General features: G+C 43.8%; 45 protein-coding genes and 1 pseudogene (2 of these 46 cut by a window edge). 29 read left to right on the forward strand and 17 right to left on the reverse strand.

All coding sequences use genetic code 11. From position 1 onward, the window contains the following. Positions 1–654 carry the final stretch of an alpha/beta hydrolase family protein gene (locus tag A587_RS0115525; RefSeq protein WP_017218341.1) on the forward strand. It extends 1,290 nt beyond the left edge of the window, so the window shows 654 of its 1,944 coding nt (coding positions 1,291–1,944); its start codon lies off the left edge, out of view; it ends in the stop codon at positions 652–654. 334 nt (positions 655–988) lie between these two features. Continuing rightward, entirely contained in the window at positions 989–1,384 is a 396-nt protein-coding gene (locus tag A587_RS0115530; protein ID WP_017218342.1) for a hypothetical protein, read from the forward strand. A gap of 23 nt (positions 1,385–1,407) precedes the next feature. Here the strand turns inward: A587_RS0115530 and A587_RS0115535 are convergent, their stop codons facing one another. The 3 genes from A587_RS0115535 to A587_RS0115545 are packed head-to-tail and all read right to left on the reverse strand — an operon-like array spanning position 1,408 to position 3,244. Further along, positions 1,408–1,950: a 1,2-dihydroxy-3-keto-5-methylthiopentene dioxygenase gene (locus tag A587_RS0115535; protein ID WP_017218343.1), complete on the reverse strand. Its 543-nt coding sequence runs from the start codon at positions 1,948–1,950 to the stop codon at positions 1,408–1,410. After that, positions 1,947–2,633 carry an acireductone synthase gene (mtnC, locus tag A587_RS0115540; RefSeq protein WP_017218344.1) on the reverse strand — a complete coding sequence of 229 codons (687 nt, stop codon included), beginning with the start codon at positions 2,631–2,633 and terminating at the stop codon, positions 1,947–1,949. The genes A587_RS0115535 and mtnC overlap by 4 nt, the downstream gene beginning before the upstream one ends. After that, complete coding sequence (locus A587_RS0115545; RefSeq protein WP_017218345.1) at positions 2,630–3,244, reverse strand: methylthioribulose 1-phosphate dehydratase; 615 nt, start codon at positions 3,242–3,244, stop codon at positions 2,630–2,632. Before A587_RS0115545 ends, mtnC begins: the two co-directional genes overlap by 4 nt. A 102-nt stretch (positions 3,245–3,346) precedes the next feature. Here A587_RS0115545 and A587_RS0115550 point away from each other — a divergent pair, with 102 nt between their 5' ends. Together A587_RS0115550 and A587_RS0115555 are read left to right on the forward strand one after the other, a co-directional pair. After that, entirely contained in the window at positions 3,347–4,486 is a 1,140-nt protein-coding gene (locus A587_RS0115550; RefSeq protein WP_017218346.1) for a methionine aminotransferase, read from the forward strand. After that, on the forward strand, positions 4,474–5,244 hold the full coding sequence (locus tag A587_RS0115555) for an amidohydrolase (RefSeq protein ID WP_017218347.1): 771 nt from the start codon (positions 4,474–4,476) through the stop codon (positions 5,242–5,244). Before A587_RS0115550 ends, A587_RS0115555 begins: the two co-directional genes overlap by 13 nt. A gap of 76 nt (positions 5,245–5,320) precedes the next feature. Here the strand turns inward: A587_RS0115555 and A587_RS0115560 are convergent, their stop codons facing one another. The 5 genes from A587_RS0115560 to A587_RS0115580 all read right to left on the reverse strand — a co-directional run bounded on the left by A587_RS0115560 (position 5,321) and on the right by A587_RS0115580 (position 15,806). Further along, a complete protein-coding gene (locus A587_RS0115560) occupies positions 5,321–8,623 on the reverse strand; it encodes a methyl-accepting chemotaxis protein (protein ID WP_017218348.1) in 3,303 nt (1,100 codons plus the stop codon). A 143-nt stretch (positions 8,624–8,766) separates the two neighbouring features. Further along, entirely contained in the window at positions 8,767–12,105 is a 3,339-nt protein-coding gene (locus A587_RS0115565) for an amidohydrolase family protein (protein WP_017218349.1), read from the reverse strand. 132 nt (positions 12,106–12,237) lie between these two features. Further along, positions 12,238–14,397, reverse strand: a complete 2,160-nt coding sequence (locus tag A587_RS0115570) for an ATP-binding protein (RefSeq protein ID WP_017218350.1) — start codon at positions 14,395–14,397, stop codon at positions 12,238–12,240. Positions 14,398–14,549: 152 nt separating this feature from the next. Then, the gene (locus tag A587_RS0115575) at positions 14,550–15,206 is read right to left on the reverse strand and encodes a helix-turn-helix transcriptional regulator (RefSeq protein WP_010376437.1); all 657 of its coding nucleotides are present in this window, start codon (positions 15,204–15,206) and stop codon (positions 14,550–14,552) included. Between the two features lie 228 nt (positions 15,207–15,434). Beyond that, positions 15,435–15,806, reverse strand: coding sequence for a histidine triad nucleotide-binding protein (locus A587_RS0115580; protein ID WP_010376435.1), 372 nt, complete (start codon positions 15,804–15,806; stop codon positions 15,435–15,437). A gap of 173 nt (positions 15,807–15,979) precedes the next feature. On the opposite strand from A587_RS0115580, the gene A587_RS0115585 reads away from it, so the two are divergent. After that, positions 15,980–16,588: a DUF2057 domain-containing protein gene (locus A587_RS0115585; RefSeq protein WP_017218351.1), complete on the forward strand. Its 609-nt coding sequence runs from the start codon at positions 15,980–15,982 to the stop codon at positions 16,586–16,588. Between the two features lie 127 nt (positions 16,589–16,715). Here A587_RS0115585 and A587_RS24775 read toward each other — a convergent pair. Continuing rightward, positions 16,716–17,206 (reverse strand): annotated as a pseudogene (locus A587_RS24775) (phage integrase N-terminal SAM-like domain-containing protein). A 250-nt stretch (positions 17,207–17,456) separates the two neighbouring features. Between A587_RS24775 and A587_RS24555 the strand changes: the two are divergent. The 10 genes from A587_RS24555 (at position 17,457) to A587_RS0115645 (ending at position 24,248) form a co-directional block, all read left to right on the forward strand. Then, positions 17,457–18,275, forward strand: coding sequence for a hypothetical protein (locus A587_RS24555; protein ID WP_017218353.1), 819 nt, complete (start codon positions 17,457–17,459; stop codon positions 18,273–18,275). A gap of 72 nt (positions 18,276–18,347) precedes the next feature. Beyond that, positions 18,348–18,971: a hypothetical protein gene (locus tag A587_RS0115600; protein WP_017218354.1), complete on the forward strand. Its 624-nt coding sequence runs from the start codon at positions 18,348–18,350 to the stop codon at positions 18,969–18,971. 104 nt (positions 18,972–19,075) lie between these two features. Then, positions 19,076–19,453 (forward strand): hypothetical protein, encoded by a 378-nt coding sequence (locus A587_RS24165; protein ID WP_017218355.1) that lies wholly within the window; start codon positions 19,076–19,078, stop codon positions 19,451–19,453. A 143-nt stretch (positions 19,454–19,596) separates the two neighbouring features. Continuing rightward, a complete protein-coding gene (locus tag A587_RS0115610) occupies positions 19,597–20,061 on the forward strand; it encodes a DUF2846 domain-containing protein (RefSeq protein ID WP_017218356.1) in 465 nt (154 codons plus the stop codon). Positions 20,062–20,172: 111 nt separating this feature from the next. Next, the gene (locus A587_RS0115615; protein WP_017218357.1) at positions 20,173–20,706 is read left to right on the forward strand and encodes a hypothetical protein; all 534 of its coding nucleotides are present in this window, start codon (positions 20,173–20,175) and stop codon (positions 20,704–20,706) included. Between the two features lie 110 nt (positions 20,707–20,816). Then, a complete protein-coding gene (locus tag A587_RS0115625) occupies positions 20,817–21,233 on the forward strand; it encodes a hypothetical protein (protein ID WP_017218359.1) in 417 nt (138 codons plus the stop codon). 121 nt (positions 21,234–21,354) lie between these two features. After that, entirely contained in the window at positions 21,355–21,945 is a 591-nt protein-coding gene (locus A587_RS0115630; RefSeq protein ID WP_017218360.1) for a hypothetical protein, read from the forward strand. Positions 21,946–22,062: 117 nt separating this feature from the next. Further along, the gene (locus A587_RS0115635; protein ID WP_017218361.1) at positions 22,063–22,761 is read left to right on the forward strand and encodes a hypothetical protein; all 699 of its coding nucleotides are present in this window, start codon (positions 22,063–22,065) and stop codon (positions 22,759–22,761) included. 141 nt (positions 22,762–22,902) lie between these two features. Then, complete coding sequence (locus A587_RS0115640) at positions 22,903–23,859, forward strand: glycerophosphodiester phosphodiesterase family protein (protein WP_017218362.1); 957 nt, start codon at positions 22,903–22,905, stop codon at positions 23,857–23,859. Positions 23,860–23,912: 53 nt separating this feature from the next. Beyond that, a complete protein-coding gene (locus A587_RS0115645) occupies positions 23,913–24,248 on the forward strand; it encodes a hypothetical protein (protein WP_010378185.1) in 336 nt (111 codons plus the stop codon). A 173-nt stretch (positions 24,249–24,421) separates the two neighbouring features. Here the strand turns inward: A587_RS0115645 and speE are convergent, their stop codons facing one another. Then, positions 24,422–25,282, reverse strand: coding sequence for a polyamine aminopropyltransferase (speE, locus tag A587_RS0115650; protein WP_010378188.1), 861 nt, complete (start codon positions 25,280–25,282; stop codon positions 24,422–24,424). A 220-nt stretch (positions 25,283–25,502) separates the two neighbouring features. On the opposite strand from speE, the gene speA reads away from it, so the two are divergent. From speA to A587_RS0115670, 4 genes are all read left to right on the forward strand, one after another. Next, entirely contained in the window at positions 25,503–27,383 is a 1,881-nt protein-coding gene (speA, locus tag A587_RS0115655; protein ID WP_017218363.1) for a biosynthetic arginine decarboxylase, read from the forward strand. A 110-nt stretch (positions 27,384–27,493) separates the two neighbouring features. Beyond that, on the forward strand, positions 27,494–28,369 hold the full coding sequence (locus tag A587_RS0115660) for an acyltransferase (protein ID WP_017218364.1): 876 nt from the start codon (positions 27,494–27,496) through the stop codon (positions 28,367–28,369). A 15-nt stretch (positions 28,370–28,384) separates the two neighbouring features. Further along, positions 28,385–29,305 carry an acetyltransferase gene (locus A587_RS0115665; protein ID WP_017218365.1) on the forward strand — a complete coding sequence of 307 codons (921 nt, stop codon included), beginning with the start codon at positions 28,385–28,387 and terminating at the stop codon, positions 29,303–29,305. After that, positions 29,302–30,531, forward strand: coding sequence for a mechanosensitive ion channel family protein (locus A587_RS0115670; RefSeq protein ID WP_017218366.1), 1,230 nt, complete (start codon positions 29,302–29,304; stop codon positions 30,529–30,531). The genes A587_RS0115665 and A587_RS0115670 overlap by 4 nt, the downstream gene beginning before the upstream one ends. Positions 30,532–30,555: 24 nt before the next feature. Here the strand turns inward: A587_RS0115670 and chrA are convergent, their stop codons facing one another. Then, positions 30,556–31,686, reverse strand: a complete 1,131-nt coding sequence (gene chrA, locus A587_RS0115675; RefSeq protein WP_017218367.1) for a chromate efflux transporter — start codon at positions 31,684–31,686, stop codon at positions 30,556–30,558. A gap of 96 nt (positions 31,687–31,782) precedes the next feature. Here chrA and A587_RS0115680 point away from each other — a divergent pair, with 96 nt between their 5' ends. Together A587_RS0115680 and A587_RS0115685 are read left to right on the forward strand one after the other, a co-directional pair. Then, on the forward strand, positions 31,783–32,580 hold the full coding sequence (locus A587_RS0115680) for a substrate-binding periplasmic protein (RefSeq protein WP_017218368.1): 798 nt from the start codon (positions 31,783–31,785) through the stop codon (positions 32,578–32,580). Positions 32,581–32,663: 83 nt separating this feature from the next. Beyond that, positions 32,664–33,290, forward strand: a complete 627-nt coding sequence (locus tag A587_RS0115685; RefSeq protein WP_010378204.1) for an OmpA family protein — start codon at positions 32,664–32,666, stop codon at positions 33,288–33,290. A gap of 35 nt (positions 33,291–33,325) precedes the next feature. On the opposite strand, the gene A587_RS0115690 is transcribed toward A587_RS0115685, so the two are convergent. Continuing rightward, positions 33,326–33,670 (reverse strand): rhodanese-like domain-containing protein, encoded by a 345-nt coding sequence (locus A587_RS0115690; RefSeq protein WP_010378206.1) that lies wholly within the window; start codon positions 33,668–33,670, stop codon positions 33,326–33,328. Positions 33,671–33,707: 37 nt separating this feature from the next. Beyond that, positions 33,708–33,899 carry a YgaP family membrane protein gene (locus A587_RS24780; RefSeq protein ID WP_045987806.1) on the reverse strand — a complete coding sequence of 64 codons (192 nt, stop codon included), beginning with the start codon at positions 33,897–33,899 and terminating at the stop codon, positions 33,708–33,710. A gap of 95 nt (positions 33,900–33,994) precedes the next feature. Between A587_RS24780 and A587_RS0115695 the strand changes: the two genes are divergently transcribed. Genes A587_RS0115695 through A587_RS0115705 form a run of 3 tightly spaced genes read left to right on the forward strand, consistent with a single transcriptional unit; the run spans position 33,995 to position 38,656 of the window. Next, the gene (locus A587_RS0115695; RefSeq protein ID WP_017218369.1) at positions 33,995–34,300 is read left to right on the forward strand and encodes an ArsR/SmtB family transcription factor; all 306 of its coding nucleotides are present in this window, start codon (positions 33,995–33,997) and stop codon (positions 34,298–34,300) included. 14 nt (positions 34,301–34,314) lie between these two features. Continuing rightward, the gene (locus A587_RS0115700; protein WP_017218370.1) at positions 34,315–37,620 is read left to right on the forward strand and encodes an efflux RND transporter permease subunit; all 3,306 of its coding nucleotides are present in this window, start codon (positions 34,315–34,317) and stop codon (positions 37,618–37,620) included. After that, the gene (locus A587_RS0115705; protein WP_017218371.1) at positions 37,610–38,656 is read left to right on the forward strand and encodes an efflux RND transporter periplasmic adaptor subunit; all 1,047 of its coding nucleotides are present in this window, start codon (positions 37,610–37,612) and stop codon (positions 38,654–38,656) included. Before A587_RS0115700 ends, A587_RS0115705 begins: the two co-directional genes overlap by 11 nt. A 17-nt stretch (positions 38,657–38,673) precedes the next feature. Here A587_RS0115705 and A587_RS0115710 read toward each other — a convergent pair whose 3' ends face one another. Continuing rightward, the gene (locus A587_RS0115710; RefSeq protein WP_017218372.1) at positions 38,674–39,351 is read right to left on the reverse strand and encodes a nitroreductase family protein; all 678 of its coding nucleotides are present in this window, start codon (positions 39,349–39,351) and stop codon (positions 38,674–38,676) included. A gap of 151 nt (positions 39,352–39,502) precedes the next feature. Here A587_RS0115710 and A587_RS0115715 point away from each other — a divergent pair, with 151 nt between their 5' ends. The 5 genes from A587_RS0115715 (at position 39,503) to A587_RS0115735 (ending at position 46,918) form a co-directional block, all read left to right on the forward strand. Beyond that, positions 39,503–40,384, forward strand: a complete 882-nt coding sequence (locus A587_RS0115715) for an ABC transporter ATP-binding protein (RefSeq protein WP_010378221.1) — start codon at positions 39,503–39,505, stop codon at positions 40,382–40,384. Between the two features lie 11 nt (positions 40,385–40,395). Beyond that, entirely contained in the window at positions 40,396–43,965 is a 3,570-nt protein-coding gene (locus A587_RS0115720; RefSeq protein ID WP_017218373.1) for an ABC transporter permease/M1 family aminopeptidase, read from the forward strand. A gap of 60 nt (positions 43,966–44,025) precedes the next feature. After that, positions 44,026–44,982, forward strand: a complete 957-nt coding sequence (locus A587_RS0115725; RefSeq protein WP_017218374.1) for an ABC transporter ATP-binding protein — start codon at positions 44,026–44,028, stop codon at positions 44,980–44,982. Continuing rightward, the gene (locus A587_RS0115730; protein WP_010378225.1) at positions 44,972–46,168 is read left to right on the forward strand and encodes an ABC transporter permease; all 1,197 of its coding nucleotides are present in this window, start codon (positions 44,972–44,974) and stop codon (positions 46,166–46,168) included. Before A587_RS0115725 ends, A587_RS0115730 begins: the two co-directional genes overlap by 11 nt. 87 nt (positions 46,169–46,255) lie before the next feature. Continuing rightward, on the forward strand, positions 46,256–46,918 hold the full coding sequence (locus A587_RS0115735; RefSeq protein WP_017218375.1) for a fumarylacetoacetate hydrolase family protein: 663 nt from the start codon (positions 46,256–46,258) through the stop codon (positions 46,916–46,918). Between the two features lie 34 nt (positions 46,919–46,952). On the opposite strand, the gene A587_RS0115740 is transcribed toward A587_RS0115735, so the two are convergent. The 3 genes in view from A587_RS0115740 to A587_RS0115750 are tightly spaced (at most 3 nt apart) and all read right to left on the reverse strand, a layout consistent with a single transcriptional unit that may run on beyond the window. After that, positions 46,953–48,206 carry an MFS transporter gene (locus A587_RS0115740; protein ID WP_017218376.1) on the reverse strand — a complete coding sequence of 418 codons (1,254 nt, stop codon included), beginning with the start codon at positions 48,204–48,206 and terminating at the stop codon, positions 46,953–46,955. Continuing rightward, entirely contained in the window at positions 48,203–52,315 is a 4,113-nt protein-coding gene (locus tag A587_RS0115745; protein ID WP_017218377.1) for a non-ribosomal peptide synthetase, read from the reverse strand. The genes A587_RS0115740 and A587_RS0115745 overlap by 4 nt, the downstream gene beginning before the upstream one ends. Before the next feature lie 3 nt (positions 52,316–52,318). After that, positions 52,319–57,671: the 3' portion of a non-ribosomal peptide synthetase gene (locus A587_RS0115750; RefSeq protein ID WP_017218378.1), read on the reverse strand. It continues 959 nt past the right edge of the window; only the last 5,353 of its 6,312 coding nucleotides appear in the window; the start codon falls outside the window, past its right edge — the gene reads right to left on this strand; its stop codon occupies positions 52,319–52,321.

The following is a 57,671-nucleotide window of genomic DNA, read 5'->3' on the forward strand; positions in this document are numbered from 1 at the left end:
GGACCAAGAGATTATTGGCAGTTTGACCCTGAAGTACAAATGCTTGCGAGCAGAGGAATGGCTGTGTTACAAGTTAACTTTAGAGGATCCGGTGGTTATGGAGATGCATTTGAAGTACTTGGCTACCAAAAGTGGGGCAAGGAAATTCAATATGACATCATCGATGGAACCCGTGACTTAATCTCTAAAGGTATCGTCGATAAAAAGCGGATTTGTATTATGGGGGCTAGTTTTGGTGGCTATTCTGCATTGCAAAGCGCAATATTAGAACCCGACTTATTCCAATGCGCAGTCGGTGTGGTTGGTGTATACGATTTACCACTGATGTTTGAAGAAGGTGATGTTGCTCAGCGTAGCTCTGGGGTCGCATATTTAGAACGTGTACTTGGTACCGATGAGAAGCAGTTAAAAGCATTTTCTCCAAGCTATAATGTCGATAAGCTTAAGGTTCCTGTCCTTATCGTACATGGTGGTGAGGACCAAAGAGCGCCAATTGAACAAGCGGAATCTTTAATTGATGCACTGAAAAAGGCTGATAAACCTTATCAGTATTACTTACTTGAAGATGAAGGGCATGGTTTCTATAAACCGGAACATCGTCTGAAATACTTTAAGAAAGTGCTCGCATTCCTAGAAGAACCTCTGCAGTTATAATTTGCATTAAAGAGCAGGGTGAGCGCCACCCTGAACTTTGTAATTTAAAGTTTTATTAGCGGCAGTTTTGTTGCTGAATATTGCAGTATACTTTTTAGTACCCTCTGGTATTAAATCTAATCAGATTAACTATTTTATCTGATTGCAAGTAAGTAACGCCTCTATGGTAATGACTTGGTACTAATCACGTTGAATTTGCGTGCTAATAGCCTACTATTGGCGCGCAAATGCATTTTGCTTACCGCTTTTTTCGTGAAGTAGTCACAAAATCTTCATTTTATTTTTGGGGACAAGCTGTTCTACTATGGGGACTTTGAAGTAAGGAAAGTCGCTAATGAAGGGATGGTTCATTATTGGTGTGGTTGTACTGGCCTTATGCAGTTGCCACTCTATTCACCCGCAAAAAACCTACATCCATATAGTTGCAAGTTGTCCCCCTCAGGTGTTTGAACAATTGTTTATCGATACGACAGATAGCTTAGTTATATCGCCCTCTGAGGCCGAAATTCCAATCGGCATGCACACAAATACTCTGCTTTTTTCACCACTGACCATGTCGTGGGATGTGGTGGATAAGCTTTTGGTTGAGTTGGACGACGCTGGGTTTAAGTTTCAAGCAGATTTTTTCGGTAAATATAATCACGCTTATCGTGATAACCATATCGGTGTGTATTTTGTTGAAGGTTGTGAGTCTAACATGAGTAAGCAAGCACTCACAGCGCTTCGTTAACACTGTGAGTATTCAGACTTGGATTAATCAAGTAATGGAAACTGTTTTGCAATTTCAGAGTCCGTGCTTTTTGCAACCCAACCCTCTTGATTATTGAATAGGCGAATGGCGGTAAATTCTGGATCGCTACCCATATCGAACCAATGAGGCGTATTTTCTGGTACTGAGATTAGGTCACCTTGCTGACATAGAACTTGGTAAACCTTATCGTTTAAGTGTAAGCAGAATAGCCCTTGTCCTTTAACAAAAAAACGCACTTCATCTTCGCTATGAGTATGTTCAAAAAGAAATTTTTGTCGCAACTCTGAGGCACTTGGGTTGCCCTTTGCAAGTGAAATCACGTCGACAGTTTGATAACCGCCTTGCGCCTTTAATCTTTCAATATCGCTTTGGTAGGCATTAATAATGTCGCCTTGTGATATTTCAGCTGTGATATCGGTGTTAGCCTGCCATTGTTCAAAGCGTACGCCTAGCTCTGCGAGCAAAGATGCGATGATGTTTGCGTCTTGCTCTTGTTGTAAAGCTTGGCTTGGATTCTGTACCTGGTAGATAGTCAGTTGACTCATGAAAATGCCCCTTCATCAAAATGCTCAAAGCTTGATATAACTGGATGTTCAGGTGATGTTGCTTGTGCATCTCTAAACAGCTGTAATGTGTGCATACCAGCGGCCTTTGCTGCGTCTAGCTCGGCAACAATATCGCTTAAAAAGAGGATTTGCTCTGCTTCGTACGGTAGGGCTGCAATAATATTCTGATACGCAGAAACTTCCTGCTTAGCACCCACTTTAGTGTCAAAGTAGTCGCTAAATAGCGGGCGAATATCACCATAGTCTGAGTAGGCAAAAAGCAGCTGCTGCGCTTTCACTGAACCCGAGGAATACACGTAGAGATTGCGACCATCCGCTTTTTGTTGTGTTAAAAACTGGTAGGCATCTTCATATAAATGTCCAGTAAAATCGCCGTTTGTATAGCCAAACTGCCAAACAAGACCCTGTAGCTGTTTTAATGGCGTGATTTTTTTATCAGCGGCGATCCACTCAAGTAGCGCGGCAATCACGGTATCAATATCAGCACTATCATTATCCAATTCTGCTCTGACAGCACTAATTTGCTCGGCAACGGCGGCGTCATGTTGATGGTCGCGAATAAATTGCGGTAAATGCGCAGCGGCATACGGGAATAGTATCTCTTTAACAAATGAGATACGGGTAATTGTCCCTTCAATATCTGTTAAAATGGCTTTGATCATTGGCGCCCCTCCAATTTGATGCGTTCTAATTCGCAGGCAAATAAAAACTCTAAGCCCTCAATATGACGACGAGTTTCTTGCACTGTACGGCCCACTGCATATAACCCGTGACCTCGGATCAATACACCGTGTATAACCGGTGTAGTTTGATGAGATTGCGCCACGCGCTGTGCTAGCCGCTCTATATCCTGATCGTTATCAAAAATAGCAATGGATAAGGTTTCTTCATGCGATTGAATGCCAGACAGTGACTTTTGCATTTCATAACCACAGATCTGAAATTGCTCGCCTTGAATAAATCGCGATAACACAGTCGCAGCAACGGAATGAGTGTGTAATATACACTGTGCACCCACGCATAATTCATATAATTTTAGGTGCAATGCAGTTTCGGCTGAAGGCTTGCCACTACCGGCAATGATGGTGCCTGTGGAGTCTAATTCCAGAAATTGTTCTGGTGTTAATTTACCTTTATCAAAGCCGCTGGCCGTGACAACAAAGCCAGAGTCTGTTTTGATAGAGAAATTACCACCAGTCGCGGGAACCCAGCCTTGCTGAGCAACCCAAGCTCCTGCGTCGATAAGCGCAAGTTTTGCGGCTTGTGTGTGCATAGTTAACACCTATAAATTAAATGCGTTTGGACGGCTATACATCTATTTTGAGCAATGATAGCATCCACTCACGATTAGCACCATAAGAAAGAGAGTGTTGCAGTGAAAAGTAAGTTACCTCAGGTTGGAATTAGTATCTTTAGCCAAATGACGGCATTAGCGAACGAGCATGGTGCGATCAACTTATCGCAAGGCTTTCCGGAGTTTGATGCGCCTGATTACCTAAAATCGCAACTTAGCCACTATGTTGGCGAAGGTCAAAACCAGTATTCGCCTTCTGCCGGCGTACCGAGCTTGCAAGCACAAGTTGCGGCATTAATTGAACGTTGTTATCAGGTGAGTGTTTCAGGACAAGAACAGATCACGGTGACCTCGGGTGCAACGGAAGCACTCTTCGTGGCAATTCAGGCAATAGTATCTGAAGGGGATGAAGTTATTGTATTCGATCCGGCTTACGACTCTTATGAACCTGCAATTGAACTTGCTGGCGGGAAAGCTGTGCATATTGCATTGACTGCGCCGCATTACCAAATTGATTGGCAACAAGTCGCAGCGAGTATCAACCCAAATACCCGTGCTATTATCATCAATACACCGCATAACCCGTCGGCTAAAACGCTGAAGCCGTCAGATTTAGAGCAACTGAAACAGCTGCTCAATCAGCATGACTTGTTATTGATCAGTGATGAAGTATACGAGCATATTACCTTTGATGGTTTGCCCCATCTGAGCGCATTAACTGATTCAGCATTGTTTGAGCGTGCGTTTGTGATCTCTAGTTTTGGTAAAACCTTTCATAGTACAGGCTGGAAAATGGGTTACTGTGTAGCGCCAAAGCAAATGACTGCTGAATTTAGAAAGATCCATCAATATGTAACGTTTTCAAGCTTCACTCCGGCACAACTTGCATTGGCTGATATGCTTGCTGAACACCCTGAGCACGTTGATGAGCTGAGTGGATTTTATCAACAAAAACGCGATGTTCTGGTTAAGGCGTTAGCGTCAAGCCGATTTACGCTATTACCAAGTGAAGGGACTTATTTTTTGCTTTTGGATTACAGTGAAATTTCTGATCTTGATGATGTTGCCTTTTGTCGCTATCTGGTGGAAGAGGTTGGCGTTGCGGCAGTGCCACTTAGCGTTTTTTACCAACGAGCACCTGAAGACAAGGTCATTCGATTATGCTTTGCTAAGGAAAACCAGACATTAGAAGAGGCTGCAAAACGCTTATGTCAACTTTAACCGTTACCCTTGTTCAAACAGATATCCAGTGGCTTTCACCTGAGGACAACTTTACCCATATTGAACGTTTGCTAGAAAATGTCGAGCCAAGCGATTTAATTTTGCTACCAGAAACATTTGCTACCGGCTTCGCCGTAAAAGAGCCGGATGCTGAGCGCTATGCTGATGCAGCCATCGAGTTTTTACAGCAATGTGCTCAGCGCTTTCAGGCTGTTGTAGCGGGCAGCGTACTGGTTCCGCAAGGAGATAAAAAGGCCAACCGTATGGTGTGGTGCCAGCCGGATGGAAAGATACTTCATTATGACAAAAGACACTTATTCTGTTTGGGTAATGAGGGCGATTTTGTCGTTGCAGGTGAGCACCGTGAAGTGTTCGAATTAAAAGGCATTCAATTCCTACCGCAGATCTGCTATGACTTACGTTTCCCAGTATTTCAGCGTAATCAGAACGATTATGAGGTTATGATTAATATTGCAAACTGGCCAGCGGCACGCCGAAATCATTGGGATACTTTACTGGCTGCTCGTGCAATCGAGAATCAGTGCTTTGTGCTCGCGGTAAATCGCGTAGGTGAAGATGGGTATGGCACTGCGCATAATGGTGGTACTAAAGCGATTGACTTCAATGGTAATAGTATTGTTACGGCAGCAGATGACCAAGCAGAAGTTATTACCGTAAAGCTAAAACTGAGCGACTTGCAGCAGTATAAAGCTAAATTTCCTGCTCATCTCGATGCGGATAAATTTACGCTGGCATAATACACATTGGTACATGCATAGTATGCCCAACTAAAAAGCTTAGTTGGGCATGCTCTAACTCGAAGCTCAACAGGTTCTAAGATGCATTATATTGATGCACAAGCAATTCACCTTCTCTACCCGTAGCACTATAGTCATTCTTTGATAAACGGAAATAGCTCAACTGGGTACGCATTTCATGGGCTTGCTCAGCCATCTGTCTGGCCGCAGCCATTGTTTCTTCGGTAATTGCAGAGTTTTCTTGAATAAGATCCGTTAGCCTCTGTACTACCAAATCTACTTCTTTAATGGCTTGTTGTTGCATTGAAGTCGACTCATTGATTTTAATAATGTTGTTATTTACATCACTCACGGCACCAACGATTTGTTGCAGCTTTTCACCGGAACTATTGGCAAGTTCAGTCCCTTGCTCTACCTTTTGATTACTGTTTGAGATAATTTCTTTGATTTGCTTTGCAGAAGCGGCACTACGCCCTGCCAGCTCTCGTACTTCGTTTGCAACGACTGCAAAGCCGCGACCATTTTCTCCCGCTCGTGCCGCTTCAACGGCAGCATTTAGTGCCAGCAGGTTGGTTTGAAACGCAAGTCCATCAATCACCGATACAATCTCATTAATGTCTTTACTGGCTTTGTTCACTTCAATTATTGCGGCTACGGTTTGGGCAGATAAACTGCCTCCTTCTTTGGCTATGTTTTCTGCGTTTGTTGCCAGTCCTACGGCATCACCAGATTGGTTTGAAACCTTAGTGAGTTCGTCCAACATATTGCCGGTGCTGGCACTGGCTTCTTCTAAGTTTGCTGCTTGTTCCTCTGTGCGTTGGCTGATTTCGGTGTTACTCGCCGCTATTTCACCGGCACTTTGAGCAACATAATTTGCTGCGGCTTGGATCCCTTCGATTACACTGGTGAGTTTTTTAATTGTGGTATTGGTGTCATTCTGAAGAGACTTAAACACGCCAAAATATTCCCCCTTTACTTGATTACTTAAGTCACCTTGAGCAACGTTAGCCAACACACTGCTGACTTCGGAGATAGCCCCAGAGACCTGTAAGGTCGAGTCATTTACACTCTCTTTAAGTTGTTGCAGTTGACCTTGTAGTGGCAACTCTATTTTTTGACTAAAGTCTCCTTCGGACATTGCGCCCATTACGCTGCCGAGTTCTTCAATGACTTGATTGAGGTTCTCGACCGAGCGGTTAATGTCACCTTTGAGATTATCGAGCTGGCCAGACATCGCAGATTGAATGGTGCGGTCAAATCGACCATGGCTAATAGCCATCATGACCGTAGAGATTTCCGAGATAGCAACATCAACGGCGGTCACAGAAGCATTGATATTATCTTTAAGTTGCGCGAGCTGACCCGTTGCAGCTACGTCCACTTGTTGTTTAAAGTCGCCGTTGCTGACGCCAGCCATCACAGTGCCTATTTCTTTCATTACTCTGTCTAGGTTTGCCATGCTGGAGTTGATATCTTGTTTTAAGGTATCTAATTGGCCTGCGAGTGGAGCATCGAGTTGCGCAGAAAAGTCGCCTTGGCGTAGTGCAGACATAATTGTGCTGATACCGTCAATCGCACTACTAAGGCTGCGTACGGAATTATTTACCGAATCTTTGAGCTGCGCTAACTTGCCTTTAGCGGGTACGGTGACTTGTTCCTTAAAGTTACCTTGCTCAATATTGGTCATCACATGAACAATACCGTTCATAGTCGAATTAATCGATGCCAAAGAATCGTTAATATTATTTTTGAGCTTTTCTAAATCGCCTGACATGGGGGCATTAAGTTTGGTATCGAAGCGACCATTTGCCATATCAATGGAAATTTCATTCAGCTCAGAAATCGCTCGACTTAACGTATTGGCACAGTGGTTAGTGGCTTCTTTTAGGGTTTCTAGCTCGCCCCGGCACGGTACTTTGATGCGGTCGTCAAACTTGCCCGAGGCCATTTGATTCATGACGCGATTAGCCTCTGTAATAGAAAGCTGTAAGGCATCCAGTAGTGAATTAAATGCCTGTGCACTGTTGCCTATTTCATCATGACTACGAATGGGCGCTCGCAATGAAAAGTTGCCTTCCTGTTCAACTGATTTCATGGTTTCTACCAACTCGTGAACAGGTTTGGTAAGCGTTTTTGAGAACCAGTAGGCGACGATCAGTACTAATACTATAGTGACCGCTAAAATAATCATCAGGTATTGAGAGAGCGAGGTGATAGAAGCAAATGCTTCCGCTTCGTCAATTTCGGCAAGCAGTGCCCAACGGGTATTAAAAACTTCCACTGGTGTATAGGCAGATAACACGGCTTCGCCGTTGTAGTCTTCTATAACCTTTTGTCCAGATTGATTATTTAATGCTTGAGAGACTGCAAGCGTGGCTACCTTGCCGCGTTCAGGGTATCGAAATGAATTCACCACGGAATGATGTTGTGGATCTAAGAATGAGTCTGAACGCATCAAACCCTCGGGGCCGACGAGGTAGGTTTCACCACTTTCTCCTAAGCCTTCACGCTCGGTCATAATGGCATTGATGGCATCAATAGATAGCTGTGCAGCTACAATTGCAACGGTTTGGCCATTCACCACGATAGGTTTGGCGATAAAACTAGCGGGTGCATTATAGGAGGGGAGATATTGTTTGTAGTCTGCGAAAGCGCTGATTGTCGGATCCGTTGAGTCCTTCAGTTCTCGATAAAGAGAAGCTAGATTACTATTGGCATAGGGACCCGATTCCAGTGACGTAGCAAAATCAACCTCTTTAAATACAGAATAGACAACATTTCCATTACTTGGATCGATGATAAAGATATCGTAAAACTCATAAATGTCGGCGATATTGAGCATATATGGATGGTAACTGCGGTGAGCAAGGTCATAACTATCTAAGTGACCGGTTTCAATAAATTTGTACTTTTCACCAACAGGGTAGGGGTTGCTTGCTAAGTAACGTGTTTGCAGCGCAAGCCCAGACTCTGAAATGTTACCAATTAGCCTTGCTGTGCTCGTATCTTCGGGGTTTTCTTGATTGAATTTAGGTACGAACACTTCATCATAAAATCGCGATAATTTGGCATAGTTAATATCGGCCTGAGCGCTAGGAAAGCTGCTAATAAACTCTTGTGCAATCACAGGAAGTAATGGGTTTGCTGTAAAGGCATCGAGTTTATCCTCAACGGTCTTGAAGTAACGATTAACCGCGCTTTTTTTGATCTCACTAACGGCACCAAGTTGTGAATATATTTGCGCTGTCATGGCATTCGATGCGGTATTAAGTGCGATGGAAATAATTACTATCAACGGCACGAGCGCGACGATTAGAAATGCAAAAATCAGCTTTTTAGTTAAATTAAGAGAGTTAAAAAATTGCGAAAACCCAGACATAACCTAATTCCCTGTTGCTATGGAAGTACCTATAACAGCATAGAACAGTATTGATTAAGATCTAGACAAAAAAATAAAAAACCCGGCTATCTAGATAGCCGGGCTTGTAAACTTAACGTTTCACGCTTCAATCGTTCTATGTATTAGTGTTTCCAATGATAGGTATGGGCTTTTTCTTCCATATACTCAGCAGTTGCTGGGTGCATTTGGGTTTGCGCGCCATTTTCGAAGAAGAAAGGCTGACGTTTATTGTCATAGTTGCCGATTTCATTCATGGTTGCCGCATCGTAGACACGGCCATTGATCACGGTGTAGGCAACTTTCTCTGAATCACGGATGTTAGACAGCACATCACCATCGATGATGGCAAGATCGGCGAGTTTTCCTTGTTCGATCGTACCAAGGTCACGGTCCATACCTAGATATCTTGCGCCGTCGATTGTACCGCTGCGAAGCGCCTGCCAAGGTGTAAAGCCGCCTTGTGCCATAGACCATAACTCCCAATGTGCGGCTAGACCTTCACGCTGGCCGTGAGCACCAATGTGCACAGTCACACCCTTATCGCGAAGCTGTTTTGCGGTTTTGGCGACATTGATATGGTTATAGTGACGTTCAGGTGCTTTGCTTGGACGAATTGATCTTGGCTTTACCACATACTCAGGAACGAAGCTCATTAAGCGCTCGTTTTCCCACACATTCGTGTGTTGATACCAGTATTCTTCGCCAGAGATACCGCCATAGGCAACAACAAAAGTTGGCGTAAAGCCAACGTTTGTTTGTCCCCACATTTGTTCGATATCAGAGTAAATATTCGGGATCGGCAGGGCATGTTCAACACCGGTATGACCATCGACTATCATGTTCATGTTGTGTTGAAATTTTGAACCACCTTCAGGCACAACCATGATTTCCATGTTCTTCGCCGCTTCCAATACTTGCTGACGTGTCTCACGGCGAGGGTGGTTGTAACTCTTCACTGAAATAGCGCCAGCGTCTTTTAGGCGTTTAACGTGGAACTCTGCGTCTTCAAGGTTACTGATTGGTGTTTTATAACCCGGCGCGTGGCCAGCATATAAAATACGTCCAACAGAATAGGTACGTGGCGCGACCGTTAAACCCGTTCTTTGTAGTTCTGCCATAGAAAATACCTCGGCAGAGTTATTTGATGGATCATGGATAGTCGTTACACCAAAGCTAAGATTAGAATACTGATTCCAGTTTTGCTGTGGCTGTAGGTTATAGCTACCGTAACTGCCATGAGCGTGGGCATCAATAAGGCCTGGGATCACGGTTTTACCGCTAATATCCATTACTTTTGCTGTGCTAGGAACGTCTAGTTCACCTTGCTTACCGACTGCAACGATGCGATTCTCTTTGATTAGGATCACTCCATTGTCGATGATTTCTTGTTCGTTCTCAGCGTTACGCATGGTCACTACTTTACCGCCAACTAGCGCAATCATACCTTCAGGCTTATCTGCTTTTTGCTCAAAACTCAAGTCGATGCCATCAGCGGTTAGCTCGTCGGTGTTGTCAGATGCACCATCGACGAAAGCGAAAGTGTCAGTCAGTTTGCGCTGATAAAGTGTGGGACCAAATGCCCAAGTTAGCGCGCTGCTGTCTGCTTTCCAATTTAGGAAATCACCAGAGTACTTTGACACTTGCTTAACTGGGAAAGCTTTCTCACCCTTGTTAATGGATAAGGTTTTACCTGTACTGGTAAAAGGTGCAACAAACGTATTGAAATGCTCGATAAACGCAACGTATTGACCATTTGGAGAGACTTTAAAGTCAAAGACGTAATCACCTTTGAAATGGCTACGTTCTTCTTGACCATTGAGGTTAACACTTTTCAGTTCGCGATGTGTTTCATCACTCATGGTGGAGAAGTAAATGCGCTCAGAGTCTGCTCCAAAGTGCGGATTGTCACCGCTTTTAATAATGCGTTTTGCTTCACCGCCGTTAGCATTAACTAGATAAATACCTGGATGCATTGACCAGTCACCGCTTAGCAAGTAGCCACCGGTTACCTTTTTAAATAGTACGTTTTTACCATTTGGTGAAAAGCTTGGTGAGATATAGTGACCAGGTTCTTGGGTGAGCACTTTACCTTTACCACCGTTTGCAGATACAACACGTATTGCGCCTAAGTCTTTATCACTCCATGTTGTGTAAACAATAGACTTGCCATCGCGAGAATAGCTTGGGTAGAACTCAAAGTGGTCGGTTTGCTTAGTGAGGCGTTTTACTTTGCCTGACGCAATGTCTTTTACGTAAAGGTAGCCAAGCGCTTGGAATAGTGCAGTTTCACCATCAGGAGAAATTTGAGACCAGCGTGCAAGTTTGACTTTAAAGGTGTCAGGCGCGACATCTACCGCAAAGCGTAGTGCCGGTGTGATTTGTTTTTCAGCGACAACGCGAGTAGGGATGACGTTGACCTCGTGCGATGCAATATTAACGCGGTTGAATACCCCTTTCGCCCAAAAAACGAGAGATTTACCATCTGGCGTGTAAGCAAAAGAAGGTGTGTTACCATGTGCGCCATTGGCTTCTTGTAAGTCGCGATCAAGGCCAGCATAAACACGAGTTTCGACGCCTGAGTGTAGATCTTTAATATATAAAGCACCGATCATTTCATTGCCGTTATCTTCGCGTTTAACAAACGCAATAGATTTACCATCAGGACTGATGGTTGGGCGAATAGCACCGCCAGCACCACGGATCACGGTCTCTTCTTCACCGGTTGCTAAATCCCAACTACGAATTTCGAAAACAGCATCGAGCGAGTTTTTGTTATATTCCCAGCGCACACCAGAGGTCGCATCAACTGAGTAATAGATTTTCTTGCCATCGTGAGAAAAAGCGGGTTCTGCAACGTTCTTTTGCGATTTTGCACCATGTAGACGCTCACGGACCAGCACGCCTTTACCACCGCTGATGTGATACATACGAATAGAGCCACCTGGGATGGTACGCCCCGTTACTTGACCTTGCTTAACTGCAATGTATTGACCATCAGGCGACCATGCAGGGTTGTGAACAATGTTATTCACTTCTTTTGACACCTGACGCAGGTTTTGGCCATCTACGTCCATCACCCACAGGTTATCGCCACCTGCGCGGTCAGAGATAAATGCGATGTGTTTACCATCAGGCGAAAACTTAGGTTGAATATTCCAGCCCATGTCGGATGTTAGGGCTGTTGCTTTACCACCGCCAATTGGCATGATGTAAAGGTCGCCAAGCATATCAAAGACGATGCTTTTACCATCAGGGCTAACATCTAAGTTACTCCATGTGGTTTCGTTGGTATCGATGGTGATGGTTTGCTTTTCACCTGGTGGGTTGAGCACATCCCAGCCTTTGGTTGACTTCTCTTCTGTTTGCGTGGCTGTCACGGCATCATCAGCGCTGGCTGGCTGAGCCAAACCAATTACAGCAGCACCAATAGCAATGGCTAATGGTGATTTAAAAAATGACATAGATGTTCCCTTAATTTTATAGTTATTGCCCAAGGCGAGCGGTTTGCCTCGGTTAAATTAGCGTTAATGTAAATGCTCACTAAGCATGAACATGTTTTATTATGATGTCGAACAACATGCGTTTAATGACGCTTAACCCATTGCCTCTTTACGAACGAAGTGGAGATATGCCGCGAGACTGTCTTGCCATAGCGTCATGGCTTCTGTGAGCTCATCATGGCACGATTTACCATCCAATAAGCGGCGCTCTGCTTTTTTCAAGTTTGAACCATAGCGATTAAATCCGAGTTGTAAGGCGGTGCTGGCTTGACGATGAAGCTGTCTGATACATTGATCTTCATCTTGCTCTAATAGTTGCTGAATATGAATGAGTTTATTACGAGCCGACAACACAAACTCGTTGTATATCGAAGAGACTTCATCTTCACTAAATCCAGATTTTAGGGCGTTTACAGCCGTTTCATCGTACAGGATATCGGGCAATTCCACGCTCACATTGGCTTTTTTAGGAGACTGTGACTCGCTAAGCGCTTGGCGTAATTTTTCTTGTTTTATCGGTTTGCCAACAATATCGCGAATGCCGAGTGCCAAGTATTCTTTTACCTCGTCTGGACTGAGGCTGGCAGTAAAGGCTAGGAAGGGAGTTCGTTTGTTTTTATGCTCACAATTTTGTAGCTGCTTTAATACTTCTTGCCCGGAAAGATCGGGTAAGTTCATGTCTAACAACACCACATCGAAATGGTGCTGTATTAGCATCTCTATGGCGCTTTTACCATTGGTTGCCAATTTAACCTTATGCTCATCTTCTGCCATAAACTCAATAGCGATTTTTTGGTTGAGATCTAGGTCTTCGACCAACAGTACTTTCAGACCAGTGATACAATTATCGTGCTGCGGGCGCTGCTCCACTAGGCTCAGTTCACCAATGTTTAGCAGTAAATCAAAACTAAATGTACTGCCTTTGTTAAGCTCGCTTTGAATATCTAACTGTGAACTCAGACGGTTGAGTAGGCGACTGGTAATAGCAAGCCCCAAGCCTGTGCCACCCTTAACTTTACCTGCACTACTTTGTACGTATGGCTCGGTCAGCTTATTAATATCTTCACTTTCAATACCTGGCCCTGAGTCCGTGATACTAAACCGCACTTTATGCTCAATTTGTTGGTCTTTTAAAATCTCAACTTTGAGTCTTACTTCCCCTTTATCAGTGAACTTAATGGCATTACCAACGAGGTTGATAAGAATTTGTCTCAGCTTTTGTTGGTCAAAGTAATAGCACACCTGATCGGGCAGCTCGTACACCAATTCAAAGTGCAGCTTCTTTTGTTCTGCAAGCGGACTTAACAATAAGCAAAGGTTCTGTAGCCAACTTCTAAGCTCAACGTCCTCTTCGTACAAGGCTTCATCACTTTGCTCCAAACTGGCGTAGTCTAGTACTTTATCAATCAGTAAGTTTAGCGATTCAGCAGAGTTTACGATAGCCTCACAGTAGGCCTTGTTGCGACTATCTCTGGTGCGTCCCAATACCAGTTGGGCGCTGCCCAAGATACCGTTAAGCGGAGTGCGTATCTCATGACTGATCGTTGATAAAAACATGCCGCGCAGCTCTAGGTCCTGTTGTGCCTTCAATGCTAATTTATTGAGGTTTTGCTCTCTTTGCTCGTTACATAACAGCGCCATGCCTGTTGCATAAAAGATAGGTGCAAGAACGCCATTGAAGAAAATAGTGATGGTAAACCAGTTCTCCTTGAAAAGCGTGAAATGCGTCACTTCTCCCATTAATAGGGTTCTGCCGGTAAATATCACCAATATAATAAGTAAAATGGTGATATAGACTATGCTGCCGTTAGGGTATTTATTTCGTGCAAAGCGGCTAAAGAAATAGAGCAGGAGTGTCGCTTCAGCTAAGTGTTGTAAGTCCGAGATAAGGATCCTATCTCTCAAGTTTGGAGAGAAAATACTGCTGTACATCAACAAAATGAAGAGCCCTGCAGTAACGCCGAGAAACACTTTAAAGGATGGGCCTTTAACCCCTAAAAATTGTCTTATCGCCATGCAGTGGATAATGGAAGCCGCAAACAGCAAGGTATTAGCAATGGGAATAGTTTCCCAGTTGTCAAAATAGCCGTGCAATGCAAAGGAAGAAATCGCACAGAGCAAAACCAAAGGGTAAAAAATATAGAGCAGCGTTCCGGGTGTGCTTTTATTTGCTCGCCACGTTAAAAAGGTAAGGAGCGCCATCATTGCCGTCATGACGAGACTAGTTAGGTAGAGGGTTTTTGGGTCGAGCATGTACCTAAGGCTGCTTTCAGTTGCGAAAAAACTTAGCATAGAGGTATTCGCCAAGGCAGTAAAGCCTGTATGAAGCTGAAGCCTCGATATCGCGATGTCAGCGCTGTCTTTCACCCGCCAACTTGCGTCAGCAGGTTAAAGACAGATGAAGCTTAGCGGATCTCGTCAGGAATATTCTGCTGAGCCCACGAAAGGAGTTCGATACGGTTACGACATTTGGTTTTACGAAATGCACTGTACAAATGCGTTTTCACCGTATGTGGACTGATATTTAGCTCTTCAGCGATCTCTTTGTTTTTCGCACCTTTACTCATCAGCGCGATAATTGCTTTTTCTCGCTTAGTGAGTTTCACAGGTTCGATATCACCTTCGGTTAGTTTATGTAATGCATCTTTATTAAATTGCAGCATGCGATTTAACACATTACACATCACGTCACGGCGATACCACAGTTGATCTTCAAGCAACAAACGGATCCCTTTCATTAGCACGTCGGCATTATCAGTCGTGTAGAATACACCACGAATACCACTTAGCAGCGCACGATTGGCCAGCTCCGGATTTTCATCTAAGTTGAATAGTACGATATCGCATTTGACTTTGAGGTTGACTAGTTGTTCTTTTAATTTACCCCAAGAATCGTTCACAGCGGTTTCGATGAAAAGTAATCGAGTACCTTCAGGCACATCTGAGATATCAGTTCCAGTCGTAACATCCAACCCTTGGGTTTTTAACAAAGGTTGTAACACATTGATACCAATGGTGTTAACCGGTTCTTTATCTAATAACAAAAAAGCACTACTGCTCATTTTAGGACACACTCTAATTTTTCCGATTTCTCAATGCTAACATGGGATTCAGACCTTTTGTATTAGAATTTTTAGTACAAGATAGAGAAATCCGCTATATAACAAAGTGAAATAATAACTCGAAATTATGTACAGAATATGTATTTAAATGTAATTTGTTGAAATAAGTAAGCTTTTAACGATTTTCGTTAATAACTTACTCATTTACATTGCTTAACAGAGAATAATCTAAACTGGTACTTTTTTCGTATTTTGATAAGGCGGCCAGCCCATTTCTTTTCCAGCTAATACATGTAGATGAAGATGATATACGGTTTGACCACCGTGATCATTACAGTTCATCACTACGCGATAACCATCTTCTGCAAAGCCGTGCTCTTTCGCTAATTTGGCTGCAACAACATATAAATGACCAACAAGATGAGCATTTTCTTCCGTCACGTCATTGATGGTCGCAATTGCTGTTTTAGGAATAACTAAGACGTGAAATGGTGCTTGTGGATTAATATCTCTAAACGCGAGTGCTTGTTCATCTTCGTAAACGATGTCTGCAGGGATTTCTCGATTAATAATTTTGGTAAAAATAGTTTCTGAACTCATGGTCCTTCCTTATCTGGCATATTGAATTGCTCTAGCATAGCTAACTCTCAAGGAGACTCAATAGATTTGATGCGTTATCCCACTGCGCATCAATTAAAAGGGTAGAGATATAAGCAGGTATGCAGTAATCTCATCAAGGTATAATGATTTGGTACTCACGAAGGAGTGAATAGATGCGCTTAAAATATACGCTTGCGACCGCTGTTTTACTGTTGTCACCGCTTTCACAGGCTGCGTTGCTAAGTTTTCCTGAAGAAATTATTCCCTTGCAAGTTGATGATAAAACCATTGAACACTCATTCTTCTCCAAAGTGCGAGAGTTGGACTTAGCCAAAGGGGAGTATGCGGTCAAAATGCGTTACACCGACTTGTATGAAGTGGGCTATGACGACCACGAAACCATAGAGTCGAAGCCATTCTGGGCGAAAGTAAGTATCGATCAAGACGGCGAGTATCAGGTTGAATTTAACCGTCCTGACAATGTGGTTGCGGCAAAGGCATTTGCAGATCAGCCATTGATTATGTTGCAAGCACCCAATGAATCGTTAGCGACAACATTGGTAGTGACACAAGAAAGACCAAGAGTAACGGAAGCGATAGCAAGTGAGCCTTCAACACCCACTGCACCACGTTATTCAACGCCAAGTACTACCACACGAGCCGTTACGCTAGCGGCGCCTAAATCAGCACATCCAGATGTGGTTGGCATGCTGGACTATTGGTGGCAACAAGCAACCCCAGAACAAAAACGGTTGTTTTTAGAGAAAATAAAGGGCAATTAAGCCCTTTATCTGAATACGTCTTAATGTGATCTGTTAGTCTTTACTAACAGGGCTCAATCAAATATCACCGTTGTGTATGAGTCAGAAACGAACCCGCAGGCGTAACTCGTTTTTGGCCTATAACAAGCTAGAAAATTTTGCTCAAAGGGCTAACAACACCGTTTACGCCTAGCTGTAAAACATGAGTATATATTTGCGTTGTCTTTACATCGGAATGACCAAGTTGAGCTTGTACGGTTCTAATATCTGCACCACTTTGTAGTAAATGAGTAGCAAATGAATGTCTAAAAGTGTGGGGCGTTATAGGTTTTGTTATTTGTGCTTTTTTGGCTGCCTCTTTAACCGCTTTACGTACTCCTGTTTGATTATTTGCTTATACAGAAAAGATAATGCATTTAACGCTGGCGCTTGTTTTTTAGGCGACACATTACGTTTAAGTACAAGGTAGTTGAGATATTCGACAACCTCGTTATCGCCCATTGAAGCTGGGTGACGCTTATCATGAAAATGAATATAGGAAGAAATCCACTTAAGATATGTATCAACTGTTCTGAGCGAATATTGCTTAGTCAGCATAAACTCTGCGATGTGGTTTAAAAATGGTGAACGAGTTCTCATTGAGCTAGTCCCAACTGGGCTGTATTTATATACAGTATTGTTGTGTTTCTCCTATAGTCAAGAAAACGACTCACTGGGTCGTTTTTATCCTTTTCATAGTTTCTGTAATGATTAAAAATATATCTGTAGCAACAAGTTAGTTATTGTGATAAAGCTGGTACAATGAGAATAATGACCCATGACTCGGTAGAAAAACGACCCATTGGGTCGATATTAAATTGTTAGCACCCAATGAGATTAAGCAGAGCAAATGGATAAATCATTTTACAAAGAAATTGCTGAAATGGCTCAAGAAGCTATAGACGACTTGGATAGATATGAAAGTACAGGTAAAACCGAACAAGTATTCGACAAGATCAGAGCCGTAGGTGTCCCATGCTTAGAAGGACAGATTTTAAGCCCTTCTGTTAAGGAAGATATTCCGATTAGAGATCAGCTCAACTTCCAACTAGCAGTATTTTCTTTAGCTGGTTTAAGTCGCCTCTCTGGAGAACGAGGCAAGAACACACAAGTAAAGAGTTACTTAAATTTGGTGAAGTCAAAAGCTTTAGAGCTTGGTAATAAGAACGCATCAAATTCTGATCATATTACAATATTCTATTCTTGGCAGGCGAGCTTGCCGAATAAAACAAATAGAGGCCTAATTAAAAACTGCCTTGATAAAGCTATAAAAGAGATAAATAAAGACGCTTCAATTGAAACAAGAGTTTCGGTTGATTCAGACACATCTAACACTCCTGGCTCACCAGATATAATACATACAATTCTTGAAAAAATAGATAAGTCTTCCGTCTTTATCGCAGATGTTACTCTAATAGATGAAAAACAGCCAAACTCAAATGTAATGTTTGAGCTTGGTTATGCCATAAAATCTATTGGCGATTCTAATGTTGTCATGGTTTTTAATGATAACTATGGAGGTATAAAAGATTTGCCTTTTGACTTAGGCTTCAAAAGGCAAATGATTTACACGTGTTCGGAAAATGATAGTGACATCCCATCTGTTCGAAAATCATTAACAAATAGGCTTAAAGATGCCATTATTAAAATTATTGACTTGGATGAATAGTGCTAACAAGTCAAAGCACTCGGACGCAGAAAGCTGCGCCGGTGTTTGAGGCGTTAGACATTCAATTGAGTAATGATGTTAAAAACTGGAACTTATATTTTATTCTACGTTCTTTTTGCTGACTATGTTGGTGGAGTTTTCTTAGTAGGTCGTAACAATAGTACGATTTTAATGGATAGTACGGCTATGGGTTTTATTGTTGTGCAAGTAGTAATATTTCTTGCTGCAATATTTACTCTTTATAAGGTTCAAGATGTTGAAACTGGCTATTGTAAGCAAATTAACTATTCTGATAAATTCAAAGCTAGGCTTTTAATAAAATATGTAGCTATTTGGCTCGTAATAGCTCTATTTATAGATTTATTATTCGCTATACTTCTTGGTTCTGAATTTTGGGCTGAGATTAACCCTTTTGATAGTTGGCTTGTTTTTTGTTTCGTATATATAGTTTATAAATTTTCCAGTTCCTTGCAGGTAAGCTTTAATTACCAAGACGAAAGCATGAAGTGCCATAGGTTAGGTCTATTAACTTCTTCAATCATGAAGTTTAAGAAAGTAGATTTAACTGATAATCAATTAGTCATCACCTCCGGTGATGAAGGGAAATACTTTTTTCATTTAGATAGATTTACATTAACAAATCGAGAGCGGCTGGTTAGCAATTGTTTAAAAATGTCTAACAAGGCGCCAAACTAGGACAAAATTAAATAAGCTCGTCGCTTCGCTCGATTTTAGCTTATTCAATTTTGCCTGTTAGCTAAGCGTTATGTGTTTGTGTTTAATCGACCAAAGAGGAAGCTATGAGAAGTCATGAAAGAGCAGCTCAAATATGGCCATTGTTGTGCCTTGCTGCAAAGAACAGGCAGATACTAACGTATAACATCGTAGGAGATTTAATAGGTGTGCCTAGGTTTGCACTAGCTCAGTTGTTGGAGCCAATACAATCATATTGCCTTTTAAATAAATTGCCTGCACTTACAGTGCTCGTCGTTAACAAAAGTGGTGAACCGGGTCTTGGTTTTATTGCTGCTGCAGATATTCCCTTAGAGCAACATAAAGTTTTTGAGCATCCATGGTTAGAAATTCATACTCCTTCCCTTGAAGAGCTCGAACAAGCCGTTCTCAGACTACCTTCATGTGGTATACCTGAAGCACTTGAGGAAAGTAAAAACACATAACAAAGTATTTAAGAGGGATTCTCAACGCTTGGCATTTTTGTTTCAACTTCAAATTTAGTGGTTAAGGTACAATGCTTTAGGCTGGTTGGCGGCGTTGTTCACCCCTTAATGCGGCGTTAGTTTTTCACACAGGATTGGTGTAAATGTTCAAGAAAATAATTATTCTCATATCTACTGTTTTACTTCTTTTAGGTTGCAGTGCAACAGGGCCAAAGTTTACGCAACTTGAAAGTTTGGATACTAACAAAGCTAAAGTTTATGTTTATCGCCCTTGGGCAATGTTAGATGGCGCTGCCGCTCCAACAGTTCAAGTTAATGGTAAAGATCGCTTTGACCTTAGCAATGGTGGCTACGAAGTTATTACTTTATCTCCTGGTACTCATAAACTTACAGTTAAAAAAGGCGCGTTTATGTCTAACTGGCGTGCTGACGAAATGAATATTGAATATAAATTCGAAGCTAATAAAAATTACTTTGTTCGACTATCAGCAGAGTTACAAGATGCAGGTGTATACGGCAGTGTAATATCAATCTCTGGTAGCTACGGTTTTGCATTAATCAAAGAGTCGTTTGCAATCAATGAACTTAAAGAAGTAAAGAAAAACTAACAAGTCGTTTAAAAGGACAAAAAACAGTTGGCTTTTGCTCGTTCGTCGCTAATTTTAGCCAACAATTTTTTGCCTCTTAACGAGGCGTTATGAACCTATCAGGAGATAAGTGTGAAATTTAGAGTATTGATGATTGTATTTCCACTTCTTGCACTTGCAGGTTGTGCTACTACTTCATTATCAGAACAAGCCTTTGGTACAAAGCTTCCGCAATATAACAATTCTGAAGATCAAAATATTGCAACCATAGAGTTTAGCGCGGATAAAAAGTATGAAACTGAAGATGGGGTTCCTTTCAACGGAGAGCCGGTTATTTGCACTACTTCTGGCCTGAAAACAACATTCAGCGAAACCGAGAGAAATACAAAAATTAAGGTAGCTGCAAATACACCAATTATATTGACGTCAATTATAAAGTGGCACAATTCAGGTTGGGAAAAATCATGCTGGCCTTTTGTAAGCTTTACACCTGAACTTGGTGGTAGATACGTTTTAGTTAATGAGCGTATTGGTGGTAAAGGTATTTCAGCATTGTGGACAGGTGTTGCTTTCCAATCCTGTAAAGTTTCTGTATACAAATTGGAGAATGACGTGCCGATGGCAATAGAGGTTAAAGAAGTCAAACCCGCAGGTTGCGGTTCATAACAAAGTGCTCAAAAGCGGACACAAAAAGCTTGGCTTTGCTCGTACCTCGCAAATTTTAGCCAAGCGTTTTATGCCGTTTAGCACGGCGTTATGTGACTACGGAGAGTATAGTGATAAGCAAAGTTAGTAACAAAAAACTGTTTTTAGTATGGACGGCATGTATCCTTATATACCTAGTTTATGTAGGAGCTACAGAAAGTTCGTTTAGTATTCTTGTTATTAGTGGGTTAACAAACATCTGTTTATTGCCTCTCATACTGAGAAAACATGCCCCATTGACAGTTAAAGACCCTATTGAATATGTCAAATTCAACGAAGTCGTTTTATTAATGGGCGAACTAAAAATACCGACATCAAAAATAAAAAAAGTTGCACTTGATGTTTTAGGTGAGGATGCTTACTTTTCGTTGCCGTACAACCAAATTTCGCCAGGACAAATTCCATCTTTTGTATTTCCTGCAGTTAAGATTGCTACTTTCAAAAGTTATCTTATGGATAATCTCAGCGAAATAGAGTTCATCACATAACAAATACATCATGTCGTTCATAAATTCACTGGGACAAATACTCGTTGGCTGGCGCTTCGCGCAGTATAACCAACTCCTATTTGCCCCATATGCAAAGCGTTAACTACCACAAGGAGTTTCTGTGAAAATCAAATATTCTCTATTCTTTATTGTTTTAATTTTGGTAGGCTGTGCTTCTGGCCCTTCTGCAAAATATGACGTCAAAAAAGCAGACCCAAACCTTCCTATAGTTGCAGGCGGCATGAGCGTCTGGTCTCGTGGTATGGGCACGGGAACAGGGTTTGATTTAAAAAATGAGGATACGGGAGAGTTCATAGGGTATACAGGAGCTAAATCTTTCTTCCTTCGCTTGCCTCCAGGCAACTACACTGTTCACTCTATAGGTTCTAGACAGGGAGGTACTGGCTCGAAAGACACATCTTTTGCTTTTACTGTAACCAATGAACCATTTCAATACATTGGTACCTTAGTTAAATCTTTTCACATAAACGCGGGCTTTGATGTTTTAAATAGAAAGCCAGTTGCCCACAGAACATATGGTGTTTGGGAGCCAATTTTTGTTGGTGGTTCAGAAACTCGGAAGCCGGGAGAAGTTTTGGATCCTTATACACAAATCTTCGTGTATGACGACTTTGATAACGTGGTAACAGATTTTAAAACCCAGTTTCCAGAATTTTCTTCTGCTAAATTTGAGAAAAACTTCATAAAGTAGTAGTTAACAAGTTACTCAAAAGGACGCAAAACGCTTGGCTTGTGCTCCTTCGTCGCTAATTTTAGCCAAGCATTTATGCGCCCATTAGTAAGGCGTTATACCCCTAAAGGAGTTTAGATGTTACGCACCATATTAATTTCTCTAATTGTTATTTTATCGGGATGTGCAAGTACACAAAATGAAAAATTAACTTCTAAAAGAGTTGGTGTGTTAACACCTGAATCGCACAATAATCAATTCTGCTACCTCTACAAAGGCGTGACTGTTTTCAATAATGAGTCAGCACGTGTGGAACTTAGTCCTAACTTTTCTAACAGTTTTAATACATCTGTGGGTAAGGGCATCACAAAGTCGGGGAATATACCAGTATCCCTAGGAAAATTACCTGCCCATAAGATCTCAAGTTATTTTGAACGTAAAGAGTGGGATCATTCAATTACTCTTACTAAGGATGGTCGCAAGTATATTGAGAGCTTGCTTGAATCAAACCAAGTTGATTATATTCTCTTACCTTGGTTATATGATTTAGAACGTTGTATGGTAAGCGTTGAAGTTGGTTACTCTGATTTAGAATATGCACTTGATTCTAACGTTCAACTTCATCTTCTCAATGCTCAAACTTTACAGCATATACAGTCTAGACATGTAAACTCTGTAAATTCAATGAGACCAATCTACTTACCAAAAGATAAGGTTGCTCCCACTATTACTGACAAGGCTAAATTATCTGAGAAGCTCTATGTTGAGCTTGAAGATGATGTTTTTAGGCTTCTAGATGGTGATTGCTGCTATTCAAAAAGAAATGATTTACCGTAACGGGGTATAACAAATTAATTAAACAGTGGACACAAAACAGCTGGCTTGTGCTCCTTCGTCGCTAAGTTTAGCCAGCTATTTTCTGCCGTTTATGGCAAGCGTTAGCTTTCATCGAGCATCTATCAAGGATTCAGGTAATAAATGTTTATAAAAATAGTTAAGACGTTTTTGATCGCACTGTCTTGCATAATCATACTAGGAGTTGTTAACGCTTATGTGTTCGTTCCTGACCTTCAGCGATATGGCGAGATCGTGGCCTATCGAGGAGGCGGAAGCGCGGTTAATTATGAAAAACTAAAGAAAACTGGCTGTACCGCCCTTTCAATAAAAGCATCAAACATCAATTCTGTTGAGAACACACTAGAAGCTGTGGCTTCTTCCGTTGCAGCCGGAGCGAACGTAATTCATCTAAATGTTCACAGAACTCGTGATGATCAACTGGTTGTTTTTCATGACTGGACGTTAGATTGTGCTACAAACGGGTCTGGGCCGGTACATAAAGCATCATTTGAGCAGTTGAAAAGTATTGATGCTGGATATGGATATACGTTTGATGATGGTGCGACTTTCCCATTTAGAGGAAAAGGTTTTGGGATTTCTAAGTTAGAGGCGTTTTATAAACGGTATCCAAAGCATGAGTTTTGGTTAAACCTAAAGGATAACGACATACGTTCATTCGAAACTCTATATGAGTATCTATCTGGAAAAAAATCTAGCCATATTGTTATTACCTCTTCAAAAGGTATGGAGTGGTTTCGAAACAAGGATTCATCTTTACGGTTAGCAAGTGTTGGGAGTGTAAAGAGTTGCGGAATAGATTATCTTTTAGTTGGATGGGCGGGATTAGTTCCTGACTCCTGTAGGAACACCATTCTTTTTATACCTCCCTCGATGACAAAGTATTTTTGGGGCTATCCTGAACGCCTAGCATCAAGATTACAGAGCCATGGTTCGGATGTTTATCTATGGTCTCGACATGAATCGATCACCCAATCCTACGATGACGTTGTCGCATCGGGTATTGGAGTTATCACTAGTGATCTTGATTTTATTCGTGCAACACAAGCTAACAAACGCGTCAATCAGGACGCTCGCTAGCTCGCGCTTATTGCGCGGGCGATAGCTGTACAAGGAAAACCTGAGTAGTGGAAATGTTCGGAGAAATTATCAAGAATATGTATGGGATGTCACTGGCTGAGTTCGCTGTGATGATAGTAGATACTCTTACTTATCTAATATCTCTTTTCATAGTACTTTTCGCATTTGTTAAGCTTGATAAAGTTACAAAAAGTAAGCATGCCAAAGGAGTTAAAATCTCTATTGTTGCTACAATTTTTTCTTCATTTGTAGCTAGTTCAATTGTAGATAGTTCTGAAGAGCTTGGATTAATTGAGGTGTTTGTATTTCTTATACCCTCGATTTTTACGCTATTAGCGGCAGTTTGTTTTTATCGGTTTACTAGAGAAGTGCTAGTAAAGTACAGCTAACAAAGCCGTTAAACCAAGGACACAAAACGTTTTTGTCCAAAAACGAGCTAGAGCGAACGTCTGTTGTTCGCTCATAATTTCAGAGTAGGTGAAATATTAACCTAATCATCAAAGCTGTAGAGTCAGGTATGAGCTACCACACTTTAACAATTAAGTTTATATTTTGATTCGGCCTACTTTTCGAAAGCACGCTTCATAAAGTTAGGTGTTGCTAATGCACCCTTATGAATACCTGTGTTGTAGTACTCAGTATCAAATGTTGCGTTATCAACGTCTTGCTCGCGGAATCCGGCAAACTTTTGATCTTTACGCGCCATCGTTGCTGACCACAGACCGCTTGGGTAGATTGGTTGTGGGAAAGGCAGGGTTTGCAGATCAACAAAGCCTACTTCCAACATTGCATCGCGCATTTCTAATAGCAACGGCATGTGCATCAGTGGTGATTCACTCTGCTGGATCATGATACCGCCAGTGCGAAGCGCTGCTAAACAGCTCTTGTAGAATGCGTGGTTGAATAAACCTTCACCAGGGCCAACAGGATCGGTGCCATCAACGATGATAACGTCGATAGACTCTGCTTCGGCTTCACGCATATATTTGATGCCATCATCAAACATTACAGTTGCGCGAGGATCGTTGTTAGACTCACAAAGCTCAGGGAAGTATTTCAAAGACATTTGCGTCACAACTTCGTCGATATCAATCTGAGTTACTTTTTCAACGCCAGGGTGCTTTAATACTTCACGCAATGTGCCACAGTCGCCGCCGCCAATGATCACAACATTTTTAGGTGCAGGGTGCGAGAATAGCGCCGGGTGACTCATCATTTCGTGATAGAAAAAGTTTTCACGCGTGCTCACCATAGTGCAACCGTCAATGATCATCAGGTTACCAAAATCCGTCGTTTCAAACATTTCTACTTTTTGAAATGGTGATTGGATTTCGTCTAATTTTTTGTTGACTCTAAGTGAAAAAGCGCTGCCATCGCGGTCGCTAATTTCTGTAAACCAACGGTTTGCTTCTAAGTTTGCCATGATTGTGTTCACACTTGATAAAAATTAAGGCAATTTTGCCAGTGCTTGCGCCTTTGCTCAATCAATTTTAGTCAACATTTTGTACTTTGCCTCATATTAGTCCTAATCAAGCATGGGCTATTCATAAGGTTTGTAAGCTAATGAAAACGCAACTTTAGGTCGCATTGACTAGCCTCGCGTATTAGAATGAAGCTTTATAAAGAATTAATTGAGAGCAGCAATGACTTGGGGTCTGCAAACAGCACGTTCTATCTATAACGTTACCCACTGGAGTGACGGCTATTTTGATATCAATGAACAGGGCCAGTTAGTGGCGTTTCCTGATGGTGATCGCACTAAGCCACCAATTCTTCTTCCAGAGCTAACTGAGCAATTTAAAGCGCAGGGGCTAACTTTGCCGGTTTTGGTACGTTTTACCGATATTTTAAAACATCGTGTCGATACCTTGACTCAAGCATTTACTGCTGCACGAACTCAACGTGATTACCAAGGCCAGTACACCTGTGTTTACCCAATAAAAGTGAATCAGCAGCGCTCGGTTGTCAGTAAGTTATTAGCGCATCCAAGTGGTCTTGTTGGTCTTGAAGCCGGCTCTAAGCCTGAGCTGATGGCAATTTTGGGTGTGGCACACCAACCTATTACGATTGTCTGTAACGGCTACAAAGACAGTGAGTTCTTGCGCCTAGCTTGCATTGGTCAAGCGATGGGTCATCAAGTAAACATAGTTGTTGAAAAGCTCTCTGAACTGGATACCTTATTACAGGAAATCGACGATTTAGGCATTGAACCGTCGATTGGTATCCGTATTCGTCTTAATTCAGTTGGTAAGGGCAAGTGGCAAAATACTGGTGGTGAAAAAGGTAAGTTTGGTCTTACTGCCAGCCAAGTGCTGCAAGCGGTTGAGCTACTTAAGTCGCATAATCGTTTGCACTTAATGCAGTTAGTACACTTCCATATCGGCTCGCAAGTTGCCAATATTCGTGATATCCAACGTGCGCTTAAAGAGTGTGCGCGTCACTATGCTGAGCTATACCAACTAGGTGTTCCGCTGCGTATCGTTGATGTTGGCGGTGGCCTCGGAGTGGACTATGAAGGTTCAGGTTCTCGTAGTTCATGCTCTATGAATTATACGGTGGCGGAATACGCGAAAAATGTGGTGCATGCTTTTCATGATATTGCGGAGCTGAATAACATTCCGCATCCGGATATTATTACTGAATCTGGCCGAGCATTAACTGCCCATCACGCGATGCTGATCACGGATGTGATCGACGTAGAAAAAGCACCAAATCAAGTCGAACCGGTGCAACCACAAGATACCAGCCCATTGGTATTACAAGAGTTATGGCATTCGTTGTCACAACTGACCCCTCGCATGGCTTTAGAAACTTATCATGACGCTATGCACTTGTTCAGCGATGCACACGACCAATACGTGCATGGTTTGATCAGCATGCAAGAGTGGGCGCAGCTTGAACAGCTTTACTTCACGACACTTCATAAAGTGCGTGAGTGCTTAAATGAGAATGCGAGAGCACACCGAGAAGTACTAGACGACCTCAATGAAAAGCTAGCTGATAAACTGTTTGTAAACTTCTCGTTGTTCCAATCACTGCCGGATATTTGGGGTATTGACCAGCTATTTCCGGTGATGCCTATCGACAAGCTCAATCAGCCGTTGACGCAAAGAGCGATTATTCAGGACATTACCTGTGATTCTGATGGTCAAATCAACAGTTATGTTGAGGGCGCAGGTATTGAGTCAAGTCTACCTATTCCAGAGTATGTGCCGGGAGAGCAATATCACGTTGCGATGTTCTTGGTGGGGGCCTATCAAGAAATATTGGGTGATCTCCATAACTTATTTGGTGACACCGACTCAGTACATGTTGAGCTTTGTGATGAGGGTTATAAACTCACTAATGCAATCAAGGGCGACAGTGTTGAAGATGTTCTGCGCTTTGTTCATTATGACAAAGCGGTGTTATCTGAGAACTATGCACAGCAAGTCGCGGCCTTGTCGTTGCCAGAGTCAATTAAAGCTCAGTATCTACAAGAGTTAAACGCTGGACTTGAAGGTTATACTTACTTCGAAGATTGATTTCTAGATAGTGAAATGGAATAAATTATAGCCGACCAACTGGTCGGCTTAATTGTGTGTGATTTTCAAGGTATGATACAGCTCTGCCGTTAAACACGATGAGGGAATGAATGTCGTTTATTCGTAAAGTGATCAGCATCTTGCTGTACGCCGTTAACACTATATTTTGGTTTATACCGATCTTTATTTGTGGCTTGATTAAGCTACTACCCATCCCACCATTGCAAAAAGCCATGAGCTATATTGCTAAAGCGTGCGCAAGTAAGTGGGTCGCGTGTAATTCAGTGAGCCAAAACCTCATTGCGCCGTATACGCTCAATGTGAGCGGATTGGATGAGCTAAAACGCAAAGACTGGTACTTGGTTATCGCGAATCACCAAAGTTGGGTGGATATCTTAGTGTTGCAGCGAGTGCTTCATGGCAAAATCCCGTTTCTGAATTTCTTTTTGAAAAAAGAGCTGCTTTACGTACCCGTGCTAGGTCTTGCTTGGTGGGCGCTCGATTTTCCTTTTATGACGCGAACTAGCAAGTCGCAATTAAAGAAAAACCCTAAATTGCGTGGTAAAGACATAGAAACGACGCGAAAAGCATGCGAAAAGTTTAAAACAATGCCAGTGAGTATTGTAAACTTCGTTGAAGGTACGCGTTACACTGAGTCCAAGCATAGTAAGCAAAAAAGCCCATTTACACACCTGCTTAAACCAAAAGCGGGAGGCATCGCATTTGTGATGCAGGCCATGGGTGAGCAAATCAGCAAAGTGGTGAATGTCACCATACATTATCCCGGTGGTGTACCAACTTTTGCAGACTTTGTCGCTGGTAAAGTGAAGTCAGTAGATGTTCAGGTGGAAGTAATGCCGGTCAGTGCAAACTTGGTCGGCGACTACACGAACGATCCCGAATTTAGAGTGCGTTTCCAATCCGAATTAAACGCCTTGTGGCAAGCTAAAGACGAACAACTTGTGGAGCTTGCTGATAAAAAGTAGTAGAAGGATGTTGTGATGTTAAAACAAATACTACCTAAGTGGTTTCTCGGGCTATCGGCCAGTGTATGGCTGCTGGTGAATACCTTTGTGTGTGGTTTATTGGTGCTATTGTTTGGCATCATAAAATTGCTTGTGCCAGTTAAGTTTATCTCTACAGCACTGCACTTTTTTTACGGTATGTGGTGTAAAGGCAATTACCTTGGTTTGCGCATCGCGTGCGACAAAATCCAAGTGAGCTTGCCAAAAGAATTACACGCTCAAGGGTGGTATTTGTTAATTTCCAATCACCTTAGCTGGCTTGATATCGTTGTGCTTAGTGCCATGGAGGTACTACCTGCACCTAAATTTTTTCTAAAAGATGAATTGAAATACGTGCCTTTTATTGGCACCGGTGCATGGGCAATGGGCATGCCATTTATGAAACGTGCGAGTAAAGCGCAGATCGCCAAAAACCCTAAGCTTAAAGGGATGGATGTAGAGCGTACCAAAGCCAGTTGTCGCAATTTTCGTGATCATCCCACAACGGTAATTAATTTTGTGGAAGGTACTCGTCATACTAAAGCCAAACATGCGCATCAAAATAGCCCGTTCAAGCATCTGCTCAAACCAAAGGCGGGTGGTGTAGCGTTTGCCCTAGAAGTGTTATCTGAGCAACTTGACGGCATGCTCAACGCGACTTTGGCTTATGAGTTAGAAGGTGAGCATATTTGCCGTGCATTTACGCTTGGACGCTTGGACGCAATTGATGTAAAAATAGACTACATCGCGATGGAGAAAGTGCCGCTTGGTAACTATCAAGCCGATAAAGCTTATCGTGTACAGTTTCAATCTTTTATGAATGAAGTTTGGCAACGCAAAGATTGCCAACTCGAAGCGCATTGGCTGCATTCGACTGAGCCAAATGACACGCTCAATGAGGAGCTAAAACAGCTATGAAGTTTGATCATCTTCATGATGTCGTTCAACCGTGGTTAAAAGAGTTACCGCAAGGCACTGTGATCAGTGCTTTATTCACTAACGGTGTTGCGGTTGTTGGGTTATTGTTTTTATATTGGGTGATCCGCCGTTTAGTGCTACCCAATGTTGAAAACCTCGCGCGCCATATTTCACCGCGTAAAATTGGTCACCTTGCCCCTCAGTTAAGTAAATTTAGCGGCCGCTTTGCCTTTGTATTGTGTTTACTGGTTTTTTCCGCCTACCACGAGCGTCTATTTGTCGCGCCAGCTTGGGTGTTTATCGTGATGGAAACACTGGTGTACGTCATGTTGGTGGTGGCATCAGGGTTTTTATTTAGCAGTTTAGTCAATTTAGGGAATGGCGTTTATAACCTCTTTCCATTCGCCAAAGAAGTGCCGATCCAAGGGATTATTCAAGTAATTAAGTTACTGATATTTATAGTTTGTTCTATATTGGTGGTGAGTATCTTGGTGGATAAATCACCGACCTATATTCTTTCCGGTTTTGGTGCTATCGCGGCAGTCATTATTTTGGTATTTAAAGATACGATTTTGGGGTTAGTTGCGAGTATTCAAATAGCAGCTAATCGACTGGTAACCACTGGCGACTGGATCCAAGTTGACGCATTTGGTGCAGACGGCGAGGTGATAGATCTGGGTTTAAATACCGTTAGGGTACGTAACTGGGATAACACCGTCACCACCATACCAACTTATATGTTGATCTCTGATTCATTTAAAAACTGGCGTGCCATGCAAGAATCTGCAGGACGCCGTATCAAACGCGCTATTCACATTGATTTTACTAGCATTGAGCCGTTGCCTGAGCAAAAGCAAGCGTTGCTAACCGAGCAGTATCCACTGCTGGAAAAGCTTGAAGAGGTACCAAGCGATATCACCAATTTAGGCTTATTTAGACGCTATGCAGAGGCCTATTTGAAGCAGCATGATGCCATTAATCAAGATTGTTTATGTATGGTCAGGGAGCTTGCCCCCACGCAACATGGCTTGCCTCTGGAGTTTTACTGTTTTAGTCGCGATAAACGCTGGGTGTTTTATGAGCATCTACAAGCCGATATTTTGGACTACATGCTAAGCGTAATGCCTGCATTTGGGTTACGTCCATACCAAAGTGTGAGTGATTATTTCGGTGCACACCGCGTGAAGGTGCGCGCCGGTAGCAAACCTGACGCAACTTCAGAATAATCACCAAGGCCACTGAAAGGTGGCCTATACACTTCCAGCGATAACCCCAAACACCATAAAGGCAATAAGCAATTGCCATATCGCGGGCTTTAACCATTTTAGTGCTACAAAGCCTAATACCACAGCGATGATATCGAGCACGCTATGCACCGCAGAAAGCCAAATTGGTTGATAAAACGCAGCGGCTAAAATCCCCACAACACCGGCATTTAATGCCGCGCTAATGCTGGCAAACCTTGGCAATGCAATAAGTGATTGCCACTGTTGGTTAAACGCCCACATTAATAGTAGGCCCGGCAAGAAAATAGCGAGCGTTGCAATCGCTGCGCCCAAAATGGGATGGGTATTGTCGACAACGGCGCCTAAAAAGCTTGCGATGGTAAACATCGGCCCTGGAATGGCTTGCGCGGCAGCATAAGCTGTTAAGAAGGTTTCTTGCGCGACTCCCTCAACACTGGTTTGTAGTAGCGGCAGCACGACATGACCGCCGCCAAAAACCAAGGAACCTGCTTGATAAAACTCGGCAAATAGTTGATTTGGTAGCACGGCAAAGGTTAACGCAAAGAGGCCAATAAATAGCGCAAATACAGACCAGTTGATTTGGCTTTTTGATTGACTCGGTTTACTTGGCGCATTGCTGAATGAGTAAAAGTAACCAGCAACGACAAGCACCATAAGCACACCCAATTGTGCGCTTAAGTTCGGCAGCATCAACAGCGTGAATGTGGCGAAAAATGCGACGAATTTGAGTGCTGTGGTTTTACAAAAGCTTTTCGCCATACTCAGTACCGCATCGGCAACGATGACAACAGCAAACAATTTCAACCCATCAATGACATTCAATGCAGTGCCCGAAAGCTGCTCAGCGGTTAATGCCAGCATGATCATGAGCAAAAAAGACGGTAGCGTAAACCCTAAGAAGGCGGCGATCCCTCCAAGTATTCCTGCTTTTTCTAAACCAATCGCAAATCCGACTTGGCTGGACCCCGGTCCTGGCAGTATTTGTGACAGACTGATCATACTGGCATAGCGCTCGTTACTCAGCCATTTTAAGTTATCGACAAAGTGTTTTTTAAAGAATCCAAGATGAGCCGCAGGCCCCCCAAAGCTCGTACATCCTAATAACAAAAACTGGTAAAATATTTTCAGAAACATAGTGTACCTTGTGATATTGTTAACCTTATATCTTCACAATTTTATATGACATATTTATGACTTTTGGCGCTGGTGCGCCTCAGTTGGATAAGTATTATGCGAATGACTTTTTTATCGCCGTGTTTACTTTTTTTGTTGGCGAACTTCTCTTGTTTTGCTCAGCAAATCAATGTCGCTGTTGATCACGCACCACCATATAGCATTATTGAAGACAGTGGTGAAGTGCAAGGTTTAATCTTAGATATATTGGCAACAGTACAGGCTCAAGCTGGTGTTGATTATCAAATAAATGCCGTTCCCTGTCCTTTCTCACGCTGTATGCGGATGATAGCGCAAGGTGAGGTAGACGTCATGGGTGGTTTGATCCGTACGCCTCAACGAGAAAAGTTAATCGACTTTATCGAACCCGCCTACATGGCGCTGACATCTTCGTTCGTGTTCTATGCTAAGCAAGACAGCGATATTCGGGTGGAACAATATACGGATCTTTATACCAAGCGGATTGCGGTGATGCGTGGCGGCGTTTTTTACCCTCGCTTTGATGAAGACCGTCAACTCAATAAAGTCCCAGTTTTTAGTGAACAAGTGGCGTTTGATTTATTGCTTAAAGGACGTGTTGACCTAGTGATCGCAGTTGAAGACACCGCTGAGGTGGCGATGGAAGTACTTGGTCAGCCCATTGAAAAGTTAAAAAAAGTCTCCTATCACCACGCTCAGCCGATTTATGGCCATATGGCGATGAGCAAACGTTTCAGCGGCACCGGGCTTGCGCAAACCATTCGTTTAACGATGAAGCAATTGGCTGAAAAAAAGCAGCTTGATGCTGTGGTTGCAAAATATAAACTGCCACCAGTTTCTGAGCATATAAGCGACTTAGTCCCAGCTCATCCTTAAAAAAACCGGCAAGGCTTCAGCCAGAGTTAATTGTTTATTGCAACAATATAGACAATCAAGTTGAAACGAACTCAGGTGGGAAGATGATTGCAAGAAATATGTTAATTGGTGCAGCCGTTGTGGTTGCTTTGTCTGGATGTGAAATGAATAACACAGGTAAAGGTGCGGCGATTGGTGCTGCAACCGGTGCGGTGTTAGGTAAGGCTACTGGTAACCACAAAGATAAGCGTCTTGCCATTGGTGCTGCGGTTGGTGCAATTGCAGGTGCCGCAATTGGTAACTATATGGACAAGCAGGAAGCCGCTTTTAACCAAGAGCTCGCGGGCACGGGGGTTGAGGTTGTTCGTGAAGGCGATCAAATGCGCTTAGTGTTACCATCAAACATAACCTTTGCGACTGGTAAGTCAGCAATCAGCCCTGGTTTTTACAATACACTACAAGGCATCGCGCGTGTGATGCAGCAGTACGATAAGACATTCTTAACGATTGTCGGGCATACAGACTCTACTGGCTCAGCGAGCTTCAACCAGACTTTGTCTGAACAGCGCGCAAATAGCGTTAAGCAGTATTTATTATCTCAGCAGGTACTTCCTGCGCGATTGTACGCAGAGGGTATGGGTGAGTCTCAGCCAATCGCGAGCAATAGCACCGAGCAAGGTAAGGCACAAAACCGCCGAGTAGAAATAAAAATTATTCCAAACCGCGCATAAGAAAAGTGCAAGGAGTGCTGCACAGCACTCCTTTTTTATAAAGTGTCACACACCACTTCAGCTTTGCAGGTAATTACGCTGACATTTGTATAACCGATACGTGTTAGTTGCTCTGCGGCAAAAATAGCACGGCCACCAGCAGCACAGTGTAAATAAATTGGCCTGTCTGCGTCTTTTTCCAGCTCTGGAAGCTTAAACTCTAGCAATCCTCTTGGGATATTTACCGCGCCGTTGGCCGCCTTTTGGCTATGTTCAGCCGGCTCTCTCACGTCGATAACCAGACCATTGTTTTGTGCAATCTCTGATTTTGCTTGTACCGCGTCAATGCAGCGTTGATTAGGCTTTACTGTCTTTAATACATCTTGGGCAGATATCAGCATATGTAGCTCCTTATTGGGTTATCGGTTTCATTATGACTCACCTTTCCTGAATGCCAAGTTTCTTCAATATAACGATCATAGGGCACCAGTTAGTAAAAGCAGACTGCACTAAATTGACACAAATAAACACACTAAACCAAACCCAATGTGGGTTGACAAAATGTGTGAGCAGTAAAGAAATGGCAAACATAACACCAGCGATTAATCTAAGTAGAGGATGTAAGGTCATAATGAGTGTCACCTTTAATATTAGATATTTCTAATATTAGACATTGCTAATGTTTTTGTCTATACTTTAAGCGCATTTATTTTTTGGGAGTCAACATGGATCTTCAGCAAATGGCGCAAAATGCCGAACAGGCAGAAGCCTTGTTAAAGCTTATGGCGAATAAAAATCGCTTGATGATTTTGTGTGCATTGCAAAAGCAAGAGCTCAGTGTTAGCCAGCTTAATGAAATGGTGCCGTTAGCGCAGTCTGCCTTATCACAACATTTAGCCAGCATGAGAAAGGCACAAATCGTGGCGACTAGGCGTGAGGGGGCGACGATTTATTATCATGTTAAAGATAGCCGAGTCGCTGTACTACTCGAGAGTTTATATCAGCTGTTCTGCGCCTCAAGTGCAGAGTAACAGGAACGATTAAGATGCAAAAGTTAGATGGTGTCATTCGGTATGCTCTACAAGGCAGTTTGCCAACGATTATCTTCTTGTGCGCTGTGGTACTTGGATTATTTGCATTGCAAATGACACCACGAGAGGAAGAACCACAGATAGTGGTGCCTATGCTGGATATTCATGTGTCGGTACCAAATACTGCCTCACCAGAAGTGGCACGATTGGTCACCACTCCACTTGAAAAGTTACTGCTGCAAATTCCAGGCGTTGAACACGTCTATTCTACGACTCAAACCGGTGGCACGGTTGTTACTTTAAGATTTCATGTGGGTGAAGACAGAGAGAAAGCCATTCTCAACACCTACACTAAGCTGTTTGCCAACCAGCATACTATGCCGGGAATTGTCACTCAGTGGCAGATCCGTCCAATAGAAGTCGATGACGTTCCGATTCTTATGCTCGGACTGACAAGTTCAAAACCGCAACTATATGATGACTACGCGCTAACGCGCTTTGCACAAGAGCTAGCTATCCAGTTACAGAGCATCGCAGATACCAGCGAGGTTTCGGTTATTACCGGGCGCACGAGAGCACTTAGGGTTGAGTTGAACTTAGCTGCGCTTGCAGCACATCAAACAACACCAATGGATGTTTTAGGTGCTATCCAAAGTAGTAATCTAGTGACACGTGTCGGGCAAGTGACGGCAGGCAGTAACACGATTGCCTTTGAATCTGGTGATGTCCTTCGTAATAGGTCGGCACTTGAAGGTCTCACGGTGAATGTAATCAATGGCCGTGCCATTGTTTTAAAAGAAGTTGCTCGGGTTATTGATGGTCCTAGTGAACCCGATAGCTATCAGTGGTTAGCAAGCAGTGACAGTCAGGCTGATGCACCATTAGTGACGATTGGCGTGGCGAAGCAAAAGGGAAGTAATGCGGTAACGGTTGCAGAGCAAAGTTTAGCGCTTGTAACCCAGCTACAACAGGAGATCCTTCCCGCTGAGGTATCGGTAAAAGTACTAAGAAACTATGGTGAGACGGCCAATGACAAAGTCAATAATCTTACCTCTAGCTTGGCCTTTGCGGTATTTACCGTTGTGATATTTGTCGGTGTATTTTTAGGTTGGCGGCCTGCCATCGTTGTTGGTCTTGCAGTGCCAATTTGCTATGGCATTACACTTGGGTTGGACTTTGCGTTTGGTTACACCATTAATCGGGTCACCTTGTTTGCGCTTATTTTGTCGCTGGGATTGTTGGTCGATGACCCAATCACTGGGATTGATAATATTAGCCGCTTTATTCATCGTGGCGCGGCGGCTGACACAGATCATAACATTGTCGCTGCTATGGTCGAGATCAAATCTGCGCTTTTGATGTCAACGTTAACTATCATCATGGCGTTTATTCCATTGGCGTTTATTACTGGCATGATGGGTCCATATATGGCACCCATGGCATTTAACGTCCCCATTAGTGTCATTGCCTCGACGTTAGTGGCTTTTTTAGTGACGCCTTGGCTGTCTAAAAAGTTACTCAAAGCGGATTCAAAAACAAGTGAAGTCGCGCCTCAAGACTCGTACTACAGCAAAATCATGCTGCCAATTTTACAAAACCCACGCAAAGCCAAGTGGTTATTATGGGGCGTGTTAGGGTTATTTGTTGCGAGTGTGAGCCTCCCTATTTTTAGAGTCGTACCACTGAAATTACTGCCGTTTGACAATAAAAGTGAAATCCAAGTACTGATAGATATGCCTGAGGGCACCAGCCTTGAGCAAACGGCCGCAATGACGAGGCAAGTACAGCAAATCGTTTGGTCAGAAGCTGAAGTGACCGACATCGCCGCTTTTGTCGGTAAGCCTTCCAGTATGGATTTTAATGGTATGGTGCGAGGCTATTATCGTCGTAGTGGTACGCATCTTGCCGAACTTAGAGTTTTACTGGTGGATAAGCGTGAACGCGAACATCAATCTCACGCCATCGTCATGCGACTGCGTGAAAAGCTTCAGCCTTTTAACCAAACTTTGACGCAAGTAAAAGTGGTGGAAGTGCCACCGGGACCTCCGGTATTAAGTACACTCGTTGCTGAGGTTTATGCAGATCCGTTTGTTGCTCGTGAAACACAAGAGCAAGCAGCCCAGAGGTTAGCGCATCGTTTAAGGCAGGAGCCACATGTGGTTGAGGTTGACACCTCAATGGCTTCGCCAACATGGCTAAAGCGGTTTGTGGTTGATAAACAAAAGGCTGCGTTATCAGGTGTGGCCACAGAGGATATAAATCAATCTTTAGTGGTTGCAAGCAGCGGCATGTCAGCAGGCTTTTTATATACTCAAGGTGAAGTCGCAACGGTGCCCATCGAGTTAGGTGTGAGTTACGCGCAGCGTAATCAGTGGCAAAACGTATTGGCGATGCAAGTTCGTGGTCGTCAGGAGTTGGCTAAAACTACTCAAGAATATGGCTTAGAGCAGGCTGCGAGGCCCCTTGTGGCGATTGGTGAACTTGGCGAATTAACATCTATCCCTACGGCTCCCGTGATCCTTCGGAAAGACCTACAAGAGGTGATTTATGTGTTTGCGGAGCTAAATGGCCGCACGCCAGCTGAGGTGATTGCCGATGTGGTTGCGGATGAAAACCAACAGGTAACGCCGAGCAATTGGACGTCTCGTACCTTTCTACAAAGTGGCGGTGGAGTCACTTGGTCGATGTTAGAAGGAACCCACTATACCTTTAAAGGCGAAGGTGAGTGGCGCATTACCATAGATGTATTTAGGGATATGGGGATCGCATTTGCATTTGCACTGGTGGCGATATTTATCATCCTGCGGATACAAACGGCATCTAGTAGCTTATCACTTATCATTATGTCGGCTATTCCCCTCACCATGATAGGGATTATGCCGGGCTTTTGGTTGCTCAATCAATTTGGTGAGCGTGTGATTGCAGGTGCGCCAGAGCCTGTGTTATTTACAGCGACCGCGATGATAGGGATGATAGCGCTGGCCGGAATTGTGGTGAGAAATTCTCTGATTTTGGTGGAATTTATTAATCAGTCTCGCGCGGCTGGTATGGCACTTATCGACGCATTGATTGCGGCGGGAAGTGTAAGAATGCGACCAGTATTACTTACAGCAGGTACGACGTTATTAGGCAACTTGGTGATTATCTTAGATCCCGTTTTTAGTGGCCTCGCCCTTGCTATTATCTTCGGGATCATTGCTTCAACGTTATTTTCACTGTTAGTCGTGCCTATCGTTTATTACTTAGTATTCAAAGAATCATCGACATCTAATCAATCCCTTAATACCTCATCAGTTCAGGAGCCTTCTCATGTCTCGTAATAAAATCTTTATTCCTGTTCTTGCTATTTTTTGCCTATTATTGATGGTCGTATGGCTTGCTGGTGGATTCCAAAATAAGCTAGCTCCGGGCAATAAGTCCGAACTTCCAGCTTATCAAGGAGCACGTTATACCGTGCAAAAGTCGCTGATTGCGATGATTGAGCAAGTGCCTGCGAGTGTGGTTGCAAAAGAAAATACGTTAGTGTCCAGTCGGTTATTGGCGGAGCTTAAAACGCTTAACGTCAGAGCCGGTGATAAAGTCACTGCGGGACAGCTGATAGCAACACTCGATGATGCCGAGCTTAAAGCAGAGCTGCAAAGAGTGGCGGCGCAGCAAGCGGCGAATTCAGCCAAGCTAGAGCAAGCAACTAAGCAATTAGTACGCAATAAATCTCTTAATGAAAAAGGGCTTATCGCGATTAACCAAGTGGATGAGTGGCAAGCAACAGTGAGCGAGTTACAAGCGCAAGATAAGGCATTGCAAGAAGCGTATCGCAGCGCTGAAGTCGCGCTGGGTTACACGCAAATCACAGCCCCTATTTCGGGGAAAGTGGTGGCGCGCTTACAAGAGCCGGGCAGCATGGTTAGCCCTGGAGGTGCCGTTATTTCGCTATTCAACCCATTACAATTGCAGATTGAAGCGCCAATTCGCGAGAGCCAAGTTAAGCATATTCAGTTAGGAAGCGAGATTAAGGTGCGCATACCTGCGCTAGATATAAGCCAAACCGCGCGTGTGTCGGAAATGGTGCCAATTGCCGACAGCCAAGCGCGCAGCTTGATGATTAAATTGGATATGCCTTTGCTGAAAAATGTGGTGCCTGGCATGTACGCGCTGGTTGAGCTTGTGCTTGGCGAGCAGGCGGTTATCCAAATTCCAACGAATATGATCAGCAAGTATGGTCAATTGGCGATGGTTGAAGTAATAGAAAGTGGCCAGCTTCACAAACGCTACCTCAGGTTGGGCGAAGAGACTGGTAATAAAACGATTGTTATCAGTGGCCTAAACGAAGGCGATCAGCTAGCTGTGCAGCGATAGTTAGCTGATCTGAACGATTAAATAAACGAAGCGATTTCGGCGAGTGATTTTTTCACTGTTGCGTGCTCTGGAATAGTTGCATCTTCACTTGGATAGCCCGCAATCAATAACATATAAGGACGTTCGTTATCTTTATCTCTACCGCACAACTCGCTTAAAAAGCTCATCGGTTTAGGAGTATGGGTCAGTGTGGCAAGTCCTGCATTATGCAGGGCTTGGATAAGAAACCCAGTAGCTATCCCAACCGATTCATGGACATAGTAGTTGGTATTTTTGTCTTCCGCGTGGATCCCACCTTTTTTCTGACTAAAAATAGCGATAAGCCAAGGTGCATGTTCTAAGTAGGGTTTTTGTGCATCTGTGCCCAAAGGTTTTAACGCGTCCAACCACTCATCTCCGGCACGGCCTTGGTAAAACGAGCGCTCGAGGTCCTCGGCTGCAGCTCGGATCTGCTTTTTCTTTTCTGCGCTGCCAATCGCCACGAAATGCCATGGTTGATGATTTGCACCACTGGGGGCTGTGCCCGCTGCTTTGATACAAGTTTCGATGATTTCTTGCGGTACTGGGCGGTCGCTAAAAGCACGGATGCTATGACGTCTCTTACTGTTTTCCAAGAATGCTTCCGCACGACTTAGCATTTCTTCGTGAGGGTATTCAATAAAATCCGTCAGTGGGTGGTTGGCGTGATCTTGCATGTTAGTTTTCCTTGGGTTTTGTAAACTAAGAATGTTTCTTAGTGTTTCAGTGTTTACTTTTATTTGCAATTGATATGTTTATGTTAATTGTCACTAACCTAGGTAAATGTTATAAAAAGGACAATAATAAAAATCCGGAAAGGAAATAAAAATGCTCGAAATATCAGGACTTTCAAAAACCTATGATAATGGTGTTCATGCTTTGAGAGGTGTAAACCTGACTATTCCAAAGGGAATGTTTGGTTTACTTGGACCCAATGGCGCTGGAAAATCATCGTTGATGCGCACGATTGCCACATTACAGTCGGCGGATGCTGGCACCATACAGTTCGATGGTGTGAATGTCTTAAAAGAGCCCAAGGCACTTCGCGCACGTCTAGGCTATCTGCCGCAAGATTTCGGTGTTTACCAACGTGTTAGTGCGTATGATTTATTGGATCATATGGCAATTTTAAAAGGGTTGAATAATAAAAAAGAGCGTAAAGAAGCCGTTGACGGGTTGCTCGCACAAACGAACTTATATGATCACCGTAAAAATGCGGTCAGCGGATTTTCTGGAGGTATGCGTCAACGCTTTGGTATTGCCCAGGCATTACTTGGCGATCCTGATTTACTTATTGTAGATGAACCGACTGCGGGATTAGACCCAGAAGAACGTAATCGTTTTCACAACCTACTCGTTGGCTTAGGTGAGAGTAAAGTGGTTATCTTATCAACGCATATCGTGGAGGATGTATCTGAGCTATGTCCGAATATGGCCGTGCTGGCGAGCGGACAAATTTTACTTGAAGGTAATCCTATTGCACTCACTGAGCAGCTACAGGGGAAAATCTGGCGTAAGTCGGTCACTCTTGCGGAAGCGAAAGAAGTAGAGCAAAACCTACCGGTTATTTCTAAGCGCTTATTCGCGGGTCAGACTTTACTTAACGTATTTGCTGATCAAGCACCTGAAGGGTTTGAAGCGGTACCTGCCGATTTAGAGGACGTTTATTTTTCTACTCTGCATACTCATCGAAATAATCAAGCAGCGTAAGGAGTAGGCAGATGCTATTTAAAATGATGCGTTTTGAGCTGCGGTATTTTGTCCGTCAGCCTTCCTTTTATGTGACTTCTCTGATTCTATTTTTGCTCACCTTTTTTGCCTCAGTTTCGGACTCCGTACAGATTGGTGGTGGCAGTAACGTCAATGTAAACTCGCCCTATGCCATCTTGCAAACTGTTGCCATCATGACCATTTTTTCCATCTTTTTGGTGGTTAACTTTGTTGGTAGTGCTGTAATAAGAGACGATCAAAGTAAGTTCAGTGAACTTATTTTGAGTAAGCCCTTGCACTTAGCTCAATATCGTTTAGGTCGATTTTTCGGTGCATATCTTGTCACCTTGTTGGTATTTTCAATGTGTTTAGTGGGGATCTGGGTAGGTTCTGGTATCGGCGGGTTAGTCGGTTGGTTGGATACCGAACTGATCGGGCCTAATAAACTCAGCTATTACCTAACGCCACTATTTGTCATCGCGGCCCCTTCACTGTTCTTTATGGCGAGCCTATTTGCGCTGGTGGCGCAAAAATTTAGAACCATGATAGCAATGTACTTGGTTGCTGTGGGTTTGTTTGTGACTTATCTTGTGGCAAATAGTATTTTTTCAGATATCGAATACCGTACTATTGCTGCATATTTAGACATGTTTGGCCTATCAGCTATTTCGGCGCAATCAGAATATTGGACCATTGCAGATCGCAATACGTCAGTCATAAGCCTAGTTGATGAACTGCTCTATAACCGCTTAATTTGGATGTCAGTTGCACTGCTCAGTTTAGGTGCTTTAGCCTTAAATACTTCTCATTATTTACCGCAAAAACAAAAAACCAAGAGCAAAGCCAAAGAAGATGGTAGTCAAGCGTCGGCATTGCTGAATCGTTTTGATTTTAAAGCGAGCGTAGGTAGTAGTTGGGTGCACTTTTGTACCAGAACCACTTTTGAAGTAAAGCAAGTGCTTAAAAGCTATCCATTCTTAGTGCTATTAATTTTGGCGGTGGCAACCTTAATACCTGCATTGGTTGGTTCATTTAATTGGTATGGCACAGAAGTATGGCCAGTGACCTTTAGAATGGTAGAGCTTATCCACGGCAGCTTCTGGCAATTATTGGTCATTGTGTTGGTGTACTACAGCGCTGAGCTGGTATGGCATGATCGTGATTCGCGAATGGGAGACATTGTTGACTCTTATCCTGTTGCAAACTGGGTATTTTGGGGCTCTAAATACATAGCCTTAGTTGCGGTGATGACGCTGCTATGTGTATTTGGTAGCTTGATAACCATTAGCTATCAACTATTGTCGGGTGTGACACAGATAGATCTTGCCCAGTATATTGTGCGCTTGGGTTATTTGTATGTGTTAGGTTTTGCTTTCCAAACCACCTTAGCATTTTTGATACAGGTGATGAGTCCGAGCAAATACATGGGTATGGGAATATATGTCGTTTATTTCATTATTTCGATAGTCCTGACCAACTTTGGTTTTGAGCACAACATGTATCACTTAGGCGAAACTTCCCCAGTGCCGTACTCAGATATTAATGGTTATGGTCATTTCCTCAGTGCGGCACATTGGTACAATATGTACTGGTTTGGTTTTAGCATGATGTTAGCGACACTAAGCTATGCACTTTGGCCTCGCGGTGCGGGGCAAACGCTGAAAGCACGTATTGCACTGATGGGCTATCAGTTAGGTAACGCTGGTAAAGCGTTATTGGCTTGTGGTGCTTTAATCTTCGTGGGTAGTGGTGGCTACATTTACTACAACACGCAAGTGGTCAATGAGTTTATTACGCAAGATGAAGCTGAAGATATCGCAGAGCAATATGAGCAACAATTTGCCCAGTATCGAGATGACCCTGTACCAGTCACGTTAGATGTACAGCTCAATGCTGAGGTATTTCCAAAGACACGTCGTATTGAAGCGCAGGTAAAGCTGTTGGTTGAAAACCGCTCAGATAAAGAGATTACTCGCTTCTTGGTCAATAAACCTGATCATACATTAGAGTGGCAAGTTGAAATGGCTGGCGCTACGCTTGGTGAAGAGGATAAAACCTTTAAGCATGCTTGGCTTGAGCTCTCACAACCAATGACACCGGGTGAGCAGCGTGAAATTACGATGTCAGTTGTACGGCAAACACTTGGCTTTGTAGATAGAGGCAATGATGAAACCTTGGTGAACAATGGTACTTTCATCGATAACACGACGTTGTTCCCGACATTTGGTTACAGCATCTATAAGCAAATTCAAGACAAAAGTGAGCGTCGCCAGCGCGGCCTTGAACCACTAAAACGTGGTAATAAGATTGAAGAAACACACTATCATCATGAACCATTATTTGCGGAAAATTTCGTCACATTCGCCGCAACGGTGACGACGGATGAATCGCAAGTTGCGATGGTGCCGGGCTATTTGCAATCAAAATACAGCAAAGACGGCCGTACGACCTATGTCTATGAAATGGATGCTCCAATGCTGCACTTCTATAACATCTTGTCGATGGATCTTGAGGTGAAACAGGAAGAGTATAAAGGCATTGCGCTCGAGGTTTACTACCATAAAGATCATGCCTGGAATGTCGACACTATGCTGCAGTCGACTAAAGACTCTATTGATTATTTCACGCGAGAGTTTGGACCTTACCAACATAAGCAAATGCGTATTATTGAGTTTCCTCGTTACCGAGATTTTGCGCAAAGCTTTGCCAATACAGTGCCTTACTCGGAAAATATTGGCTTTTTGACGGACACCCGTAACCCAGACAATATCAATGTACCTTACTATGTGACGTCACATGAGCTGGCGCACCAATGGTGGGCGCATCAGGTGATTGGAGCTAATGTGGAGGGGTCAAATATCCTGTCGGAAATGTTGTCGCAATATTCAGCCATTATGGTGATGAAAGAAAAGTACGGCGAGCATAATCTCCGTAAATTCTTGAAGTATGAACTAGACACCTATTTAAGTGGACGGGGTTCTGATCCGTATGAAGAGCGGGCGTTATCCAGAACAATCGGTCAGCAGTACATTCACTACAATAAAGGCTCTGTCGTGATGTTAGCGCTGCACGATTTACTTGGAGAAACGCGACTCAATAGCGCATTAAGAAGCTTCTTAAATAACTATCGTTTTAGAACAGATATCTATCCAACAACACTCGACTTTTTGACTTACTTAAAAGCGGGGGCTTCAGAGCAAGAACAAGTATTTATCGAAGATCAGTTCAATGCGATTACGTTGTATGAGCTTAAGCTTGCAGGTGTTGAAGTGCAAGAAGCGACGCAAGCGGGAGAACTTCATACAGTGACCTTAACGGTTGAGGCTGCGAAAAAGCATGCAGATGGTGAAGGTAACGAAGAAGAAATCCCGCTTAATCAAGAGATTGATATAGCCTTATTCTCTGCCGATCCTAACAACATTCAAAGTGACGAAACGCTGTTATATCTACAAAAACACGCGATCACATCGGGTGAAAATAAGATTGAGTTGAAAGTAACAGAGTTACCGAAATTTGCGGGAGTTGATCCGTTTGTAAAACTGATTGATAAGAAAACCGCCGATAACATCAAGTCACTCTAATCGATACATTGGTAGAAGAGGGCTTTTTCGAAAGCCCTCAATCGTTTTTAAAGGAAAGTTATGCCAGATTTATTGCAAGTAACAGGGGTGTCGAAGCAATATGTTTCGGTAAAAGCAGTAGATAATCTAAGTTTTAGCGTTAAACAAGGTGAGATCTTTGCACTACTGGGCCCTAATGGTGCGGGTAAATCATCCCTCGTGAGAATGCTGGTTGGATTTACCTATCCAGATAGCGGCACAATCTCCGTCAATATTGATGGGCAAGCATATCAATCAATCCCTCATCAAAGTTTAGGTTATCTCCCTGAAGATAGAGGACTGTACGCTGAAAAAACCGTGCAGCAGAATTTGCTCTATTTTGCCAAGCTACGCGGTGTTGAGAAAAACGCAGCGCTAGCACAGATAGAGTCTTGGCTAACGCAGTTTGATTTAAGTGACAGAGCGCATGAGCGGTTGAAATCGTTGTCAAAAGGCAATCAGCAAAAAGTACAGTTAATATCGGCTGTATTGCACAAGCCCAAGGTTGTATTGCTTGATGAGCCTTTCTCTGGTCTTGACCCCATCAACCAAGAAAAGGTGGTGGTGTTTTTAGAAGCGTTAAAAGCACAAGGCATGACCGTTATTTTAAGCGCACATCAGATGGCGATGGTGGAAAAGCTGGCCGATCGAATGCTGTTAATGAATCACGGGCAAGCCGTGCTTTATGGCACATTAGCCGAAATAAAACAGGACGTTGGTGTTGGCATCGACATCACTGTGAGTTTCAGTGAGGCAACGAACTACGCAGCGCTCAATTTAGGTAACTACAGGGTCGCGTGTACTCAATTAAGCCAGAATAAGATTAAGTTTGAGTTGAGTAACTCCTCAGAGCTTAATTTACTGCTCGCCGATTTGTCTAAATCAACGACTTTGCAAGGAATAGAAACCAAAACGATGGACTTGCATCAACTCTATCTAAAAGCAATCGAATCCCATCAAGGCAAAGTGCAATCTCAGGAGAATATCCATGTCTCATAAGCTGCAACAGATACTGCAAGTGACCAAATGGGAGTTTATGTACTTTTTTAAACTCAAGCAGGAGCTAATCGGTAAAGCAATTATGCTGGCGATAGGCTTGCTTATCTATTTTTGGCAAAGCACTTCGTTTTTTGAACCTGAGCAATATGTTATCGCAACACCATCCGCCATGAACTTAACTCAGCTACCTGAGCCTTTGCTTCTAAAGCGAGTTGATGCTTCAAAAGCTGAGCTTCTGACTCAGTTAGAACAAGAGGAAATTGACGGTATTTTGATACTTCAAGCCCAAGCGGGTGAGGCGTTACAGTTTGAACTGATTACCACGGGTAAAATGTCTTGGCAGAATGAAGTTGAGGTAGCGCTTACGCAGTTTTACAGCAACGAACTCGCACAGAGCTTTAATTTATCTGCCGCTCAGCTCGCTTTGTTACAGCAACCTGTGAGCGTTTCCAATCAATATACCAAGGATGCGGTTAAGGAGGCACACAACCAGTCTTCGATGACAGCATTTGGCGTGATGCTATTGATGCTCATCGGTATTTTTACGTCATTTGGACAGATCTTCGTGTCTATCACCGGAGAAAAGCAGCAGCGTGTTACCGAGCAATTATATTCTTGTATGAATGCGCAAACTTGGATTGACGGCAAAATATTTGGTCAAATGCTCCATTGTCTAAAGGCTATGTTGAGTACGTTATTTTCATTTTTGTTGGCGATGGCTTTTATACAAGTCGTTGTAAAAAACGAAGCCTTGGACTTTACGATGATAGACTTTGCAATGTTGCCTTGGTTTACTCTGTTTGCGATAGTCGGTCTTTATATGGCAACAGCCTTTATGGCAGCAATAGCCGCAGCTATTGACGATCCTAACCATAGTGGCAAGACAGGATTTATGATGATCCCTATATTGCCAATTGTTATCGCGTTTATGATTGTTGATAGTCCTAGCAGCCTTGCCGTGGATATTTTGAGCCTTTTCCCGCTTACCGCATTTGTGGTGATGCCAGTAAAAATGGCATTAATTGAAGTACCCATTTGGCAAGTGTTATGTGCGTTGGTCAGCGCATTACTTGGTTGCTACCTTATCCGTGTTGCCGCAGGACGTTTGTTTAAAGCGGGTATGGTGATGTATGGCAAGGAACCCTCAATTAAGGATATGGTGCGCTGGGTCTGTAAACCGGAATAATACCGTTTATATGATAACTTGCTAGCACAACGCTTTGGTTATGGTACGCTCCATAACCGGAGCTTATGGCCGTACAGAGAGGGTGAAATGTATCAACATATTGATAATGAAAACAATAAAATAAGTCTACCAGCGGGAAAAATCGTTTGTGTTGGGAGAAACTACGTAGCGCATGCCAAAGAGCTAGATAATCCCATTCCAAGCAGTCCGCTGTTGTTTATCAAACCAGCAACGAGCTTAGTACCATTTAATAATGAAATGATGTTGGACGCCGCACTTGGCGAACATCATTATGAGGCCGAGCTTGCACTATTGGTAGGCACCAAAATTGATGCAAAAACCCCTGAGCCTCTCAAGGATATCGCTGGAATTGGGCTGGCACTCGACTTGACATTACGAGACTTACAAAGTGAGCTAAAAGCACAAGGACACCCATGGGAGCGGGCAAAGGCCTATGATAATAGTTGCCCAACGACGCCTTTTGTACCATGTGATGAAAACACCTTTGCTGAGAGTATTGAATATCGTTTTTGGCAAAATGGAGAGCTTAAACAGCATGGCGACTCTAGCTTAATGATTTTTCCAATCACTGAGTTGCTAATGGACATTGCTCGTTACTTTACGCTTCAGCCAGGAGATATTGTCTTAACAGGAACGCCAAAAGGGGTAGGGAGCCTAGCACATGGCGATGAACTTACGCTGCAGCTGAAAAGCCATACTCCTTGGCATGGCAAAGTTGCGATAGATTAGATTCTCGCTTTTATGTGCATCGCTGCGTAGTCTGTTACGACTGCGCAGCAACGAGCTCTGCTTCCGGTTGATTGATTGTGCTCGAGCAGCACAGCATGATAGCAACGAGTGAAATTGCGCCTAATATTATCCAGCTGATAGTCAGGCTGACGTAGCCCAAAAGTAAAGCGGTTAACGCAGAGCCGAGCAAGCCACCAAAGCGAGTGGTCAGTGACATGATAGACTCCACACTGGCTCGCACGTTATCGCTACTCAGTTGATGTTGTAGTTGCAGTTGTGCCGGTTGCGCTAGTCCCATACAAAGATAAAAGCACAGCAGAGCTACAATCAGTAATGGTAGTGACGTAACCCAAGCAAGTAACAACACAAAGACTAATTTGGCGAAATGAGCGAATGCCATGACATACCCTAAGCGTTGACCAAATAGAGAACAGATCGGAGCGCTGATCGCAGCAGCGGCGCCATTTAATACAAATCCAGCTGCCATCATTGCTGGGAATATCCACGCAATAGAGTCAACTGGTGCACTACTATAGTGCTCTGCTAGGGCAGGCCAAAACTTCTCTATGCTGCTGGCAACAGGGATTGCAAAAACAATCACCAACAACAGCCTTTGCATACCACTTTGCTTACAAGTCGCCAGCATGGCCTTAGCTTGGCTAATCATTCCTTTCTCAACTACGTCTTGCTGAGGTTTAGTTGACTCTTTCACCACGACAAAAGTACATGCAAATACCACACACAATACCGCTATCGAAATCAGGATTAAGGCTTGATACAAGTGGTTGAGCTGTTGTGTTGGGCTAGTCGCAAACGCCAAAAAGAGGGCGGCAAATAAAGCGGCACTGGCGCCGATAAGATAGCCAATACCATACACTTTACCGAACCCTTTATTCAGTGGTTCGTCTCCTTCAAGCTTTTGATAAGTTTCAACAAACCATGCGTTGAGCGTGCCAGTTAACGATGCCTGACTTAATCCCCAACATGCCATGGCTAAGCTGACGTGCCAAAAGTCTTCACTCAACAATAAAAGTAAGTTGCATACAGCGGCAAACACCAAAGAAGCTAAAAATACTTTGCGGCGACCAATGGCATCTGCCGCAATACCACTTGGTACTTCAAACACCACGATAGTGATAGCCATGACCACCATAGCTAAGGCCACATCTTGCAATGCTAGGCCTAAGTTCAGCATATAAGGCGTAAAAATAGGGAGCACCAGCATACTGGCAAACATAGTTAACCCAAGGTGGATGCCGTATCGTGTAGCAAATTGTGAACGAGTCATGCGCGTTGCTCCACTGTGGTTGCGGCGCTATTCGTTTGCTGCATTAACGCATTAATGTGTGACGCTATGATGGATAAGTCTTTAGCGTCAGTCATGATTTCATCGTGTGCACTTTCAAGCGCAATATAGTCTGCATTGGCAAGTAAATTTTCAAAACCATTTCTGTCACTTGCAAACGTCCGCTTATACAGTGAAGGTATGTCTTCCACTTGATGGATCAACCTCAGTGCCGGAAGTGGAATGGCCTCATCACTGACATGATCGGCGATAAAGAAGCTCACAGGGAAGGTAAACGCCGTCGCGGTTTGAAAGTATTGAGTAAAGTCTAAAAATGCTCGGGCGATAGGTTTAGCGTCATCGTCTTGCGAACGGATATACTCTTCTTCGGCGGCCTGACGCGCTGCTGAAGTAAGTCTTGGTAAGACGGGGTCAATCAAAAAGCAGTGGACAATTTCTCTACCCATTTCGGCCAAGTAACGCGCCACTTCCAGTGACAATGCCGCACCTTCACAAAAGCCGCCCAAGTAAAGTGGGCCAGTTGGCGATACCTCTGTAATACGCTGAGCATAATAGCGCACCATAGTATGCAAGCTGATATGTTTGCCTGTGAACAGTTTGATATTTTCTAATGCGTGAATGCGCAGGTCGGGCGCGAGTTTTTCACACAGAGGTGCAAAGCTATCAGCGGTTGCTGCTGCGGGCATGAGATGAAGCAGAAACTCACTCTGCGGTGCATTGAAAAAACGTGAAGGAGCGAAATGCTCATGGGCAAGCGCAGCGTCAATTGCTTGACTTTCACTCATGGTGGCAAAATCAAGTCGGGTCTGATTATCAATAAATCTTGCCAGTTGCTGCACTGATAGGTGTTCAAGGATAAGTTGTGGCGTTAGCTGCCAATTACGCTTGCTTGCAGCCCCACAAAAGCTTAATAAACTAATGGAGTCGGCACCTTGCTCAGTTACTGCCGTCGCACAACAAAGTGGATTCTGGCCTAAAACATCCTGCCAAATGGTCAGCACTTCCTTCTCTGTGTTGGTTTGTGGCACAACGAGTGGATGCTGCTTTAGCTCAGGTTCTGGCAGCTTAGTTTTGTCGAGCTTGCCGTTGGGCGTTAACGGTAACGCCGAAAGTACATTGAAGCTATGTGGCATCATATAACTAGGAAGCTGCTTGGTAAGCTGAGTTTTACAGTGGCTGAGTACCGCAGCTTGATCGGCCGCGGGTTTGATGACCAAATATGCATGCAGCAAGGTCTGAGCCTGCTGCTTTTTAGCAATAACCGCACAGCTATCTATATCCGCCAGCTGATTAAGGTGATGCTCAATCTCTGCCAACTCAATTCTAAAGCCTCGCACTTTGACTTGTTGATCGCCACGGTTGATATAACACAGTTGCTGTTGTGCATTCCAATACACTAAGTCGCCCGTGCGATAGTACTTTTGCATAGAGCCAAACAGATTTAGGGATACAAACTTTTCGCTGTTGAGTGTTGGGTTATTGAGGTAACGTGCAGCCACGCCATGCCCACAGACCACTAACTCGCCAGGGCAACCAAGTGGCAGTAATTCGTTATTGCGACCGACTACAGCTACCGCGCGCCCTGGGATTGGCTTGCCGATTGCTATCTCAGACTGCTGTTTAGACATCGTTTGCACTGTGGTAAATGTGGTGCACTCAGTTGGACCATAACCATTGATAAAGTGTTTTGGACAAGATGTGGACGCCAGCAATTTATTTACTATCGACTCTGTTAATGCTTCACCACCCACGAGTAAATGAGTCAGAGAAGCGAAAATATGCTCGTCTTGCAGCAACAAAGTGTCGAACAGTGAACGGGTTAGAAACATCGAAGTGATATTCAACGTCTGCAATGTTGCACGGAGCTGCGCTGCAGAATTAAGGCTGTCCTGATAGCCTAAGTGCACCTCGGCACCGTTGAGTAATGCGCTCCATATCTCAAATAGAGTGGCATCAAAAGCTGGGTTTGCGAGTTGAATAAAGCTATCTTGGGGCTGATGCTGGTAACTATGATTATCGAGTGCCAAAGAGCTAATAGCGGCATGAGAGAGCAATGTGCCTTTAGGATTTCCTGTCGTACCTGAGGTATAAATAATCGTCGCGACTTCGCTAGGTGCGATGCACATAGGCTCAAAACCCGCCGTGATATCAGTATCTGCCAGACTTGTATCACAGAAAACTTCAGCGATATTGGTGTGGTTGAATGTTGCCAATGTTTGGCTATGTTCATGCAAGGAGACTATTACGTCAGCATTACTATCACTCAGTTGATATTGATGACGCGCCACTGGGTCTTTGAGCGATAGCGTTGTGTATGCCGCGCCGATTTTTAGTGCCGCCAACATGGCAATCACAAATTCAATGTCGTTTCGCATGTAGAGTGCAACGACTTTGGGTTCAGGGCAGGCTGCCAAGATTGCATTGGCAAGTTGCTTGGCTTGGTTATCAAGCTCTTGGTAGCTCAAGGTTTGATGGCGATTACTGATAGCGGCTTTATCTGGATGGCGCGCTACTACTTCAGCAAACCGGTCGGTGATACTTGCCACGCTCGGATAAGCGTGTTGCATTCCACTTAATTGATATTGTTTTTGCTGCGCCGTGTTACTCAATAAAGGTAGGCTATAAAGAGGCTGTTGGGCGTTTTCAACTGTTAGATAAGCCTGTAAAACCGTTTGATATAACTCGAGGATCTGCTGCGCGTATGAGCTGGAAAAAAGTGCCGTGGCATAAGTTAACCCTAACTCTGTGGTCTTCCCTGCACTCAAGTGTAATGTTAAATCAAACTTCGCTTGGCATTGCTGGGTTAGATCAAGGTCAACGCTTTGCCATAAGGTATGATGTTGCTCAGGGGCAAACTGACTACTGCTAAACAACGTTTGAAATATCGGGTGCATGCTAGTGTCGAGCGGCACGTCTAAGCTATTCTTAATGGCCTCAAACGGCAAGGCTTGATGTTGCTTGGCTTGATTAACGACTTGATTAACTTGAGTGAACCAGCACTCAAGTAACATCGTCATATCGATATCCGCTTTAATCGGCAATGAGTTAACAAAATATCCAAGTATGTTTTGCTGCAGTGCCGTTGGACGGTTCTCGCTTGGAATACCAACAACAAATTGACGTTGATGACTGAGTAGCGCAAGGGTGTGATACCAAGCCGCAAGCCCAAGTGTATTAATACTAATGCGGTGCGTTTTCGCTGTTTGTTGTAACTTTAGCGTCGTACTTTCATCTAGCACAATGCTCTGTATCGCGCCGCGATGATCAAAGGTGGCTGGGCGCGACTGAGTTTGCGCAAGTTTTAATGGTTCGTAATCAGCCAACTGAGTTTGCCAGTAACGTTGACTTGTTGCTTGTCGTTCTCGCTGGCCGGGTGTTGCTATGTAATAAGCATAATCACTAAATTGTAGACTCAGAGGTCGATTCTCTCCCTCATAGAGTGACGTCAATTCCTGTAAAAACAATCCCAAAGACCATCCGTCAAAGGCAATATGATGCCAGACAAAAAACACATGTTGCTGCTCCTTTGAGGTGATGACATAGGCACGAAATGGTCGAGAATGCTGTAAGCTAAACGGCTCGTTAAAGAAATGCTCGCACTGCTCAAACAAGTTTAGATTACCAAGCTCATGATGCGTCACGACAAACGCCTCATTGGCAGGCTGTTGTATCGTCTTTCCTTGGTGATCATAGGCCACAACCATATCTAGCGCACTGTGGCGGATCACCAGCTGTTCTATTGCTGCTGTGAGTTTTTCAATATCGCAGTGCTTGGCGATTTTGAGTAGGCATGGAATATGATAAGTACTTGCCGCGTTGCTCACTTCTTGCGTAAACAATAGTTGTTGCTGCCCAAGCGTAAGCGGAGCGCATCGGGTTTCCAATGGCAAGATAGACAGTTCATCAAAACGAGCTTTGCTATCTATGCCTTGCCTTGTGAGGTAGCGTAACAATTGTGGCTTATTCTGTTTTAACTGCTCAACAATTGCTTGGCCTTGTAAATTCACGTTGCTAGCAATTTTTAATTTATCCTCTTGCTGCCAAACGCTTATCCCACTTTGTTTTAGTTCATAAATAAATGATTCGATCATGCGTTATAACTCCATTTCAAATTCGCAGTCTTCGCTACTGGCGAGCGCGTTTAGCTGTTGTTCTACTTGCGTGGCAAATGCATCAAGTTGTGGGTAAGTCAGTAAGGTCGCAACGGCAATTTCGTTGCCGAGCGCTTGACTACACAGAGCGGTAACTTGTGCTGCCTGTATGGATGAGCCACCCAAAGCAAAAAAGTCGTGTTGTAGGCCAATCTCAGAGATTTCAAGTACTTGTTGCCAAGCATTGGCGAGTTGTTGTTGTAGTTCCGTCTCTGGCGCGATATAGGTAATACTATCTTGCAGCGTTGGAATGATGAGCTGTGTGGTATCAAGTTTGCCATTTACTGTCATTGGAAGTGTGTCAATCTGTGATATCGCAGCGAGCTGCATATAGCTTGGGAGCTGTTGATTCAACCATTGGCGAAGGTCGTTTACATCACACTCAGTGTTGGTGTTAAGTACGACATAACCCAACAGCACTTTGCCTGTTTCACTTAAATGTAAGTGTGCAACGGCATGGTCAACATCTGGGTGCGCTTTGAGTTTATACTCGATTTCGCCTGGCTCGACGCGGTGACCGTGTAAATCCCACTGTTTGTCAGCTCTGGCAACAAACTCGAATTCACCTTGCTGATTTTTACGCACTAAGTCTCCGCTGCGGTAGAGCTTTTCGTCAGAAAAGTGGTTGTTGTCACAGCGAAGGTGATAGTCAATATAGTGTTTTGCCGTTTGCTTTGGTGACTGCCAATAGCCCAAACCGACGCAATCACCGGCGATGTATAGCTCACCCAACGCACCGTCCGGTAAAATCCGCATAAAAGGGTCCAACACGTAGCATCGAGTGTTACGAATAGGCTTACCAATAGTGATAGGTGTATTGGGGTGTACTTCACTAAGTGTTGCGGTGACACTTGTTTCACTTAATCCATATTCATTGAAATGATGCTCTGCCAACTTGTGGCTGACTGGGTCTAAACGAGAACCACCAGCATACAATACGGTTAGGTTAATATCCGCAATCCACTTTGGAAACTGATTGATAAATACCGTAGGAATAAACGCAACGTTGACCTGCTTAGCTTTGAGATAGCGGCACAGCTGTTGTGGATCTTTGCGTATTGGCTCTGGAATGATTTCCAGTTTGGCGCCGGCAGCTAGGGCTGGGAATATCTCGCAAATACAGGCATCAAAAACATATTCAGCATATTGACTAGTGACTACCTGAGTATTTCCCTCTAATTTATGGGTGTTGCGCTTCTCGGTGCAGAGGTTAGCAAGACCCTGATAAGACAGCATCGCCCCTTTTGGTTCTCCCGTCGTCCCCGAAGTAAAAATGAGGTAAGCCAGTTTGTCTGTCGCATGATTGTTGGCTGAGAATGGCCGTAGTTGAGTAGTTTGCTGTAGTGTCTGTACATCAAGGGTCAGTGTTGGTAATGCATTCCAGCTGAGTGGTGTGCGACTAAGGAGCAGTTTTGCCTGCGCTTTTGCCATAATTTCTTGGCGACGAGCAACGGGATGATTGGCTGAGAGTGAGACAAAGGGCATGCCCGCTTTTAGCGCCGCTAGCATTGCTATGGGGGCTTCTATACCTTTATCAAAATAAAGTGCAACTGGCGAGCCTTCGTCATTGGTTGCAACCAACTGTGCTGCTAAGTGATCAGAAAACAAGTCTAGCTCGCGGTAACTCACGGTTTGCTCGGCGAAGCTTAATGCAGTGCGTTCTGGATACGCTGCTACTGTCTTCGTAAATTGCACTAAAAAAGCGTCATTTGGTTGTGATAATCGAGTTTCTGAGATGACTTGCTGTAGATACTCAGTACTAACTAAAGGACATTGCAGTAAAGGTTTCTCGTTGTACTGACAGAGATTTTCAAGATAACGGCAGAAAAAGTGCACAAATTGTTGGCTGCGGGAAGAGTGATAACGACTGCGAGCAACAATAAGCTGACCAATCAGTTGGTCTGGCATATCTTTAATCACCAAATTCCAGTCAAACTTGGCTGGGTGATATTGGTTTTGCTGGGCGGTGTCGCTGGCGACTTCAAAATGTTGATATTGCGCTGTTGGTAGTGAGAACTGATCAAAGGTAAAAAACACTTGGAATAGTGGCGATACACCTACCTCTCGGATCAACCCAAGTTGCGCGGCAATTGACTCTAATGGCAATTGTTGGTGAGATTTTGCCGCAAGTAACAGCGTTTGGCTTTGTCTTAGGTAGTCAGAAAAACTCTTATTTAAGTCGACACGCAGCGGCATCGGTAAGGTATTAACAAAGTAACCGAGTGTATCTTTAAATGCCGAGTCGCGGTTATCAGTGGGGGAGCCAACGACAATACTTTCACGACTATCCCAAGCACATAATGCGAGCTGAAAAGCACACAGTAGTAAGTTGTACATAGATACCTGATGTGATTTTGCCAGCCCCCTTAACTCAGCAGTTAGTGTTGCTGAGAGGGTAAAGGGGAATGTTTCACCTTGATGATCAAACAAAGCCTGTCTTGGCTCATCGGTTGGCCATGGGGTGACATCAATATCAATCAAGTGTTGCTGCCAAAATGCTGCGGCTTCGTCGTATTGTTGTGTTGATTGCCAATATGCATAGTCGCGAAATTGCAGTGAGGTTGGGGTAAGCGTGTGTCCCGATAGCAGCGTGTTCAGCTCATTCAACAATACTTGTGTAGACCAGCCGTCGAAGGCAATGTGATGAAATACCAGTAACACGCCAAATTCATCATCTTGGTGATACAGTCCGAGCCGCAGCGGCGCATCATTTTCAAGGTCAAATGTTTGAGCGATAAATTCACTATGCGGCGTGTCTATTAGAGCTTCGCATGTTGGCACGCCTTGCTCATCTTTATATGCCCAGCGACCTTGTTGCTGTTGAGTATAGCGGGTGCGCAAAATAGCATGACGCTCAACCAGTTGATAGATTGCGTGTTGTAAGGCTTGCTGTTGTAGCCCACTTTGGCATTTTAGCTGTAAGGGGATATGAAAAGCGCCTGATTGTGTTGCTAATTGCTCGCTGGTGAGCATCGCTTGCTGCTGCGCTGGCACGATGATTTCGTCAAGTGATTGTGATGTTGATGCGACCGGTAAAGGCTCGCAGGCGTTGCTAGCTTGCTGTGATACCAGTTGCGCTATCGTTTTGCTTTGCAAAAATTGACTCAAACTGATGTTAACGTTACAGCTAGAGTGCATTTTAGCCACCAATGTCATTGCACTTAGAGAATGGCCGCCCAGGGCAAAAAAGTCATCATCAATGCCTACGAGCTCAACCTCAAGCTGCGTCTGCCATAGAGCACAAAGCTGCTGCTCTAATGGCGTGCGTGGTGCTCGGTATGGTGTCTGTGATACTAGTGCGAGGCTTGGTAAGCTGCGGCTGTCCACTTTACCAGAGGCGAGCACAGGCAATTGTTCGAGCCAGCACGTGGCACTTGGCAGCATATAATCTGGTAATTGTGGTTGTAGCCACTTCACAATCTCGGTGTGAGAGAGGGTTTGCTCACCAGTGAAATAAGCAATGAGATGGTTGTTTTGCTGCACTTTGACGCAAGCTTGGTTGATTTGCGGGTGCAGGTTAAGTAAGTGTTCTATTTCTTGTAGCTCGATGCGATAGCCACGAATTTTTACCTGCTCATCGGCACGTCCTAAAAATTGGATCTCGCCGTTTGCCAGATACCGCGCCTGATCGCCCGTGCGATACATACGTGTTCCGTGCCAGTTAATAAAGCGCGATGCCGTCTGCTCTGCAAGGTTAACATAGCCTCGTGCGACACTCGCGCCACCAATCAGGATCTCTCCTTGACAAAAGAGTGGCAGCGCCTTGAGGTTGGCATCAACGATCTGAATATCAACATGAGGCAGTGGTGCGCCAATATTATTGAAATAGCGTGATTGTAGCGGCTGGTGGTTTGCTGTTGCGGTTACCGTGGTTTCGGTCGGACCATATTCAATATGAAGAAGAGGCGTCCATGCCTCCATGAGATTACGGTCACAAGGCTCGCCACCCGTGATCACTCGCCGTAGGGTATGGTGGTCGGGCGGCGTACCGATGGCACTTAAAAATGCCGGAACTGAGACTAAGTGACTGACCTGTTGGTTAACGAGCGCGTCACGTATCACGGCTGGCGACTTTGCACTTGCCTCATTTATGATCACCCAGCACGCACCGTTGAGCAGCGTTAAAAAGAGTGGCTCTACGGACGCGTCGAAAAAGTATGGAGCCAGACTCAGTGTTTTTTCACTTGAGTTAAAATTGTAAGCCGCAGTTGCGCTTTGAACCAAAGCCTGAACTTGCCGCTGTTCTACCATAACGCCTTTTGGTTTGCCGGTACTTCCAGAAGTATAAATAATATATGCAAGTGATGAATGGCACGGTGAGTGTGCTTGATCTGAATTGAAAACAGGAGCTGGTTGTTGTGCTAACTCGTCAATGTTTTGCACCTCTGTGATTGCGCTAAAACACATAGCCGTATTCAAGGTTGCTTGATGGCAAAGTAGCAGGTTAGCACCACTGTCTTGCAACATAAACTCACTACGTGCTTGGCCTTGCTCTGGATTGAGCGGTAAATATCCAGCACCGGCTCCAAGCGTTGCTAATATGGCGACTATCATCTCTGGACTGCGCTCAAACATCAGCGCGACGACAGGGCTTTGCTCGTGGGTTAACTGTGCTTGGAGTTGCACAATCAGGTGCTGAACACGCGCAGCGAGTGTTTGGTAAGTAATAACCTCATCGTTGCTTTGTAATGCTGGTGCATCTGGAGCTGCTGAGGCGCAGGCTAAAAATTGTTGATATAGCGATAGGGATGGAGTTTGCTTAAGGGTGGTCGTTGGTGGTGTTGTACCAGTGTGAGAAGTTGATAATTGCTCAAGGGCGACGTCGCTGTGCTCTACCTGCTGTACCAATAATTGCTGATAGGTGTGGGCAAATTGCTGTGCAAATGCATCATCAAACTTATTGGGATCAAGACTTATCTGTCCTTGCAAATTTGTATTGCTATCATCAAATGCCAGACGGAAATCACATTTAATCGGGTTATATAAAGACTCGTTGGTAAAAGCATCAACTGCTGAAAATGGTAACGCAAACTCGTCCATCAGCTCGCTGGCAAATCTCTGTACACTAAACATCAGGCTTGGCTGAGGTGAGTGTTTGCCCTCACTCAAACAGGCAACTTGTTGATCATAAGGATAACTTTGGTATTGTTTTGCGGCGCGCACGGTCTCATGAACTTGCTGCACGAGGCTGGCAAAATTTTGGCGATAATCTAGCTTCACTCTAAGCACTATGGTGTTGACAAAAAAGCCAATCATTTCTTGCGTTTGCGGGTGATCTCGATTATCCGATGGCGCA

It is taken from the genome of Pseudoalteromonas sp. NJ631, assembly GCF_000276645.1.
GTDB classification, from domain to species: Bacteria; Pseudomonadota; Gammaproteobacteria; order Enterobacterales; family Alteromonadaceae; genus Pseudoalteromonas; species Pseudoalteromonas piscicida.

Excerpts from the sequence above, each read along its gene's own strand:
- A587_RS0115530 (WP_017218342.1), top strand. The coding sequence starts at position 989 with ATGAAGGGATGGTTCATTATTGGTGTGGTTGTACTGGCCTTATGCAGT.
- A587_RS0115535 (WP_017218343.1), bottom strand. The coding sequence starts at position 1,950 with ATGAGTCAACTGACTATCTACCAGGTACAGAATCCAAGCCAAGCTTTA.
- mtnC (WP_017218344.1), bottom strand. The coding sequence starts at position 2,633 with ATGATCAAAGCCATTTTAACAGATATTGAAGGGACAATTACCCGTATC.
- A587_RS0115545 (WP_017218345.1), bottom strand. The coding sequence starts at position 3,244 with ATGCACACACAAGCCGCAAAACTTGCGCTTATCGACGCAGGAGCTTGG.
- A587_RS0115555 (WP_017218347.1), top strand. The coding sequence starts at position 4,474 with ATGTCAACTTTAACCGTTACCCTTGTTCAAACAGATATCCAGTGGCTT.
- A587_RS0115560 (WP_017218348.1), bottom strand. The coding sequence starts at position 8,623 with ATGTCTGGGTTTTCGCAATTTTTTAACTCTCTTAATTTAACTAAAAAG.
- A587_RS0115565 (WP_017218349.1), bottom strand. The coding sequence starts at position 12,105 with ATGTCATTTTTTAAATCACCATTAGCCATTGCTATTGGTGCTGCTGTA.
- A587_RS0115570 (WP_017218350.1), bottom strand. The coding sequence starts at position 14,397 with ATGCTCGACCCAAAAACCCTCTACCTAACTAGTCTCGTCATGACGGCA.
- A587_RS0115575 (WP_010376437.1), bottom strand. The coding sequence starts at position 15,206 with ATGAGCAGTAGTGCTTTTTTGTTATTAGATAAAGAACCGGTTAACACC.
- A587_RS0115580 (WP_010376435.1), bottom strand. The coding sequence starts at position 15,806 with ATGAGTTCAGAAACTATTTTTACCAAAATTATTAATCGAGAAATCCCT.
- A587_RS0115585 (WP_017218351.1), top strand. The coding sequence starts at position 15,980 with ATGCGCTTAAAATATACGCTTGCGACCGCTGTTTTACTGTTGTCACCG.
- A587_RS24555 (WP_017218353.1), top strand. The coding sequence starts at position 17,457 with ATGGATAAATCATTTTACAAAGAAATTGCTGAAATGGCTCAAGAAGCT.
- A587_RS0115600 (WP_017218354.1), top strand. The coding sequence starts at position 18,348 with ATGATGTTAAAAACTGGAACTTATATTTTATTCTACGTTCTTTTTGCT.
- A587_RS24165 (WP_017218355.1), top strand. The coding sequence starts at position 19,076 with ATGAGAAGTCATGAAAGAGCAGCTCAAATATGGCCATTGTTGTGCCTT.
- A587_RS0115610 (WP_017218356.1), top strand. The coding sequence starts at position 19,597 with ATGTTCAAGAAAATAATTATTCTCATATCTACTGTTTTACTTCTTTTA.
- A587_RS0115635 (WP_017218361.1), top strand. The coding sequence starts at position 22,063 with ATGTTACGCACCATATTAATTTCTCTAATTGTTATTTTATCGGGATGT.
- A587_RS0115640 (WP_017218362.1), top strand. The coding sequence starts at position 22,903 with ATGTTTATAAAAATAGTTAAGACGTTTTTGATCGCACTGTCTTGCATA.
- A587_RS0115645 (WP_010378185.1), top strand. The coding sequence starts at position 23,913 with ATGTTCGGAGAAATTATCAAGAATATGTATGGGATGTCACTGGCTGAG.
- speE (WP_010378188.1), bottom strand. The coding sequence starts at position 25,282 with ATGGCAAACTTAGAAGCAAACCGTTGGTTTACAGAAATTAGCGACCGC.
- speA (WP_017218363.1), top strand. The coding sequence starts at position 25,503 with ATGACTTGGGGTCTGCAAACAGCACGTTCTATCTATAACGTTACCCAC.
- A587_RS0115660 (WP_017218364.1), top strand. The coding sequence starts at position 27,494 with ATGTCGTTTATTCGTAAAGTGATCAGCATCTTGCTGTACGCCGTTAAC.
- A587_RS0115665 (WP_017218365.1), top strand. The coding sequence starts at position 28,385 with ATGTTAAAACAAATACTACCTAAGTGGTTTCTCGGGCTATCGGCCAGT.
- A587_RS0115670 (WP_017218366.1), top strand. The coding sequence starts at position 29,302 with ATGAAGTTTGATCATCTTCATGATGTCGTTCAACCGTGGTTAAAAGAG.
- chrA (WP_017218367.1), bottom strand. The coding sequence starts at position 31,686 with ATGTTTCTGAAAATATTTTACCAGTTTTTGTTATTAGGATGTACGAGC.
- A587_RS0115680 (WP_017218368.1), top strand. The coding sequence starts at position 31,783 with ATGCGAATGACTTTTTTATCGCCGTGTTTACTTTTTTTGTTGGCGAAC.
- A587_RS0115685 (WP_010378204.1), top strand. The coding sequence starts at position 32,664 with ATGATTGCAAGAAATATGTTAATTGGTGCAGCCGTTGTGGTTGCTTTG.
- A587_RS0115690 (WP_010378206.1), bottom strand. The coding sequence starts at position 33,670 with ATGCTGATATCTGCCCAAGATGTATTAAAGACAGTAAAGCCTAATCAA.
- A587_RS24780 (WP_045987806.1), bottom strand. The coding sequence starts at position 33,899 with ATGACCTTACATCCTCTACTTAGATTAATCGCTGGTGTTATGTTTGCC.
- A587_RS0115695 (WP_017218369.1), top strand. The coding sequence starts at position 33,995 with ATGGATCTTCAGCAAATGGCGCAAAATGCCGAACAGGCAGAAGCCTTG.
- A587_RS0115700 (WP_017218370.1), top strand. The coding sequence starts at position 34,315 with ATGCAAAAGTTAGATGGTGTCATTCGGTATGCTCTACAAGGCAGTTTG.
- A587_RS0115705 (WP_017218371.1), top strand. The coding sequence starts at position 37,610 with ATGTCTCGTAATAAAATCTTTATTCCTGTTCTTGCTATTTTTTGCCTA.
- A587_RS0115710 (WP_017218372.1), bottom strand. The coding sequence starts at position 39,351 with ATGCAAGATCACGCCAACCACCCACTGACGGATTTTATTGAATACCCT.
- A587_RS0115715 (WP_010378221.1), top strand. The coding sequence starts at position 39,503 with ATGCTCGAAATATCAGGACTTTCAAAAACCTATGATAATGGTGTTCAT.
- A587_RS0115720 (WP_017218373.1), top strand. The coding sequence starts at position 40,396 with ATGCTATTTAAAATGATGCGTTTTGAGCTGCGGTATTTTGTCCGTCAG.
- A587_RS0115725 (WP_017218374.1), top strand. The coding sequence starts at position 44,026 with ATGCCAGATTTATTGCAAGTAACAGGGGTGTCGAAGCAATATGTTTCG.
- A587_RS0115730 (WP_010378225.1), top strand. The coding sequence starts at position 44,972 with ATGTCTCATAAGCTGCAACAGATACTGCAAGTGACCAAATGGGAGTTT.
- A587_RS0115735 (WP_017218375.1), top strand. The coding sequence starts at position 46,256 with ATGTATCAACATATTGATAATGAAAACAATAAAATAAGTCTACCAGCG.
- A587_RS0115740 (WP_017218376.1), bottom strand. The coding sequence starts at position 48,206 with ATGACTCGTTCACAATTTGCTACACGATACGGCATCCACCTTGGGTTA.
- A587_RS0115745 (WP_017218377.1), bottom strand. The coding sequence starts at position 52,315 with ATGATCGAATCATTTATTTATGAACTAAAACAAAGTGGGATAAGCGTT.